The sequence below is a fragment of the Microcella sp. genome (assembly GCF_046296455.1).
Taxonomy (GTDB): domain Bacteria; phylum Actinomycetota; class Actinomycetes; order Actinomycetales; family Microbacteriaceae; genus Microcella.
Window position 1 is genome coordinate 1 of record NZ_JBKBLF010000002.1, and the last position, 56972, is coordinate 56972.

Below are 56972 nucleotides of genomic sequence, written 5' to 3' on the forward strand. Positions count from 1 at the left end.
AGCAGCCCGAGGTCGTCGTCGCTCAGCGTCTCGAGGGTCAACAGCAGGCTGCGGCTCAGCAGCGGGGCGATGACCGAGAACGAGGGGTTCTCGGTCGTCGCGGCGATCAAGATAACCCAGCCGTTCTCGACGCCCGGCAGGAGGGCGTCTTGCTGCGCCTTCGTGAAGCGGTGGATCTCGTCGAGGAACAGCACCGTCGAGGTGCCGTAGAGGTCGCGATCGGCAAGGGCGCGCTCCATGACCTCGCGCACGTCTTTCACCCCCGCGGTGACGGCAGAGAGCTCGACGAAACGCCGACCGCTCGAGCGCGCGATCGCCTGCGCGAGCGTCGTCTTGCCCGTTCCCGGCGGGCCCCACAGGATGACCGAGACGGCGCTCGGGGCGCGGCCGGGATCGTCGCTCGCGAGGCTCACGAGCGGGGATCCGGCCCCCAGCAGGTGCCGCTGACCGGCGACCTCGTCGAGGCGCGTCGGCCGCATGCGCACGGCGAGGGGAACCGCGGCGCTGCCGAGGCCCGGCTGAGCATCCATGCCCCCAGGCTAACGGCCCGCCCCGACCGCGCGGCCGCCGCGCGCAGCGGCACCGGGCCCTCGACTAGAGTTCACTGCGGCGCGGGCCGCACGTGACGCCTCCCGCCGCCGGATGGAGGAGCAGTGGCAGCCGCATCGGCCAACAACCGCGAGACGCAAGACCGTCTGCGCCGGTACCAGGCGCGACAGACCGTGCACGAGACCAAGACCGCTCGCCGCAAGCGCGACAACCTCATCGGCGTGCTCGCGATCGTCGTCGTCGGCGCCCTCGCGGCGACCGCGCAGATCGTCTACTTCACCGCGGGACCGGGCACCCCCGAGCCCGTCGCCAGCGCGAGCCCTGCACCCACCGCACCCGCCGCGACCGCGCCGGAGCCGGCGCTCAGCGAGTTCCGCACGTGGACCGGCGCCATGACGATCAACGACGGCCTCGAGCTGCAGTACGAGCTCGACGGCCTCGCCGCGCCCCAGGCGGTCGCCTCGTTCGTGAGCCTCGTGCAGAGCGGCTTCTACGACGGGCTGAGCTGCCACCGTCTGACGACCGAGGGCATCTTCGTGCTGCAGTGCGGTGACCCCAACGGCGACGGCACCGGCGGCCCCGACTACCGCTTCGGCCCCATCGAGAGCCCGCCGCTCGACGACGTGTACACGACGGGCGTCATCGCGATGGCCCGCCAGGGTGGCGACGGCGCCAGCATGGGCAGCCAGTTCTTCATCGTCTACGACGACTCGACGATCCCGGCCGACGCCGCGGGCGGCTACACGGTCATGGGCCGCATCACGAGCGGCCTGGATGCCCTGATCACCGAGATCGTGGATGCGGGCGTCGAGGGCGGCGCCCCCGACGGCGCCCCCGCGGTGCCGACCGTGATCTCGGGCATCACGATCCAATAGCGATCGGCGACGGCGGGCCGTCGGCCCGAGCCGGTCTGCCGACCGTGCCATATGCTGAAAAACCGCGCGGATCCTGCCGCGCGCGTGCGCACTCGATGAGGATGAAGCAGACGTGTCAGCGAACGAGAAGAGCCCCTGGGGCCGGGTCGACGAGACCGGCACCGTGTACGTCACCGACGGCGGTGCCGAGCGCGCGGTCGGGCAGTACCCCGACGGAACGCCCGACGAGGCCCTCGCCTACTTCACGCGCAAGTACGTCGAGCTCGAGGGGCAGGTGCGCCTGCTCGAGCAGCGCGCGAAGGCCGGTGCCCCGGCCGCCGATGTCGCCAAGACCGTCGCGACGCTGACCGCTGCCCTCGAGACCCCCGCCGCTGTCGGCGACCTCGACGCGCTGCGCACCCGCGTGGGCGCCCTCACGGCGACTGTCGAGAAGCTCACCGAAGAGCAGAAGGCCGAAGCCGCCGCGGCGAGCGAAGCCGCGCTCGCCGAGCGCACGGCCATCGTCGAGGCCGCCGAGGCGCTCGCGGCGAAAGACCCGCAGTCGGTGCAGTGGAAGCAGGCATCGAGCGAGCTCGACGCGCTGTTCGCCCGCTGGAAGGAGCACCAGGCCACGGGTGCGCGCGTGCCCAAGAAGCAGGCCGACGACCTCTGGAAGCGGTTCCGTGCGGCCCGCACGACCGTCGAGACGCACCGGCGTGCCTTCTTCGCGGGTCTCGACTCGGAGCACAAAGAGGTGCGCGCCCGCAAGCAGGCGCTCATCGACCAGGCCGTCGCGCTCGCCGCGCAAGGCACGGGCGGGATCCCCGCCTACCGCCGCCTGCTCGACGAGTGGAAGCTCGCGGGGCGCGCGGGCAAGAAGGTCGACGACGCCCTGTGGGCGCAGTTCAAGACCGCGGGCGATGCTCTCTACGCCGCGAAGGCCGAGGTCGACGCGCGCGAGAACGAGGAGTTCGCGGGCAACCTCGCCGTCAAGCTCGCCCTGCTCGACGAGGCCGCACCCCTGTTGACGGCGACCGACCGCGTGCAGGCGCGCGCGACGCTCTCGAACATCCAGCGCAAGTGGGATGCCGCGGGCAAGGTGCCGCGCGACCAGGTCAAGGGCGTCGAAGACCGCATGCGCCAGATCGAGCTCGCCGTGAAGAAGCTCGAAGAAGAGCACTGGAACCGCTCCGACCCCGAGAAGAAGGCCCGCTCGGAAGGACTCGCGGCCCAGCTCGAGCAAGCGATCGCCGGCCTCGAGGCCGACCTGGCCGCCGCGACGGCCGCGAAAGACACCAAGCGCATCGCCGAGGTCACCGAGGCCCTCGAGGCGCGCCGCGCCTGGCTGAGCGCCGTCGACCGCTGATCGCTGATCGCACGGAGTCGTCCCGCGGCGACGGATGGTCGAGCTGTTCTCCACAGGACAGCGGTCAGGAGCCGCAACGGAGCGCTGTACGGGGCACACTCCCCCGCATGACCGCCAGAAGCGCCGTGATGCTGCCCGGGTCGATCGTGAGCGAGAGCGAACTGCGCGCCGCGACGCTCGACGGAGAGCTCGTGCCCCTGGGTGACGGATTCCTGCCGATCGACGCCCCGCTCACCCCGTACGAGCGGGCCGCGTCCCTTGCTCCGGCGCTGCTCGACCGGCGCGTCGTCGTCGCCGATCGCAGCGCCGCGTGGGTGTGGGGCTGGGGCCGGCAACCGCCCGCCGTGACGACGTGCGTCTCGATCACCGCGCGCATCCCCTCGCCCGATCGCCGACGCCTGCGCACTCGGGAGGTCGTCATCGAGAACGACGAGCTGCGCACGCTCGGTGCGGTCTGTGTCACGGCACCGCTGCGCACGCTCGTCGATCTCGCACGACACGATCGCGGCCGTGATGTCGTCGGGATCCTCGCCGCCGGCCTGCTCGCCCACGCTGTCACGGCGCAGCAGATCGACGCCGAGCTCGATCGTCGACCGAGGCTGTCGTTCGCGCGCCCGGCACGCGCGCTGCTGCGCGACGCGCTCGTGCTCTGTTCGACCGATCAGCCGTTGCTGACGCGGTAGACGTCGTAGACGGCGTCGATGCGCCGCACGGCGTTGAGCACGCGGTCGAGGTGGGTGACGTCGCCCATCTCGAAGACGAAGCGACTGAGCGCGAGCCGGTCTTTCGACGTGCTGACGCTCGCCGAGAGGATATTGACGTGATGCTCGGAGAGCACGCGCGTCACGTCGCTCAGCAGGCCGCTGCGGTCGAGCGCCTCGACCTGGATCTGCACGAGGAACACGCTCTTCGACGTCGGCGCCCACTCGACCTCGATCATGCGGTCGGGCTCGGTCAGCAGCGACTGGACGTTGCTGCAGTCGGCGCGGTGCACGCTGACACCCTGCCCGCGCGTCACGAACCCGACGATTCGGTCGCCCGGCACCGGGGTGCAGCACTTGGCGAGCTTCACGAGGATGTCGGGGGCGCCCCGCACGAGCACGCCCGAGTCGCTCGTGCGCACCGGGGTAGGGCCCCGGGTCGGCACGCTGAACGGCTCGTCGTCGCTCTCGGCCTCGACGTGCAGGGCGGCGAGGATCTTCTCGATGACCGACTGGGTCGAGACGTGGCCCTCGCCCACGGCCGCGTAGAGCGACTCGACGGTCTCGTAGCGCAGCTGGGATGCGACGTGCGCGACGGCGTCCTGTGACATGAGGCGTTGCAGGGGCAGGTTCTGCTTGCGCATCGCGCGCGCGATCGCGTCCTTGCCCTGCTCGACGGCCTCGTCGCGGCGCTCCTTCGTGAACCACTGGCGGATCTTCGAGCGCGCGCGCGTGCTCGTGACGAAGTTGAGCCAGTCCTGGCTCGGGCCCGCATCCGGATTCTTGGAGGTGAAGACCTCGACCGAGTCGCCGCTGTTGAGCACGGTCTCGAGCGGTACGAGACGGCCATTGACCTTCGCCCCCATCGTGCGGTGCCCGACCTCGGTGTGCACCGCGTAGGCGAAGTCGACGGGGGTCGCGCCGGCGGGCAGGCCGATAACCTTGCCCTGCGGCGTGAAGACGTAGACCTCTTTGGCCCCGATCTCGTAGCGCAGGTTGTCGAGGAACTCGGTCGGGTCGCTCGTCTCTGCCTGCCAGTCAGAGATGTGGGCGAGCCAGGCCATGTCGGTGTCTGAGCGCTCGGTGCCCGCTTCGCTGCGGCTCGAGCCCGCCATGCGCTCTTTGTACTTCCAGTGCGCGGCGACACCGAACTCTGCCCGCTGGTGCATCTCGTGCGTGCGGATCTGCAGCTCGACCGGGCGACCCCCGGGGCCGAACACGGTCGTGTGCAGCGACTGGTAGAGGTTGAACTTGGGGGTCGCGATGTAGTCCTTGAACCGCCCCGGCATGGGGTTCCAGCGGGCGTGCACGGCCCCGAGCACCGCGTAGCAGTCGCGGATCGAGTTGACGAGGATGCGCACCCCGGTGAGGTCGTAGATCTCGTCGAAGTCGCGGCCGCGGTGCACCATCTTCTGGTAGATCGAGTAGTACTGCTTGGGGCGGCCCTTGACATCAGCTTTGATCTTCGCCTGCCGCAGGTCGTCCTTGACCGCGTCGATGACCTGCTGCACGAACGCCTCGCGCTCGGGCGTGCGATTGCGCACAAGGCTCTCGATCTCGACGTAGATCTTGGGCTGCAGCACAGCGAACGACAGGTCTTCCAGCTCCCACTTGATCGTCTGGATGCCGAGGCGGTGCGCCAGCGGGGCGTAGATGTCGAGCGTCTCTTGCGCCTTGCGCTGCGCGGACGAGCTCTCGACGAAGCCCCACGTGCGCGCGTTGTGCAGACGGTCGGCGAGTTTGACGATGAGCACGCGGATGTCTTTCGACATCGCGACGATCATCTTGCGCACGGTCTCGGACTGCGCGCTGTCGCCGTACTTGAGCTTGTCGAGCTTCGTGACCCCGTCGACGAGCATCGCGATCTCGTCGCCGAAGTCGCGCCGCAGCTCGTCGAGGCTGTAGCCGGTGTCTTCGACTGTGTCGTGCAGCAGCGCCGCCGCGATCGTCTTCGCCCCGATCCCGAGATCGGCGAGGATCTGGGCGACCGCGAGCGGATGCGTGATGTACGGCTCGCCGCTCTTGCGCGTCTGGCCCTCGTGGGCGCGCTCGGCCACCTGGTACGCGCGCTCGATGAGCGCAATATCGGCCTTGGGATGCTGCGCGCGCACCGTGCGGATGAGCGACTCGAGCGCACCCCCGGTCTGCGACCGCGAGAAGATGCGCGGCAGCAGGGCGCGCAGGGACGCGCTGCTCTGCTGCGTCGTGTCGGTCATCAGCGCGCCCTCCGCGTCGATTCTACGGCGTGGCGGGGCGCGAGCCCGACGAGGGGATGCCCGTCGACGACGTCAGCGGACGGCGCCCGACTCGGTGCGCGCCACGCGCGGCCGCGTGCCCTGCTTCTTGACCTCGGGCTCGTTCTGACGCAGGTGCACGTAGAGCGGAGCGGCGAGGAAGATCGAGGAGTACGTGCCGACGATCGTTCCGACCGTGAGAGCCAGGGCGATGTCGCGCAGCGTTCCCGCCCCGAGCAGCAGCGAGCCGATGAACAGGATCGAGGCCGTGGGGAGCACGGCGACGATCGAGGTGTTGATCGATCGCACGAGGGTCTGGTTCACCGCGAGGTTGACCGACTGCGCGAAGGTGCGCCGGGATTCGACACCGTCTTCGTTGGTGTTCTCGCGCACCTTGTCGAAGACGACCACGGTGTCGTAGAGCGAGTACCCGAGGATCGTGAGGAAGCCGATGACCGCAGCGGGCGTGATCTCGAGCCCGAAGACACCGTAGACGCCGGCCGTGATGATGAGGTCGTGGAACAGCGCGATGATCGCGGCGAGCGACATCTTCCAGGTGCGGAAGTAGACAGCGAGCACGAGGCTCGCGAGCAGCAGGAACACGACGAGCGCGATGATCGCTTGCCGCGTGATGTCGGCGCCCCACGTGGCGCCGATGAACGACGAGCTCACGTCGGCCTCGGCGACGCCGTACGCCTCGGCGAGGGCCGCACGCACCTCTTCGGTCTGCGCCGGGGTCAGCTGCTCGGTCTGCACGCGCACCGAGTCGCCGCCGACGATCGAGACGCGCGGGTTGGCCCCGGGAACGACCGAGGCCACCGCCTCATCGGCGATCGCCGTGGCCGCCGCTGTGCCCTGCTCGACCACCGAAGTGCTCTGCACGCGGAACTCCGCGCCGCCGCGGAACTCGATGCCGAACACGAAACCGCCGCGAAGCACAGTCAGTCCGATCGCGAGGAGGACGAACACGGCCGCGATGATGTACCAGGTGTTGCGGCGCCCGACGAAGTCGAACGATCGCTGCCCGGTGTAGAGGTCGTTGCCGAACTGCGTGAGCCTGCTCATCGCGCATCCTTCCCTTCGCCGCTCGACTGCGCGGCCTTCCGCTCGGCGATGGTCTGGCGCTTCTGCGCCTCGCGGCTGCTACTGGCGACCTTGGTGCTCGTGACACCCACCGGCGCGCGGAACTGTGCGCGACCGCGGTACACGGCGCCGAGCGCTTGCGGGTCGAGCCCGCTCAGCGGGTGCCCGCTGCCGAAGAACCGCGTGCGGGCGAGCAGCTGCATGAGCGGGTGCGTGAAGAGCGCGACGACGATGAGGTCGACGATGGTCGTGATGCCGAGCGTGAACGCGAAGCCGCGCACGTTGCCGACCGCGAGCACGAAGAGCACGGCCGCAGCGAGGAAGTTGATGACGTCGCTGATGAGGATCGTGCGCCACGCGCGCTTCCACCCGGCCTCGACTGCGCCGTCGACGCTGCGTCCGTCGCGCAGCTCGTCGCGGATGCGTTCGAAGTACACGATGAACGAGTCGGCGATGACGCCGATCGAGATCACGAGTCCGGCGACACCGGCGAGCGACAGTCGGAAGCCCTGCTGGTTCGACAGGTAGGTGATGATCAGGTACGTCACGAGACCGGCGACGACGAGCGAGGCGAGCACGACGCCGCCGAGCGCGCGGTACTGGAAGAAGGCGTAGAAGGCCACGAGGATCAATCCGACGATGCCGGCGATGATGCCGCTCTGCAGCTGCGAGACGCCGAGGGTCGCGCTGATGTTTTCGCTCGACTGGATCTCGAAGCCGATCGGCAGCGCGCCGAACTTCAGCTGGTCGGCGAGCGTCAGCGCGCTCTCCTCGGTGAAGTTTCCGCTGATCTGCGGGCGGCCGTCGGTGATCGCGCTGATCGTGCGCGGTGCCGTGATGACGCTGCCGTCGAGCACGATCGCGAACTGGTTCTGCACGCCGGTGATGGCGACGAGGCGCTCGGTCACGGCGCGGAACTGCGCGGTGCCCTCGGCGTCGAACTCGATGAACACGCCCCACTCGTTGGTGGTGACGCCCGTCTGCGACGAAATGAGGCCAGCGCGCGCATCGGCGATGCGCTCACCCGCGACCTCGACGGGGCCGAGGATGTACTTGACCGTGCCGTCTTGCTCGCAGGTGATGAGCGGCTCGTCGGCCGGTGCCACGTTGGCGCCGATCGCGTTCACCGTCGCGCAATCGAAGGTGTCGAACTGCTCTTGCAGCTCGGGGGTGATCCACGCCAGGTCGCTCGCATCGGTCGGGCTCGCGCTCGGGGTGGGCTCGGCGCTCGGCTCGGCGCTCGGCGATGCCGAGGGATCAGTCTCGGGGTCTTCTGCGCCCTCCTCGCCGATGGTCGAGCTCGAGGGCAGATCGGCGACCAGCACCGGGCGGAACTCGAGCTTCGCCGAGCTCGAGATGCGCTCGCGGGTCTCGTCGTCGGGCTCGCCGGGGATCGAGACGACGATGTTCTGGTTGCCCTGCGTGTTGATCTCGGCTTCGCTCACGCCGCTCGCGTCGACGCGCTGACGGATGATCGCGACCGCCCGCTCGAGCTGCTCGGCCGTCACGGCCTCGCCGCTCGACAGCTGCGGGCTGAGCGTGATCTGCGTGCCGCCCTCGAGGTCGAGCGCGAGCTTCGGCGTCCACTGCCCGTTGTTGAACAGCACGCTCGCACCGTTCGCCGCGATGAGGGCGATGATGATGACGAGCAGCCAGACGAGGGATCGAATGGCCTTGCGCTCGGTGGTAGTTCTGGCCACCTCAGGTACTCATTTCTGCCGGGGAGGGCGGGCACGCCGCAGAGCGGCGCGCAGCGCGCGGGAAGCGGTGGGTCTAGCTCTCGGTCTTCTTGGTGCGCTTCGGCTTCTCGGCCGGCGCCTCGACGCTCGCCTCGACGACGGGCGCGCCCTCGGCGGTCATCTCCTCCGCGGCGTCCTCCTCGATCGCGACATCGTCTTCGATGACGCGCGCGAGGGTCTGGCGGTGCACGCGAACGGTGCTGCCGGGGCTCGTCTCGATCGTCGCGACGTTCGCCTCGTCGTCGATGCTCACGAGCGTGCCGAAGAGCCCGAAGTTGGTCATGACCTCGGCGCCGGGCACCATCTTCTCTTGCAGCAGCTCGAGGTCTTGCTTGCGCTTGCGCGAGTTGCGGAACATGAAGAAGATCAGCAGGGCGAGCACGCCCAGCATGACGATGGTCAACGGGTCCATGAGGGGACAGCCTTTCAGGAGTTCGGGAGATCGCTACGATCTGCGGCGCACCGCCAGGGCCGGTCGACGAGCGGATGCTCGGCCGAGGGCCAGCGACAACTATAGGTCATCGGCCCCGGTCGGCCGCGGCGGGTGGCCGAGGTGGGCCCAGGCGCGGGCCGTGGCGACACGCCCGCGCGGAGTGCGCGAGAGCAGCCCCGTGCGCACGAGGAACGGCTCGACGACCGCCTCGATGGTCTCGGCCTCCTCGCCCACCGAGACCGCGAGCGTCGACAACCCGACGGGGCCTCCGTCGAAGCGCTCGACGATCGCCGAGAGCACGGCGCGGTCGAGCCGGTCGAGCCCCTGCTCGTCGACGTCGTACAGCTCGAGCGCGGCGCGCACGGCGGTACGATCGGCGGCTCCGCCGTGCACGAGGGCGAAGTCGCGCACCCGGCGCAGCAATCGGTTGGCGATGCGGGGCGTGCCGCGCGAGCGGCGCGCGATCTCGGCCAGGGCATCCTCGTCGATCGCCAGTGCCAGCAGGCGTGCCGCCCGCACGAGCACCTGATGCAGCTCGTCGGGCTCGTAGAACTCGAGGTGGGCCGTGAACCCGAAGCGGTCGCGCAGGGGGTTGGGCAGCAGGCCCGATCGCGTGGTCGCCCCCACGAGCGTGAAGGGGGCGAGCTCAAGCGGGATGCTGGTCGCTCCTGCCCCCTTGCCGACCATGATGTCGACGCGGAAGTCCTCCATCGCGAGGTAGAGCATCTCTTCGGCCGACCGCGCCATGCGGTGGATCTCATCGATGAAGAGCACCTCGCCCGGAACGAGCGACGACAGCACCGCCGCGAGGTCGCCCGCGTGCTGGATCGCCGGACCGCTCGTCATGCGCAGCGGTCGGCGCCCCTCGTGCGCGACGATCATGGCGAGCGTGGTTTTGCCGAGCCCGGGCGGGCCCGCGAGCAGGATGTGGTCGGGCGTGCGGTTCTGCAGTCCCGCCGCTTCGAGCAGCAGCTGCAGCTGGCGCCGCACCTTCTGCTGCCCGACGAACTCGGCGAGGCTCTGCGGACGCAGGGCTCCTTCGAAGGCGAGCTCGGCATCCGATTCGGGGATCGGGCGCAGCACGTCGTCGGTCACGAGCCTGCCCCGTCGGCGCGGCCGCGAGCGGGTCCCAGGATGCTGAGCGCACGCCGCAGCAGCACCGCGAGCCCGGTCGTCGCGGCGTCGGGGTCTGCCTCGACGACCTGCGCGGCGGCGTCGAGTGCGGTGCGCTCGGGCCAGCCGAGCCCCGTGAGCGCCGCGGCGAGCGAGGCCGTGACGGCCGCCGGGGCGGCGGGGCTCTCGACGGGAGCAGCGCCGGTGGGCGCCACGAGCTTGCCCGCGAGCGACACGACGATGAGCTTCGCGGTCTTCGGCCCGATGCCGCTCACGGCGCGGAACGGCGCGTCGTCGTCGGCGGCGATGGCGCGCGCGATCGCGTCGGGCGTCATCGCCCCGAGCACGCCGAGCGCCGACTTCGGGCCGACGCCCGAGACCGTGCGCAGCAGCTCGAAGAGGCCCAGCTCGACCTCGTCGGCGAAGCCGAACAGGCTCATGTCGTCCTCGCGCACGATGAGGGCGGTGTGCAGCCGCACGCTGTCGCCGAGGCGCAGATCCCGCGCATGGCGCTCGGTCACGGCGACGGCGTAGCCGACCCCGGCGACGTCGATCACCACGCGCGTTCCCGCGAGGGCGATGAGGGTTCCCCGCAGGCTGGCGATCACCCGTCGAGCCTACGGGCGCGCGTCGCCCTCTCGGCCGCGCGCCACGCCTGCTGCGCCGGGGTGGGCGCGGCCGCGGTCGCGGGCTCCCCCGCCACGCGTGCCGCCGGGCTCGCGGCTCCGCGCCAGCCGTGGCAGATGGCGAGGGCCAGTGCATCGGCGGCGTCGGCGGGCTTCGGCGGGGCATCCAGACGAAGGATGCGCTGCACCATCGCCGTGACCTGCTTCTTGTCGGCGCCGCCGTGCCCGGTGACGGCGGCCTTGACCTCGGTGGGGGTGTGCAAGGTGACCTCGAGGCCCCGCGCGGCGGCGGCGTGCAGCACGACACCGCTCGCCTGGGCGGTGCCCATGACGGTGCTGACATTGTGCTGCGCGAAGACCCGCTCGAGGGCGACCGCATCGGGGCGGTGCTCGTCGAGCAGGGCCGCGATCGCGTCGCCGATCGCGAGCAGCCGGCGTTCGAGCGCGAGCCCGGCCGGGGTCTCAATCACAGTGACGGCGACGAGCGTCGCCCGGCGCGTGGGCTCGATGTCGACGATGCCGACCCCGCAGCGGGTCAGACCGGGGTCGACGCCGAGCACCCGCAGCACGCGGCTACTCGTCGTCGTCGAGCTCGGCGCGAACCTCAGGACTGAGCGACACGTTCGTGAAGACGTTCTGCACGTCGTCGAGGTCGTCCATCGCGTCGACGAGCTTGAAGAGCTTGCGCGCCGTCTCGGCGTCGGCGTCGATCTGCAGGTTCGCGACGAACTCGGCCTCGGCCGCGTCGTACTCGATCCCGGCCTCCTGCAGCGCGGTGCGGGCGGCGACGAGCTGCGACGGGTCGGTGATGACCTCGAATCCGCCGCCCTGGTCGATGACCTCTTCGGCGCCGGCGTCGAGCACGGCCATGAGGATGTCGTCTTCGGTCACACCGTCGGTCTTCGTGATCGAGATGACACCCTTGCGGCTGAAGTTGTAGGCGACGCTGCCGGGGTCGGCCATCGTGCCGCCGTTGCGCGACATCGCCGTGCGCACTTCGGCCGCCGCGCGGTTCTTGTTGTCGGTCAGGCACTCGATCAGCAGCGCGAGGCCGCCGGGCCCGTAGCCCTCGTACATGATCGTCTGGTAGTCGACCGACTCGCCGGTGAGCCCGGCGCCGCGCTTGATCGCGCGATCGATGTTGTCGTTGGGCACCGAGGTCTTCTTGGCCTTCTGCACCGCGTCGACCAGGGTCGGGTTGCCGCTCAGGTCGGCGCCGCCGATCTTGGCGGCGACCTCGATGTTCTTGATGAGCTTGGCGAACGACTTGGCACGGCGACTGTCGATGATCGCCTTCTTGTGCTTGGTCGTCGCCCACTTGGAATGGCCGGACATGGGGCTCCTTGCAGGTCTGAAGATCAGATCCAGTTTAGGGCAGGGCGTCCGCTCGGACTCCGGCGCGACGAAGCTCAAGCCCCGCGAGGGCCCGGATCGCGGCGGGGTCGTTCGCGCGCCACGCGGCGGCGGGGTCGGGATGCACGGCGGCGAGCTCGTGCAGCGGCGCGCGCGCCACGGCGCGCGCGGCCAGGGTGTCGGCGCTCATGCCGCGCGCGATCATCGCCCGCAACCGGCTCGAGCGCAGAGCGAACCGCACGCGCGGCAGCACCCACACGAGCCCGAGCAGCACGAGGGGCACGACCGCTACCGACCATCCGACGCCGAGCGCCACGGCCTCGACGAAAGCCTGCTGGGCGCGGCCTGCCTCGGCGACCGACGCCCCGGCGCCTGCGGCGGCGTCGAACGGGCCGCGGATCCCGTCGCCGATGAGGGGCACCTCGCCGAGGGAGTCGGCGGCGTCGCTCAGCCCGGCCTCGAAGTCGATGCCGGCCTGCTCGAGATCGCGCCCGAACGCGCCGAGCGCGCGGATCGTCGCGGTCACCGCCGCCGCGACGGCCACCACGATGACCACGAGCACGAGGCCGATCGCATCGGCGATGATCTGTCGGCTGCGCGCGGCCGGGTAGTCCGAGTAGAAGCTCATGCCCCCATGGTCTCAGGAACCGCGGTCAGGATGCGGCGGCGACGTGCTCGAGGAACCGCGCGTGGAAGCGGGACTCCCCCGCGACCTCCGGGTGGAACGAGGTTCCCATCAGGCGCCCCTGCTCGACCGCGACGACGCGGCCGTCGTCGAGCGCGGCGAGCACCTCGACCCCGGCGCCGACCTCGTCGACGACCGGGGCGCGGATGAACACCGCGTGCACGGGCGGCTCGCCGAGCACGGGTACCGCGAGATCGGTCTCGAACGAGTCGAGCTGCGTGCCGAAGGCGTTGCGCCGCACCGCGACGTCGAGGCCCCCGAACGACAACTGGCCATCGATGGCGTCGTGCAGGCGGTCGGCGAGCATGATCAGGCCGGCGCACGTGCCGTACACGGGCATGCCGTTCGCGATGCGCTCGCGCAGCGGATCGCGCAGCCCGAACAGCCGACTGAGCTTGTCCATGACACTCGACTCGCCGCCGGGGATCACGAGCCCGCCGACCTCGTCGAGGTGCGCGGGCGTGCGCACCTCGAGCACGTCGGCGCCGAGCCCGCGCAGCACGGCCACGTGCTCGCGCACGTCGCCCTGCAGGGCGAACACGCCGACGGGCGGAAGCGCCCTACCAGCCACGCTCGGCGAGGCGGTGCGGTGCGGGCAGGTCGGCGACGTTGATGCCGACCATCGCCTCGCCCAGCCCGCGCGATGCCTCGGCCACGATCGCCGGGTCGTTGTACCCCGCGGTCGCCTTGACGATCGCGGCGGCGCGCGCCACGGGGTTGCCCGACTTGAACACGCCCGAGCCGACGAACACGCCGTCGGCGCCGAGCTGCATCATGAGCGCGGCGTCGGCCGGCGTCGCGACGCCGCCTGCCGTGAACAGCACGACCGGGAGCTTGCCGGTCTGCGCGACCTCGGCAACGAGCTCGTAGGGCGCCTGCAGCTCTTTCGCGGCGACGTACCACTCATCGGGGGTCTTCGCCGAGAGTGCACGGATCTCGCCGAGGATCGTGCGGATGTGCTTGGTGGCCTCGCTAACGTCGCCCGTACCGGCCTCGCCCTTCGAGCGGATCATCGCCGCGCCCTCGGTGATGCGGCGCAGCGCCTCGCCCAGGTTGGTCGCACCGCACACGAAGGGCACGGTGAAGGGCCACTTGTCGATGTGGTTGACGTAGTCGGCGGGGCTCAGCACCTCGGACTCGTCGATGTAGTCGACGCCGAGCGACTGCAGCACCTGCGCCTCGACGAAGTGGCCGATGCGCGCCTTCGCCATGACGGGGATCGAGACGGTCGCGATGATCTCGTCGATGAGGTCGGGGTCGCTCATGCGGGCGACGCCGCCCTGCGCGCGAATGTCGGCGGGCACGCGCTCGAGCGCCATGACGGCGACCGCGCCGGCGTCCTCCGCGATACGCGCCTGCTCGGCGTTGATGACGTCCATGATGACGCCGCCCTTGAGCATCTCAGCGAGTCCGCGCTTCACGCGGCTCGTGCCCTGCACGCTCGTCGAGGTGGTCTCGGTCATCGTGTATCGGCCCTTTCTGGCACGGTTCGCGCGAACGCGCGAGAGAGAAGTTGCAGTGGTTGCGGCGGCCGCGTCAGTCTACTGCGGCGAATCTGAGGGCCAGACGCGTGCGATCTCATCGCGCACCTCGCCGAGCAGCCGCGGCACCGCCTTGGTGCCCGCGATGATCGGGAAGAAGTTCGAGTCGAGCGCCCACCGCGGCACGATGTGCTGGTGCAGGTGTGCCGCGATCCCGGCCCCCGCGATGCGTCCCTGGTTCATGCCGATGTTGAATCCCTGGCACCCCGAGGTCGCGCTCAGCACGCGCATTGCGGTCTGCGTGAGCGCCCCGATCTCTGCGACCTCCTCTGCGCTCGCCTCGTCATACTGCGCAATGTGCCGGTACGGACACACGAGAAGGTGCCCACTGTTGTACGGGTAGAGGTTGAGCAGCACGTAGGCGTGCTCGCCCCGCGCCACGATGAGCGCCTGCTCGTCGTCGAGCTCGGGGGCGCGGCAGAACGGGCACGCGTCGTCAGCGGGCTGCTGCCCGTTCTCGATGTAGACGAGACGGTGCGGGGTCCACAGGCGCTGGAAGGCATCCGGCACCGCGGCGAAGCCAGCCCCGCTCTCGGCGGCGACGCCGTCGATCGCCGCCCGGGCATCCTGATCGGTCATGGATGCTCGCTAGAGCTCGGCCGAGCGCGTCGAGATCGCCGCGGTGATGCGGGCGACCGCCTGCTCGACGGGCACGCCGTTGACCTGCGAGCCGTCGCGGAACCGGAAGCTCACGGCGCCGTTCGCCACGTCGTCGGCACCCGCGATGAGCAGGTACGGCACCTTGCCGGTCGTGTGGGTGCGGATCTTCTTCTGCATGCGATCGTCGCTGCGGTCGACGTGCGCGCGCACTCCGGCGGCGCGCAGCGTCGCGACGACGCCCTCGAGGTACTCGGCGTAGTCCTCGGCGACGGGAATGCCGACGACCTGCTCGGGCGAGAGCCAGGCCGGGAACGCCCCCGCGTAGTGCTCGAGCAGGATCGCGAAGAAGCGCTCGATCGAGCCCAGCAGGGCGCGATGGATCATGATCGGCTGCTGGCGCGTGCCGTCGGAGGCTGTGTACTCGAGCTCGAAGCGCTCGGGCTGGTTGAAGTCGAGCTGCACGGTCGAGAGCTGCCACGTGCGCCCGATCGCGTCGCGCGCCTGCACCGAGATCTTGGGGCCGTAGAAGGCGGCTCCGCCCGGGTCGGGCACGAGCTCGAGGCCCGAGTCGACGGCGACCTCGCGCAGCGTCTCGGTCGCCTCATGCCACAGCTCGTCGCTGCCGAACGACTTCTCGGGGTTGCGGGTCGAGAGCTCGAGGTAGAAGTCGTCGAGCCCGTAGCCGCGCAGGGTCTCGAGCACGAACTGCAATTGGCTCGCGACCTCGGCCTTCACCTGGTCGGGCGTGACGTAGATGTGCGCATCGTCTTGCGTCAGGCCGCGCACGCGCGTCAGCCCCGAGAGCGTTCCGCTCTTCTCATAGCGGTAGACCGTGCCGAACTCGGCCAGGCGCAGCGGCAGCTCGCGGTACGAGCGCCCGCGGGCCCGGAAGATGAGGTTGTGGAACGGGCAGTTCATGGGCTTGAGGTAGTAGTTCTGCCCCTGCTTGGTGACGTTACCGTCGGCGTCGCGCTCCTCGTCGAGGTGCATGGCCGGGAACATGCCCTCCTCGTACCACTGCAGGTGGCCGCTCGTCTCGAAGAGCTGGCCCTTGGTGATGTGCGGCGAGTAGACGAGCTCGTAGCCGTTCGCGAGCAGGCGCTCGCGCATGAAGTTCTCGATCTCGGCGCGCACGATGCCGCCCTTGGGGTGGAAGACCGCGAGGCCCGATCCGATCTCATCGGGGAAGCTGAAGAGGTCGAGCTCGACGCCGAGCTTGCGGTGGTCGCGCTTGGCGGCCTCCTCGAGGCGGCCGAGATGCTCGCGCAGGGCATCCTTGGACGGCCACGCCGTGCCGTAGATGCGCTGCAACTGCGGGTTCTTCTCGCTGCCGCGCCAGTAGGCGGCGGCGACGCGCGTGAGAGACCATCCGTTGCCGATCATGCGCGTGTTGGGCAGGTGCGGGCCGCGGCACAGGTCTTTCCAGTAGACCTCGCCGGTCTTGCCATCGATGTTCTCGTAGATCGTCAGCTCGCCGCCGCCGACCTCGACGCTTTCGCCGTCGGCGCCCTCGGATGCCGCACCCTTGAGCCCGATGAGCTCGAGCTTGTAAGGCTCAGAGGCGAGCTCGGCGCGCGCCTCGTCGTCGGTCACGACACGGCGCACGAATCGCTGGCCCTGCCGGATGATGCGGTCCATGGCCTTGCTGAGCGCCGAGAAGTCGTCGGTCGTGAAGGCCGTCGCCACATCGAAGTCGTAATAGAAGCCGTCGGTGATGGGAGGACCGATGCCGAGCTTCGCCTCGGGGTTGATCGACTGCACCGCCTGCGCGAGCACGTGCGCGGTCGAGTGGCGCAGGATCGCGAGACCGTCGGGCGAGTCGATCGTGACGGGCTCGGCCGTCTCGCCGGGCTGCAGGCGGTGCGCGAGGTCGCGCAGCTCGCCCGCGACGCGCATGGCGACGACCGAGCGGTCGGTGAAGAGTGCGAAACCGTCGCTCGGCTGCGTCACCACGACCGGCTCGAGCGCGGTCGACGGTGCGGCGGACTCGGGCGCGACGGGGTCGGACACGCGGGCTCCTCGTGGTGCGGTGGTGCGGGGCGGTGGGCTCGCTCAACTCTACCGGCGCGCGTCATCGCGCCTGGCCGGAGCCTCAACCGCCGAACGCCACCCACGCGTCAGCCACCGACTGCATCCAGGCCAACACGATCGCGCGATCGAGCGCGGCCGCCCAGGCGATTCCGATCTGCAGCACGGCGACGAGATCGACGAGCGCGTTCGTGAGCGGGGTGCGGGCTCCGGGGATGAGCGTGATCGCGAGCAGGGTCAGCAGGGTGAACGTCACGCCCGCCGCGCCAGGGTGGAAGGCACCGAGCAGGAAGGCGACGTTGAGCAGCAGGAAGACGATCGTCGACACCGGGATGGCCGCCGGGCGCCGCACGATCGCGGCGACCAGCCACGCGCTCAGAACGGGGGCCGCGATAAGCCAGCCCGTCGGCGTCGTGTACAGGGCGAGGAGGCTCGAGAGCCCGGCGGGGATGCCCGCCAGGATCGCGGCGACGTCTTGCTGTGGCCACGGCGTGCCGAAGAACAGCACGTTGAGGAACGCGATCGTCGCGAAGGCCCCGATCGTCGGGAAGGCGATGACGAGCATGTTGGCGGCCCTCAGGCCCGGCGCCGATGCTCGGCCGTGTCGGAGGAACGGGGAGGCGAGCACGGCGACCAGGGCGTAGAGGATTCCCGAAGGATCGCTGAGGGCCGCGATCATGAGCAGGATCCCCGCGCGGAACCCCGACTCGGTGCTGCCCCAGTTGACGAAGCGAACGAGGTCAGCGAGCGCGAGGCCGAAGAAGGTCATGGCGAGGAACCCGGGCAGGTTCTCGAGCGCGAAGTAGGCGAACAGCGGATTAGCCGCGAGCGCGATGACGAGGATGATGCCCGTCGACTGCGGGATCGCCCGCTGGGCGATGATCTCGGCCACCTTCTGCAGCAGGAAGCCCGCGGCGATCGCGCCGATGATGCTGAGCCCAAGACGACCGAAGGGGTTGCTCGCGGCGATCAGGATCGACGTGTGCGGGTACAGCAGAGCGAGCCACTCGGCGTCGCCCCGCGTCCAGTCGATCGCCGCCACGTCGACGAGCAGATCGGCGTTGGGCGCCGACTCGGGGTAGGGCACGAGTTCGAGCAGGAGCGCGATTGCGATGAGCGGCGCCATAAGGCCGAGGCGCAGCATCCACCGTTGCACCGGCCATCGGGGGAAGGGGTCGTGGCGCGTGCGCGGCGCGCGGCGGTCGGATCGGTCGCGCACCATAGGGGCCTCAGTCGTGCTGGACATGCGTCGTCAGACCGTGCTCGGTCTTCTCCCAGTAGTGCGGCTTGGTGATGAGCTGCCACAGGCCCTTGTAGGCCGCGATCGAGTGCAGCAGCCAGTAGACCGGGTTCAACAGCGCCCACAGCACGAGGTGGAACGTGCCGCGCTTGTACGGGCCCATCATCGACAGGTAGATCATGATGACGTTGCCGATGACGAAGTTCAGCAGCGTCAGCCACAGCAGCCAGATCGGGAACAGCTGCGCGAGTGCCTCGACCGGCAGCACGATCGTGAAGGCCGTGATGACGTAGAACGGAATCACGCCGAGGAAGGTCGCGGGTGTTCCGGCGATGAGTAGCACGAAGCTCAAGAAGCGCCGCAGTCCGATTTGCCGCACGAGCGCGAGCGGCTGCCGAGCGTGCACGAGCGTCGTCTGCATGTAGCCCTTGATCCACCGCGACCGCTGGCGAATGAAGTTCGGGATCGAGGTGTTGGCCTCTTCCATCGTCGTCGAGTTGATGACCCCGACCCGATAGCCGAGCGCGCTCGCGCGAATGCCCAGGTCGGCGTCTTCGGTGACGTTGTACGGGTCCCAGCCGCCGAGCTCGATGAGCGCCGAGGTGCGGAAGTGGTTCGAGGTGCCGCCGAGCGGAATCGGCAGGTCGCCGAGGTCGAGGCCGGCGAGCATGTAGTCGAACCAGTAGCTGTACTCGAGCGTGAACATGCGCGTCAGCGCATTCTCGCGGTCGTTGAAGTAGTTGAGCGAGGCCTGCACGCACACCGTCTCGTCGCCGCCGCGCCGGAAGGCGACGACGGCCTTCTTCAGCTGATCGGGATCAGGGGTGTCTTCGGCGTCGTAGATGACGAGCAGGTCGCCGGTCGCGAAGTACAGGCCGACGTTGCACGCCCGCGGCTTGGTCTGGGGCTGGCCTTTCGGGATCGTGACGATGCGGAAGTGGGGCGGCGGGTTGGAGGTGAGCACGGCATCCCGCGTCTCGTGATCTTCTTCCTCGATCAGGATGAGCACCTCGAGCTTCTCGGTCGGGTAGTCGAGGCCGCCGAGATTACGGATGAGCTGGCCGACAATGTTCGCCTCGCGGAACACCGGCACCAGCACCGTGTACCGCGGCAGTTCGCGCTCATCGAGCGCGTGGATCTGCGCCTTGGTGATGCGCTCGACGACGTCGTAGCGAGCGCCGCGCATGGCGACGATGAACTTGAAGCTCGTGCCCGCGAGAAACACGAGGCTCGTGACCGTCAGCAGCACCACAGCCGTCTCGACGGGCCGCAGCACGGCCGCCACGAGCAGCACGAGCGCGCCGATGGCACCCAGCGTCTTCTGGCCCCGGCTGAAGGTGATGCGGGCCGACATGGCCGGGTTCTGCCGCCACAGCTCGTTAGCGGCCTCGTCGGCGATCTCGGCCCGGAACAGCCGTAGGCAGGCGTTCTTGATGTCCCACGACGTCGTCGCGACGAACTGCACCTCGGCACCGTCAAGGGCTGACCGGATGCTCGCCACGCGCTCGGGAGCGACCCCACGGGCCGTCGCGACGAAGACGATGCCCGCGTCGTTGCGCCGGATCGGCAGCCAGTTCTCGGCCAGATACCGCTGGCCCGACCCGCTGCGCACGAGATCCTCGTCGAACTTGACGGCGTCGAGATCGATCGGGTGGATACCCCACGACGCGGCCTCCGCGAGCAACAGCGACTCGGAGTCGAGCAGGCCCTCGCTGATCAGCACCTGATCGATATGGGCGCCCGTGCGTTCCTTGACGCGCCGCGCGAAGGCGAGGTTCTCGGGCGAGACGAGACCGCTCTGTAGCAGCAGCTCGGCGAACGCCTCACTGTCGGCGACGCGCGTCGCTGGTGCCTCTCCCCCCGGAGCCATGGGCTCAGCCTAGAGCGCCTCCGCACCCCGCGCGCGCCCCAGAACGGGGCGCGAGCCCGCGAACTAGCCCGCCGTTACGGGGTCGAGGCGCTGCGTCCGCGACCGGACCGCCGCCACCGAGACGGCGAGCAGCACCCCGAGCACGGTGCCGGCAAGGTTCGCGACCAGATCGCGCGGATCGGAGATGCGGGCCGTCGGGATCTGCGCGATCTCGATCAGCGTGGTCAGTGCGAGGCCTGCGAGGATCGCGAGCCACCATCGGCGTTTGCCGATCACGAGCACTGCGAGGGCACCCCACGGGGCGAAGAGCACCACGTTCGCCGCGAACTCGAGCGACGATCCCATCGTCCAGGTGCTGGCGTCGAACCAGTCGCGCCAGGCGAGCACGCCACGCGGGGACTGGGATCCCGCGAGCCGCTGCGGAACCGGGCCGAGCGTGACGAGAAGCAGGAGCGCCGTGTAGACCAGGCCCGCGGCAACGGCGGAGGTTCGACGGCTCATCGCCCGATCATCGCAACCGCGACGATGAGGGGCCTGAGTGTGGTGGGCGATACGGGGATCGAACCAGCGCAGACGGGACAGCGTCTGCGAGGTCGCTGGTTCGAGGGAATCGATGGTGGGCGATACTGGGATCGAACCAGCGCAGACGCGACAGCGTCTGCGAGGTCGCTGGTTCGAGGGAATCGATGGTGGGCGATACTGGGATCGAACCAGTGACCTCTTCCGTGTCAGGGAAGCGCGCTACCGCTGCGCCAATCGCCCATTCGCATGGGGTGTTGCTGGTGGAGCTGTGAGGTGGCGACGGGATTCGAACCCGTGTGCACGGCTTTGCAGGCCGCTGCCTCGCCTCTCGGCCACGCCACCGTGGGCAACAGCCCGCCTCACAGAGGGCCATTACTCGAGCGGATGACGAGATTCGAACTCGCGACCCTCACCTTGGCAAGGTGATGCGCTACCACTGCGCCACATCCGCATCGCTCCCCCGTTCCCGGGGGTGCATCGAAACTCTAGCCCACCATTCCGGTCTGGGCCAAACCGACCGGCGCGGGCGTGTCCCGGCCCCTCGAGCCGTCGCAATCACCCCGCGCGTTTGTGGCAAGATGGGTTCGCACGGGCGATTGGCGCAGTTGGTAGCGCGCTTCCTTCACACGGAAGAGGTCATCAGTTCGAGTCTGGTATCGCCCACCATCACTCCTCCTCAGGCAGCCCTTCCCGGCTGTCTCGACGAGGCCCGAGCCTCTGGGCCAGCAGGGCGAGCGCTGCGCACAGCGCCCCCGAGAGTGCCGACCCCAGCCCGATGGCGATGACCGCGCCGAGCTGCCCCGCGACGGGTGCCGTCGCGCCCGTGGCGGCGAGGCCGAAGCCGTCGGCGAGCACGGCGAGCACGACACCGCCGATCGCGACCGAGACGATCACGGCGATAGCGCCCCGTCGCAGCAGGTCGGCAGAAGCGGGGGCCCGCGCGATGATCGCCGTGCCGCTCGCCGCGCCGATCACGACGGCAGCACCGGCGCCGACGGGTGCGAGAAACGCCGCGCCCGACCCGATCGCGCCCCAGCCGAGCACCGCCCCCACGACCAGCCACCCCGCCCCAGCGGTGCGTCCGGCGATGCGCGCGATGAGCACCGCGACCAGCGCACCGATGAGCACGCCCACGATCGCGTTCGCGAGCGTGCGACCGGTCGCCGCGGTGACCGCCCGCTCGACGCCGATCATCCACGCCGACGCTCCGACCGCGAGCAGCAGCACGGCGCCGATGGATCGTGCCAGGCCCGGGCGCGGCGGCGCGGGCTCATCCTCCGGGGCCGATGACAGCACGGTCAGCGCCAGCAGTGACGCCGCGGGCGCGACGTGCGTGGCGAGCACTCCCGCATAGTCCACGGCGCCGAAGACGACCTGCACGAGAGACGGCACCGAGCCGACGGCCGCGGCGAAGACCGGGGGCAGCACGAGCACGCCCCACAGCGCCGCGAACACGCCCCCGCCGAGAGGCCGGAGCCGCGTCGAGGCGATGATCGCGACGACCGCCGTGAGCGCAGCGGTGATCGCCGCATCGAGCATGGATGCCGACGCGAGAGCGCCTGCCCTGACGAGCGCCGTACCCACGAGAGACGCCACCGCGGCGGCCGTGCCGGCCAGGCCTGCGGCGAGAACCCGGCGGCGACTCGGTCGGCGCGCGACGAGCAGCATCGCCGCCGGAAGAGCCAGCACGAGAACCGCGCAGACGCCCTGCAGCACGAGATCGCCGGTGGGCACCACGGCACCGTCCTTTCCGTGCGAACGCCGAAGGGCGCTACTCCCTTGCGAGAGTAGCGCCCCGGTCTCCCGCGAGCGGGAGGGTGTTTCGGTGCTCTTACTTGGCGTCGAGAACGTACCCGGCCTCGCCGTGCACGATCGGGTCGATGCCCGCGATCTCGTCTTCTTCGGTGACGCGGAAGCCGATGGTCTTCTCGATCGCGAAGCCGATGATGTAGGCCATGACGAACGAGTAGATCATCACCGTGAAGGCGGCGATGGCCTGCACGAGCAGCTGCGTCGCCGAGCCGCTGTAGATGAGGCCGGTGCCGTTGGCGAAGAAGCCCAGGTACAGGGTTCCGATGAGACCACCGATGAGGTGGATGCCCACGACGTCGAGCGAGTCGTCGAAGCCGAGCTTGAACTTCAGGTCGACAGCGAGCGCGCAGAGCGCACCGGCGAGCAGGCCCAGCACGATCGCCCACACGGGGGTGAGCGAGGCGCACGCGGGGGTGATCGCGACGAGACCCGCCACCGCACCCGAGGCCGCGCCGATCGAGGTCGGCTTGCCGTCCTTGATCTTCTCGACGATGAGCCAGGCGAGCAGCGCCGCGGCAGGCGCCGCGATCGTGTTCACGAAGGCGAGAGCGGCGACGCCGTCAGCGGCGAGCTCCGAGCCGGCGTTGAAGCCGAACCAGCCGAACCACAGCAGGCCGGCGCCGAGCAGCACGAAGGGCGGGTTGTGGGGAACGTGCGCACCCTTGGCGAAGCCGACGCGCTTGCCGAGCACGAGGGCGAGGGCCAGGGCCGCCGCACCCGCGTTGATGTGCACGGCGGTTCCACCGGCGAAGTCGATCGCGCCGACGCCGAAGAACTCCTGCATGCCGTACGTGATCCAGCCGCCGTCGGTGAAGGCGAGCGTCTCGGGGTCGAGCGTGAAGTTGAAGACCCAGCTGGCGACCGGGAAGTAGACGATGGTCGCCCACAGGCCCGCGAACAGCATCCAGGCACCGAACTTCGCCCGGTCAGCGATGGCACCCGAGATGAGCGCCACGGTGATGATGGCGAAGGTCGCCTGGAAGGCGGCGAAGGCGAGCGGCGGGAAGGCCGCGCCCTCGGGCACCTCGAGCAGGCTCGCGAGGCCGATGGCGCCCGTGTCGATGCCGATGAGGCCGTCGATGCCCACGTTGTTGGCGAACGTGATCGCGTAGCCGTAGAGCACCCAGAGCACGCCGATCAGGCCGATCGCACCGAAGCTCAGCATCATCATGCTGATGACGCTCTTGGCCTTGACGAGTCCTCCGTAGAAGAACGCGAGTCCGGGAGTCATGAGCAGCACGAGCGCTGCGCAGATGAGGAGGAAGGCGGTATTGCCCTGATCCATGTCAAACCTCTCTTACCGTGGCAAAGGGACTGCCCGACTCGAGGACTCAGGTGCGGGACGAGACTCCCCCGGCGAGTCCGGGCACACGCCCAGTGTCGAGTGAGGAGGTTTCGGCAGGAGTGTCGCGATGTTTCTCGGGTGTTACACGCGTGGCCCGCAGGTAAACATCGCGTTTCGCGGATGCTCGAAAGCGCTAGGAGCTCGCCCTGTCGTCACCGAACACATCAGGGATGCCGTCGCCGTCGGCATCGACCTTTTCGTCGGCGAGTTGCCGCTTGTAGTGGCGGTTGCGCGCGCCGAGCAGCAACACGGCGAGCACGGCCGCGATGAGCGAACCGAGCAGGATTCCGACCTTGCCGACGTCGTCGAGAGGCGAGCCCTGGCCGAAGCTGAGCTCGCTGATGAGCAGCGAGACCGTGAAGCCCATGCCGGCGAGCAGCGCGAGGCCGATGAGGTCGACCCACTTCACGCCCCGCGGCAGCGCGACGCCCGGCAGTCGAGTGACGAGCCAGGTCGCCGCCGTGATGCCCACCGCCTTGCCGACGACGAGCCCGACCATGATGCCGATCGCGATCGGGCTCGAGACGGCCGCGACCAGGCCGTCCCAGCCGCCGACGGCAACGCCGGCCGAGAAGAAGGCGAACACGGGCACCGCGACGCCCGCGCTCAACGGGCGGTAGCGGTGCTCGAAGGTCTCGGCGAGCCCCATGCGCGGCCCGAGGCCGTCGTCGTCGCCCCCGCGGGCGCGCACGGGCACGGTGAAGGCGAGCAGCACGCCCGCGACGGTCGCATGCACCCCCGACTCGAACATGAAGAACCAGACGACGATGCCGATCGGCAGCAGGATGAACCACGCCGCCGTCTCGCGCACCCGGAAGAACTCCTGGAACCGTTGCGCGAGCAGGCCGTAGACCGCGAGGCCGATGAACGACGCCAGCAGGAACACGGGTTCGAGATCGGTCGTGTAGAAGAACGCGATGATCGTGATCGCGATGAGGTCGTCGACGACAGCGAGCGTCAGCAGGAAGGTTCGCAGGGCGAGCGGCAGCGCCGTGCCGACCACGGCCAGCACGGCGAGCGCGAAGGCGATGTCGGTCGCGACGGGGATCGCCCATCCGCGCAGCGCCTCGGGGCCGTCGTCGAGCACGATCGCGACATAGATGATCGCCGGAACCACGCCGCCGCCGATCGCGGCGACGACCGGAACGAGGGCCTTGCGCGGATCGCGCAGCTCGCCCGCGACGAACTCGCGCTTGAGCTCGAGCCCGGCGAGAAAGAAGAAGATCGCGAGCAGGGCATCCGCCGCGAACTTGCCGACCGAGATCTCCCAGAACAGCTCGCCGAAGCTGATCTGCAGGTAGGTGGCGCGCAGCCCGAAGTACCCCTCGCCCCACGCCGAGTTGGCGACGATGAGCGCCAGCACGGTCGCGGCGAGCAGCAGGAAGCCGCCGACCGTCTCGCGCTGCAGGATGCGCTCGATCCACAACGATTCGCGGTAGCGGCGCTCGGGGCCGCTCAACGGTGCGGGGGGCGACTGCTCGATGGGGGCGCTCTGGGCGGTCATGCGGCCTTCCGGGGGTCGATGATCAGGATGCTCTCGAGACGTCTCGAGAGGCCGACCAGTCTTCCCGGCGCTCCGTTCTCCAGTCTAGGCGGTGCTCAGGCGGCCGCCGTCGTGAGCGCGATCATGCGCGACGTCGCCCGCAGGTACTTCTTGCGGTAGCCGCCCGCGAGCATCTCGTCGGGGAAGACCTGATCGAGCGGCAGCCCCGTGGCGTGGATGCGCACCTGGGCGTCGTACAGGCGGTCGACGAGAGCGACGAGGCGCAACGCATCCGTCTGGTTCGACAGCACCTCGACATCGGTGAGCCCGATGGCCTCGAGACCGTCGATGAGGCCGACGTAGCGGCTCGGGTGCACGGTCGAGAGGTGGCGCAGCACGTCGCGAAAGCCATCGACGGTCACCGGGCCGGTCTCGGCCGCGATGCGACTCGAGAAATCCGCGGGGCTCAGCGTGACGGCGTGGCCCTCGATGTCGCGCTTGCGGTAGTCCTCGCCGTCGATGCGCACGGTCGTGAAGCGGTCGGCGAGAGCGTGGATCTCGCGCAAGAAGTCCTGCGCGGCGAACCGCCCCTCGCCGAGTGCGTGCGGCGGCGTGTTCGAGGTCGCGGCGATGCGCGAGCCGCTCGCCACGAGCTCGCCGAGCAGGCGCGACATGACCATGGTGTCGCCCGGGTCATCGAGCTCGAACTCATCGATCGCGATGAGCGATGCCCCGCGAAAGTGCGCGACCGCCTCGCGGTAGCCGAGCGCGCCGACGATGGCGGTGTACTCGATGAAGGTGCCGAAGTACTTTCGGCCCCTCGTGCGGTGCCAGAGCGCGGCGAGCAGGTGGGTCTTGCCCACGCCGAACCCGCCGTCGAGGTACACGCCCGGCTTGGCGACGGGTGCGGCTGGCTTGCGCGAGAAGAGCCCACGAGCGGGTGCCGGGCTCTCGCTCGAGAACAGCCGCATCGCCTCGACCGCCGCGGCCTGCGAGGGGTAGCGCTCGTCGGGCACGTAGTTCTCGAGGCTCGCACCCGCGAACTGCGGCGGCGGGCTCAAGTGGCCGACGAGCTCGGCGGCGGTCATCCCGGGCTGACGGTCGATCAGTCGTGCCGCGGTCGTCGTGGGTTCCACCGTCATCGTTCGCCCTCGGGCTCGTCGCACTCCGTCATGTGAGGTCGGCGCCCAGCCGGAGTGCGTAGATTTCTCGGTGGGCGGTGTTCCCCAGTTTACCGCCGTGAAGAGAGGCCCCCATGACCGTCGCATTCGACCCCGCCGAGAAGTTCCAGGCCTACGCGCACCCCGAGCGCCTCGTCTCGACCGCCTGGCTCGAGGCGAACCTGAGCACCCCGGGACTCGTGGTCGTCGAGAGCGATGAAGACGTGCTGCTCTATGAGACCGGGCACATCCCCGGAGCCGTGAAGGTCGACTGGCACACCGAGCTCAACGACCCGGTCGTGCGCGACTACGTCGACGGGGCCGGCTTCGCCCGTCTCATGAGCGCGAAGGGCATCACGCGCGACACGACCGTCGTCATCTACGGCGACCGCAGCAACTGGTGGGCCTCGTACGCCCTCTGGGTCTTCACGCTCTTCGGGCACGCCGATGTGCGGCTGCTCGACGGCGGCCGCGACCGCTGGGTCGCGGAGGGCCGCCCGCTCACGACCGAGACGCCTGTTCCCATCGCCGTCGACTACCCCGTCGTCGAGCGCGACGACCGCGGCGTGCGCGCGTTCAAAGACGATGTGCTCGCCCACCTCGGCAAGCCGCTCATCGACGTGCGCTCGCTCGAGGAGTACACGGGCGAGCGCACCCACATGCCCTCGTACCCGCAAGAGGGCGCCCTGCGCGGGGGCCACATCCCGACCGCGGCGAGCGTGCCGTGGTCGCGCGCCGCGAACGACGACGGCACCTTCCGCTCGGCCGACGAGCTCAGTGCGATCTACCGCGACGAGGCCGGCATCAACGACGCCGACGACGTCGTCACCTACTGCCGCATCGGTGAGCGCTCGAGCCACACCTGGTTCGTGCTCGCCCACCTGCTGGGCGTGCCGCGCGTGCGCAACTACGACGGCTCGTGGACGGAGTGGGGCAGCGCCGTGCGCGTGCCGATCGCGGTGGGCGCCGAGCCCGGCGCGGCACCCGGCCGGTAGCCTGATCGCGTGACCGACCTGCCCGCGCCGCTCGCCGAGATCCGCGACGACTTCCTCTCCTTCAGCGAGAAAGACCGCCTGCAGCTGCTGCTCGAGTTCTCGAACGAGCTTCCCGCGCTGCCTGAGCGCTACCGCGATCACCCCGAGCTGCTCGAGCGCGTCGAGGAGTGCCAGTCGCCCGTCTACCTCTTCGTCGAGGTCTCGCCCGAGGGCCGGGTCGACGTGCACGCGACCGCGCCCGCCGAGGCGCCGACCACGCGCGGCTTCGCCTCGATCCTCGCGCAGGGGCTCAGCGGCCTCGATGCCGTCGACGTGCTCGCCGTTCCCGACGACTTCCCCCTGCAGCTCGGCCTCACCGCCGCGGTGAGCCCGCTGCGGCTCAACGGCATGTCGGGCATGCTCTGGCGCATCAAGCGGCAGGTCGGCGAGAAGACGTCGGCGTGACGCTGCGGCGGGTCGTGCCGGTCGAGGGCGGCGCCCTCGAGACCGAGCATCCGGATGCCCGCAGCACCCTGCTCGCCTGGTACGCCCCGCACGGCCGCGAGCGGGTGCGGCTCACGCTCGTCGCGACCCTCGACGGTCGCGCTGCCGGCCCCGACGGCACCTCGGAGTCGCTCACGTCGCGCACCGACCGCATGATCCTCGGGGTGATCCGCGAGCATGCCGACGTCGTACTCGTGGGCGCCGAGACCGTGCGGCGTGAGGGGCTGCGCCGCCCGCGGCGCGCGGCGATCGCGGTCGTCTCGGCGACCGGCGATCTCAGCGGCCACCGGTTCGACGAGCCGCCCCGCCACGGCGGGGCGCATCCTGCCGTCATCATGCTGACGACGCGCGCGGGGGCGCTGCTCGCCGCCCAGACCGCGCCGATGGCCGAGGTCATCGAGCTGCCCGGCGATGATCGCGGCAGGCTGCGTGCGGCCGACCTCATCGGCGCCCTCGGCGAACGAGGGCTGCACGCCATCGCGGTCGAGGGCGGTCCCGCCCTCGCGACGCAGCTGCTCGAGGCGGGCCTGGTCGATGAACTGTGCCTCACGGTCATGCCGCGTCTCGGCGGTGCCGCCCTGCCCCTGCTCGGCGCCGCGATGCCGCCGCTCAACCCGATGGGGCTGCGTCAGCTGCTCGTGGACGACGCGGGCGCGCAGTTCGGGCGCTGGTCGCTGCGGCCGTAGCGCCCGAGAGTCCCTGGTCGGCGAGCCACACGCGCATCGCGCGCTCCCACCGCTCGGCGTCGAAGTTCCAGAGCTTCGTGTGGCGGGCGGTCGCGAAGCGCTCGAGCCGCACGACGTCGGGGCGCGCGACGGCGAGGGCGGCGCTGCCGTCGATGGGCACGTAGCCGTCGTGGTCGCTGTGCAGCAGCAGCATCGGGATGCGCAGCGTCGCCGCGCGCGCGAGCACGTCGAGGCGCGCGAAGTCGATGGGCTCGGCGAGGCCCACCCACTGCGAGGCGACGCCCGAGCCCAGCACGGCGAGCGCGGCATCGCGCACGGCTGCCGGCAGGCGCGCGGCATCGGCCTGAAATCGCAGCACCGACAACCAGTCGACCACGGGCGACTCGAGCACGACGCCGTCGACGTGCTCGGCGAGCGGCGAGCGGGTGATGCACTGCAGCACGGTCGCGCCGCCCATCGACCAGCCCATGAGCACGATGCGGCGCGCGCCCTGCTGCCGCGCGGCGGCGATCGCGGCCTCGACATCGCGCCACTCCTCGTCGCCGAGCGCGTAGCGGCCGTCGTGGCTCGGTGGAGCATCCCCGTCGTTGCGATAGCTGATCAGCAGGCAGCGGAACCCGGCCGCGCGCAGCACGCCGACGGCGCGCAAGCCCTCTGACCGCGTGACGCCCCGGCCGTGCACGACGATCGCCCAGGCGTCAGACGGCCGCTCGGCGTCGATGCGCCAGGCGGGCGCGACGCCCACGGGGGTCGCGATGCCGACCTCGACGAACGGCAGCCCGAGATCGGCGGGCGTCAAGTACCACCACCCCGCCCATCGACCGTGGGATGCGCGCTCGAGGTCGCCCCGCTGCACGCCCTCGAGGCGCCGCAGCACCGTGCGGTCGTCCTGCTCGAGCACCTCGGCCACGCGCGCGTGCCCGCGATCGTGGTCGAACCAGAGGCTGTAGCGCCCCGCAACCTCGGTATCGGGGGTGCGGCCGAGCCGCACCGTCGAGGCCTCCAGGTCGACGGCGACGATCGGAACGTCGTAGCGGCGTCGGCGCGGCGGGGTGACGACGTCGCGCGCGACGCGCACGGCGACGAGGCCCGCGCCGAGCAGCCCCGCACCGGCCGCGACCAGCAGCACGGCGGCCGCGCGGGCGAGCGCGCGGCGTCGCCCCCTCACGCGCGCCTCGGCGGGCGGCAGAGCAGCAGAACGGCGAGTCTCACGCTTCGACGGTAGCAAGTGCGCCTAGTCTGCACACGTGTCTCCCGCCACGGCCACAGAGCCGACGCCGCAGGCCGTCTTCGACGGGCTCATCGCCTCGGTCGGTCGAGCGCGGTTGCGCGACGAGCTCGAGGTCTCAACGATCCCCGCTCCTGGGGGGCTCGCGCCGTTCTCGCACGCTCTCGCAGCCGATGTGAACCCCGCCCGGCACGCCGACGACTCCGACCTCGGCACGGGGCGGCTCATCATCCTCTTCGACCCGGCCGCGCCCGAGGGCTGGGGCGGCCCCGTGCGGGTCATCTGCTACGCGCAAGCCCCCCTCGAGACCGAGATCGGGCTCGACCCCTTCGTCGCCGACGTCGCGTGGTCGTGGCTCGTCGATGCGCTCTCGGCACGTGGCGCGCGCTACACGGCCGCGAGCGGCACGGCGACCAAGGTGCTCTCGACGGGATACGGCGAGCTGGCCGGGCAGGGCAGCGGCGCGCAGATCGAGCTGCGCGCCTCGTGGACCCCCCTCGACGACGACCTCGCGGCGCACGTCGAGGGCTGGGCCGAGCTGCTGTGCATGGTCGCGGGCTACCCGCCGGCCGCAGAGGGCGTGGCGGTGCTGCCGCCGAGACGGGGTTCTCGTGGCTGAGCGTCCGCCCGTCACCGACCCCTTCGCCGTTCCCCCGCCGATCGAGCGACCCGCACGACCCGCGCCGACCGGGCCCGCGCAGCGGTCGTCGCGCGACCCGGAGGCCGCCGCAGCCGTTGCGGCCCTCCCGACCGCGACGCTCGCACGTACCCCGCACGTCATCGACACCCGCGACGAGTACCTCACGGCGGTCGCCGAGCTCGCCGCCGCGAGCGGGCCGGTGGCGGTGGATGCCGAGCGCGCGAGCGGGTTCCGCTATTCGCAGCGGGCCTACCTCATCCAGGTGTTCCGCCGAGGCGCCGGTACCTTCCTGTTCGATCCGCCCGCGATCGGCTCGTTCGCCGAGCTGCAGGCGGCGATCGGCGAGGTTGAGTGGGTGCTGCACGCCGCGAGCCAAGACCTGCCGTGCCTGCGCGAGGTCGGCCTCGACCCCGTGCTCGTGTTCGACACCGAGCTCGGCGCCCGCCTCGCGGGCATGCCCCGCGTGGGGCTCGGGGCCGTCGTCGAAGAGACCCTGGGGCTGCACCTCGCCAAAGAGCACTCCGCTGCCGACTGGTCGACGCGCCCCCTGCCCGACTCGTGGCTCACGTACGCCGCGCTCGATGTCGAGCTTCTCGTCGATGTGCGCGACCGCATCGCCGAGCGGCTCGATGCCGCCGGCAAGAGCACGATCGCCGCGCAAGAGTTCGCGGCCGTGCTCGCGAAGCCCGCAGCAGAACCCAAGGCCGAGCCGTGGCGCCGGCTCTCGGGCATCTCAACCGTGCGGGGTCAGCGCGCCCTCGCGGTCGCGCGCGAACTGTGGCGCGCACGCGATGCCTACGCGCAGGAGGTCGACACCGCTCCCGGGCGCCTGCTGCCCGATGCCTCGATCGTGGCCGCGGCTCGCGCGCCGCTCGCCTCCAAACGCGAGCTCGCGGCGCTCAAGACCTTCATGGGCAGGGCCAGCCGTGCGCAGATCGATCGGTGGTGGGCAGCGATCGAGACCGGTCTCGCGACCGACGACCTGCCGTCGCACCGCAGCTCGGAAGAGAGCATCCCGCCCCCGCGGTCATGGGCAGACCGCAGTCCCGAGGCCGACCGGCGCTACCGGGCCGTGCGCCCCCGCCTGCAGCAGATCGCCGACGGTGTCGGCCTCCCCGTCGAGAACCTGTTGACGCCCGAGCACGTGCGGCGCATCGCCTGGAATCCTCCGGCCGAATCGAGCCCGACAGCGATCGGCGACGCGCTCGCGGCGATCGGCGCGCGCCCCTGGCAGATTGACGCAACCGCACAGGCGATCGCCGAAGCCTTTGTCGAGGCGCTCCAAGAGCCGGTCGCGGGCCCCGACGCCGCTTCGTAGGAACACGCAGGGGTTCCGACCCCCTCGCACCCCTCTCCCTAGGCTGAGCGGCAGACCATCAACCCCTGGGAGGCACCACCGTGGCTGAACGAGCCGATGTCGTATTCGTAGACGGGGTCCGCACGCCGTTCGGGCGCGCGGGCGAGAAGGGCATGTACTGGAACACCCGGGCCGACGACCTCATCGTCAAGGCCATGATCGGGCTGCTCGAGCGCAACCCCTCGCTGCCGAAAGACCGCGTCGACGAGGTCGCGATCGCGGCGACGACGCAGGTCGGAGACCAGGGCCTGACGCTCGGCCGCACCGCCGCGATCCTCGCGGGCCTGCCGCTCAGCGTGCCCGGCTACGCCATCGACCGCATGTGCGCGGGCGCCATGACCTCGGTGACCACGACCGCGGGCGGCATCGCCTTCGGCGCGTACGACGTCGCGATCGCGGGCGGCGTCGAGCACATGGGGCGCCACCCCATGGGCTTCGGTGCCGACCCGAACCCCCGTTTCGTCGCCGAGAAGCTCGTGAGCGGCGACGCGCTCAACATGGGCCTCACCGCCGAGCGCCTGCACGACCGGTTCCCGGCTCTCACGAAAGAGCGTGCCGACCGCTTCGGCATGCGCAGCCAGCAGAAGGTCGCCGCGGCCTACGCCGCCGGCAAGATCCAGCCCGACCTCGTGCCCGTCGCGCTGCGTAGCGAGACCGGGTACGGGCTCGCGACCACCGACGAAGGCCTCCGGCCCGAGACGACCATGGAGGGCCTCGCAGGGCTCAAGACGCCGTTCCGCCCGCACGGGCGCGTCACCGCGGGCAACGCCTCCCCGCTCACCGACGGTGCCACCGTGAGCCTGCTCGCGAGCGCGGATGCCGCGAAAGAGCTCGGCCTGTCGACGAAGATGCGCCTCGTGAGCTTCGCCTACGCGGGCGTGGCCCCCGAGGTCATGGGCATCGGCCCCATCCCCTCGACCGAGAAGGCGCTGAAGAAGGCGGGGCTCACGATCGACGACATCGGTCTGTTCGAGCTCAATGAGGCCTTCGCCGTGCAGGTGCTGAGCCTGCTCGACCACTTCGGCATCGACGACGACGATCCGCGCGTCAATCCCTGGGGCGGCGCGATCGCCCTCGGCCACCCGCTCGCCAGCTCGGGAGTGCGCCTCATGATCCAGCTGGCCCGCCAGTTCGAGGAGCGCCCCGACGTGCGCTACGGCCTCACCGCGATGTGCGTGGGCCTCGGCCAGGGCGGCAGCGTCATCTGGGAGAACCCGCACTACACCGGAAAGAAGGCGTGACTGTGGCGACCACGAGCGCAACCGCGCAGTACTCCCCCGACCAGTTTGACGAGCTGCGCGCTCTGAGTGACGACGAGGTCGTCACGCACAGCTACGTGCGCGACGTGCCGCTGCCGAGCGGCGGGATGCTCGCCCTCGTCACCCTCGACAACGGCCGCGACCACACGCGGCCGAGCACCCTCGGCCCCGAGGGGCTCATGCAGCTCGCCGGGGTGCTCGACGCGCAGAAGGCGCGCGCTGCCGCGGGCGAGATCCGCGCGCTCGCGATCACGGGCAAACCGTTCATCCTCGCCGCGGGGGCCGACCTCTCGAAAGTCGGCGACATCCCGAGCTACGAGGCCGGCCTGCAGATGGCGCAATTGGGCCACTACGCGCTCGGCAAGCTCGGCGAGCTCGGCGTGCCGTCGTTCTGCTTCATCAACGGGCTCGCGCTCGGCGGCGGCGTCGAGGTCGCGCTCAACTGCGACTACCGCACGCTCGATTCGAGCGCGGCGGCGCTCGCGCTGCCCGAGGTGTTCCTCGGCATCATCCCCGGCTGGGGCGGCGCGTGGCTGCTGCCGAACCTCATCGGCATCGAGAACGCCCTCAAGGTCGTCGTCGAGAACCCGCTCAAGAACAACCGCACACTCAAGCCCGCCGAGGCCTTCGAGCTCGGCATGGCCGACGTGCTGCTGTCGCCCGCGAACTTCCTGGAGGACTCGATCCGCTGGGCCGACGGTGTGCTCGCCGGCTCCGTGAAGGTCAAGCGGCCGAACGAGCCCGGCAAGCTCGAGCGCGCGGTGAAGTGGGATATCGCGATCGGCATCGCCCGCCAGACGCTCGAGAAGCGCCTCGGCACGGTCGCGAAGTCGCCCTATGCGGCTCTCGAGCTGCTCGCCGCCGCTAAGAACACCTCCAAGGCCGAAGGGTTCGCTGCCGAGGACAAGGCCCTGGCAGACCTCGTCGCGGGCGACCAGTTTCGCGCATCCATCTACGCCTTCAACCTCGTGCAGAAGCGCGCCAAGAAGCCCGCGGGGGCGCCCGACAGGGCGCTCGCGAAGAAGGTGACGAAGGTGGGCGTGCTCGGCGCCGGGCTCATGGCGAGCCAGTTCGCGCTGCTCTTCCTGCGCCGCCTGCAGGTGCCGGTCATCATCACCGACCTCGACCAGGCGCGCGTCGACAAGGGGCTCGACTACATCCGCGGCGAGATCGACGGCCTGCTGCAGAAGGGCCGCATCGACGCCGACGAGGCCAACCGGCTCAACGCGCTGCTCACCGGCACGACCGACAAGGCCGACTTCGCCGACTGCGACTGGGTCATCGAGGCGGTGTTCGAAGAGCTCTCGATCAAGCAGGACGTCTTCGCCGAGATCGAGCAGCACATCTCGCCCGAGGCCGTGCTCGCCACGAACACCTCGTCGCTCTCGGTCGAGCAGATCGGCGCGAAGCTGAAGAACCCCGAGCGGGTCGTGGGCTTCCACTTCTTCAACCCCGTCGCCGTCATGCCCCTCATCGAGGTCGTCAACACCCCCGCGACCGACGAGGCCACGCTCGCCACGGCCATGGCCACGGCGCAGGCGCTGCGCAAGAACGCCGTCATCACCGCCGACACGCCCGGGTTCGTCGTCAACCGCATCCTCGCCAAGGTGCTCGGCGAGGCGATGCACGCCGTCGAGCTCGGCACCCCGTTCGAGACCGTCGTCGAGGCGCAGCGTCACTTCGGGTTGCCGATGGACCCCTTCGTGCTGCTCGACCTCGTCGGGCTCAAGGTCGGCGCGCACGTGCTCGACACCCACCACACGGCGTTCCCCGACCGCTTCTTCGAGTCGCGCGCCCTGCACGAGCTCGCCGAAGCGGGCGTGCTGCTCGAGAAGGACGCGAAGGGGCAGGCCAAGGGCATCGACAAGAAGGCCGTGGCGATCGTCGCGAAGCACCGGCCCGACGGCGCGCAGCCGTACACCGTGGCCGAGCTGACCGCCCGGCTCGAGGACGGCCTCGCTGACGAGATCCATCGCATGCTCGACGACGGCGTCGTCGCGGCGGCGGAAGACATCGACCTGTGCATGATCCTCGGCGCAGGATGGCCGTTCCAGATGGGCGGCGTCACGCCGTTCCTCGACCGGGTCGGCGCCTCCGAGCGCGCGTTCGGCGGCGCCTTCCACAAGCCGCGCATCCGCGGCATCCGCTGAAGCTGAGCGGCGACCTCCGTCCGTCGGAGGTCGCCGCTAGCCTGCCGGCATGACCGCCGACACCGTCTACTACGTCGCCCAGAGCCTCGACGGCTTCGTCGCCGATCGTGACGAGGCCCTCGACTGGCTCCTCGCCTTCGGCTTCGACGACTTCCAGCAGCAGTACGACACGTTCCTCAGCCACGTCGGCGCCATCGTCATGGGTGCCGGCACGCTGCGCTGGCTCGCTGCCGAGGGCGAACCGTGGGGCTACACGGGCACACCGACGTGGGTCGTGAGCGGTTCCGACGCGCTGCCCGCGATCGCGGGCGCCCAGTACGAGCAGGTCGCCGACCCGGTCACGGCCGTCGCGGCGGCTCGCGCGGCGGCCGCAGGGCGCGACGTGTGGGTCGTGGGCGGCGGTCGGCTCGCGGGCTCCCTCGTCGACGCGGGGCTGCTCGACCGCCTGCACCTCACCGTGATGCCGGTCACGCTCGGCGCCGGAACCCGGGTGCTGCCGCACGGCGCGACGAGCATCCCCTGGCACCTCGAATCGGCGCAGCCGATCGGTTCGGCGGGTGCGGTCGAGCTGCGCTATCGCGCGCGCTCGTCGTGATCGACGCTCGCGCCGTGCTCGTCGGGTAACGGCCGCGCGACGGGGATGCGCGTGCCGAGAACCTGGGCCACGAGATCGCGAGCGATCGCCTGCGAGGTGAGGCCGACGCGCTCGAGGATCTCGTCGCGCGTCGCGTGCTCGAGGAACTCGTCGGGGAGCCCGAGCTCATCGACCGCCGTGTCGACGCCCGCGGCGCGGAGGTCTTGCCGGATGCGCGTGCCGATGCCGCCGACCCGCACACCGTCTTCGATGCTGACGAGAATGCGGTGATCGCGCGCGAGCTCGATGACGCTGCCGGGCACCGGCACGACCCAGCGCGGGTCGACGACGGTCGCGCCGATGCCCTGGTCGGCCAGTCGCTCGGCGACCTCGAGGCCGATCTTCGCCATCGGGCCGACCGTGACGATGAGCACGTCCTTGTGCGGAGCCTCGCGCAGCACGTCGACGCCGTCGGCCGTTCTGCGCACCGCATCGAACTCGGTTCCTACCGAGCCCTTCGAGAAACGCACGACGGTCGGCGCGTCGTCGACGGCGACGGCCTCGCCGAGCTGCTCGCGCAGTCGGGTCGCGTCACGCGGTGCGGCGAGCCGGATGTTCGGCACGACCTGCAGAATCGAGAGATCCCACATGCCGTGGTGGCTGGCCCCATCGGGGCCGGTGACACCCGCGCGGTCGAGCACGAAGGTGACGCCCGCCTTGTGCAGCGCGACATCCATGAGCACCTGGTCGAAGGCGCGGTTGATGAACGTCGCGTAGACAGCGACCACCGGGTGCATGCCGCCGAAAGCGAGCCCCGCCGCTGAGGCCACCGCGTGCTGTTCGGCGATGCCGACGTCGATGATGCGGTCGGGGTGCTTCTCGGCGAGCTTGTGCAGCCCGGTCGGCCGCAGCATCGCGGCGGTGATGCCGACGATGCGGCGATCCTTGTCGGCGAGGGCAACGATCTCGTCGGCGAACACCGAGGTCCACGACGGTCGGCTCGCCTGCTCGATCGACTCTCCGGTCTCGGGGTCGATCTGACCGACCGCGTGGAACTGGTCGGCGACATCGGCGAGGGCGGGCTCGTAGCCCTTGCCCTTCTGCGTGATCGCGTGCACGATGACGGGCGCGCTGTACTCCTTCGCCTGGCGCAGCGCGCGCTCGACGTCTTTCAGGTCGTGCCCGTCGATGGGCCCGATGTACTTGATGTCGAGGTTCGAGTACAGCGCCTCGTTGTTCGTGAAGCGCGAGAGAAAGCCGTGCAGACCGCCCCGCACGCCGCGGTACACAGCGCGGCCGGGAGCCCCGAAGAACCCGAACGCACGCTCGGTGCCGCGCCGGAACCGGTAGTACGAGCGGCGTGTGCGCACGGTCGACAAGAATCGCGCCATGCCGCCGATCGTCGGGGCGTACGAGCGGCCGTTGTCGTTGACGACGATGACGAGGTTGCGACTGTTGTCGTCGCTGATGTTGTTGAGCGCCTCCCACGTCATGCCGCCCGTGAGGGCACCATCGCCGACGACGGCGATGACGTGACGGTCGTCTTGCCCCGTCATCTCGAAGGCACGCGAGATGCCGTCGGCCCAGCTGAGCGAGCTCGACGCGTGCGAGCTCTCGACGATGTCGTGCTCGCTCTCCGAGCGCTGCGGGTAACCGGCGAGGCCGCCCTTCTGCCGCAGCAGCGAGAAGTCTTGCCGGCCGGTGAGCAGCTTGTGCACGTACGACTGGTGCCCCGTGTCCCACACGATCGCATCGCGCGGCGATTCGAAGACGCGGTGGATGCCCAGCGTGAGTTCGACGACGCCGAGGTTCGGGCCCAGGTGGCCGCCGGTCTTCGAGACCTCGGCGACGAGGAAGCGACGGATCTCCTCGGCCAGCTCGACCATCTGCGACTCCGTGAGAGCGTCGAGATCGCGGGGGGTTCGGATCGTGTCGAGCAGTGCCATTTCCCTACTCTACGGGAGCGTGCTGAGGAGGCGGCCCGTCGGCGCACGCCAGTTGCTGAGCGTTCGCCGACGGTTCGCTGAGTTGCTAGACGAGGCTCCGCAGCACGTACTGCAGGATCCCGCCGTTGCGGTAGTAGTCGGCCTCACCGGGGGTGTCGATGCGCACGACGGCGTCGAACGCGACCGGCGCCTTGCCCTCGGGCGAGTGCGCACTCGGCGTCGCCGTCACGCGGACGGTGCGCGGCGTGGTTCCCGCGTTGAGCTCGGTGATGCCCGAGATCGAGACCTCTTCGGTGCCGTCGAGTCCCAGGCTGTCGGCCGACTCGCCGGCGGGGAACTGCAGCGGGATCACGCCCATGCCGATCAGGTTCGAGCGGTGGATGCGCTCGAAGCTCTCGGCGATGACGGCCTTGACGCCCAGCAGACTCGTACCCTTCGCGGCCCAGTCGCGGCTCGAGCCCGATCCATACTCTTTGCCCGCGAAGATGACGAGGGGAACCCCCGCTGCCTGGTAGCGCTCGCTCGCGTCGTAGATGAACGCCTGCGGAGCATCCGGCTGCGTGAAGTCGCGCGTGAAGCCGCCCTCGACGTTGTCGAGCAGCTGGTTCTTGAGACGGATGTTCGCGAAGGTGCCGCGGATCATGACCTCGTGGTTGCCGCGGCGCGATCCGTAGGAGTTGAAGTCCTTACGATCGACGCCGTGCTCGGTGAGGTACTGGCCCGCGGGCGAGTCGGCCTTGATCGAACCGGCTGGGCTGATGTGGTCGGTCGTCACCGAGTCGCCGAGCTTCGCGAGCACGCGCGCGCCCGCGATGTCGGTCACCGGCGACGTCTCGAGCGTCATGCCATCGAAGTACGGGGGCTTGCGCACGTAGGTCGACTCCGAGTCCCACTCGAAGGTCGCGCCGTCGGGCGTCGGCAGCGAGCGCCAGCGCTCGTCGCCCTCGAACACCGAGGCGTACTGGTGGTCGAACATGCCCGTGTCGATCGACGAGTCGATCGTGGCCTGCACCTCGGCCGCGTCGGGCCAGATGTCGCGCAGGTAGACGTCGTTGCCCTCGCGGTCGGTGCCGAGGGCATCCGCCTCGAAATCGAAGTTCATCGACCCGGCCAGGGCGTAGGCGATGACCAGCGGCGGGCTCGCGAGGTAGTTCATCTTGACGTCGGGGTTGATGCGGCCCTCGAAGTTGCGGTTTCCCGAGAGCACGGCCGTCACGGCGAGGTCGTGCTCGTTGATGGCCGTCGAGATCTCGTCGGCGAGCGGGCCCGAGTTGCCGATGCAGGTCGTGCAGCCGTAGCCGACCGTGTAGAAGCCGAGGGCCTCGAGATCGTCGGTGAGGCCGGCCTTCTCGTAGTAGTCGGTGACGACCTTCGAGCCCGGCGCGAGCGTGGTCTTGACCCACGGCTTCGCCTTCAGACCCTTCTGCGCCGCGTTGCGGGCGAGCAGACCCGCCGCGAGCATGACTGAGGGGTTCGAGGTGTTGGTGCACGAGGTGATCGCGGCGATGGTCACGGCGCCGTTGTCGAGCGTGAACTGCTCGCCGCCGACCGTGACGGGCACAGGAGTCGAGGCCGTCGTCGCGTAAGCGGGCAGCGCGGCCTCGAATGCCGACTTCGCGACCGAGAGCTCGATGCGGTCTTGCGGGCGCTTCGGGCCGGCGATCGAGGGCACGACGGTCGAGAGATCGAGCTCGAGGTACTCGCTGAAGCGGGGCTCGACGCTCGGGTCGTGCCAGAGCGACTGGAGCTTGCTGTAGGCCTCGACGAGGGCGACCTGGGCCTCGCTGCGGCCGGTGAGCCGCAGGTAGTCGAGGGTGACGTCATCGATGGGGAACATTGCGGCCGTCGAGCCGAACTCGGGGCTCATGTTGCCGATCGTGGCGCGGTTGGCCAGCGGAACAGCGGCGACGCCAGCCCCGTAGAACTCGACGAACTTGCCGACGACGCCGTGCTTGCGCAGCATCTCGGTGATCGTGAGCACGACGTCGGTCGCGGTGACGCCTGTGGGGATGGCGCCCGTGAGCTTGAACCCGACGACCTTGGGGATGAGCATCGAGACGGGCTGGCCGAGCATGGCCGCCTCGGCCTCGATGCCGCCGACACCCCAGCCAAGCACCCCGAGGCCGTTGACCATCGTCGTGTGCGAGTCGGTGCCGACGCACGTGTCGGGGTAGGCGCGCAGCACTCCCCCGACCTCGCGCGTGTAGGTGACCTTCGCGAGGTGCTCGATGTTGACCTGGTGCACGATGCCCGTACCCGGGGGCACGACCTTGAAGTCGTCGAAGGCCGTCTGGCCCCAGCGCAAGAACTGGTAGCGCTCGCCGTTGCGCTCGTATTCGATCTCGACGTTGCGCTCGAGCGCGTCGGCCGTGCCGAACAGGTCGGCGATGACCGAGTGGTCGATGACGAGCTCGGCGGGGGCGAGCGGGTTGATCTTGTTGGGGTCGCCGCCGAGGGCCGCGACCGCCTCGCGCATGGTCGCGAGGTCGACGATACAGGGAACTCCCGTGAAGTCCTGCATCACGACGCGCGCGGGCGTGAACTGGATCTCGGTGTCGGGCTCGGCGGCCGGATCCCACGAGCCGAGGGCGCGGATCTGGTCGGCCGTCACGTTGGCGCCGTCCTCGGTGCGCAGCAGGTTCTCGAGCAGCACCTTGAGGCTGAACGGCAGGGTCTCGTATCCCTCGACCGTGTCGATGCGGAAGACCTGGTAGTCCGACCCGGCGACCGAGAGGGTGTCGAGAGAATTGAAGCTGTTGACTGCAGACACGGTGGCTCCTCATTGTGCACCGGGGCGAGCGCATCCGCCGCCCCGCATCGGACTCGGCCAGCCTAGCGGCCGAAAACTATCTTGATATCGAGATAAATAATGCTAGCACTCACGCGGCGCGGCGCGCGTAGACGGCGCGCACCATGAGCCACGTCACCCAGAGCACCGCGGCGTAGAGCGGCAGACCCATGAGCAGCTTGGTCGCCGCGAGGGCAGCGGCCTGCTCAGCGAGGTAGAGCGGAACCTGCACACCGAGGCGCAGCGTGAACAATCCGACCCACAGCCAGGTCGTGATCGTGAGCACCGACCGCTTGGCCGCATCGGCTCGCCACGCGTGGTCACCCGTGAGCAGGGCCGTGATCACGCCGATGAGCGGGCGACGAACGGCGAGGCTCACGAGCAGCGCGACGAGCCACACGCCGTTGATGATGAAACCGAGCAGGAAGTTCTCTTCGGCGCGCCCCGTCCAGAGCGCGAGACCGGCCGAGAGGGCGATGCCGACGAGCCCGACGACGGCCGGCACGATGGGCGACCGCGTGACCGCCCGCACGACCACGAAGAGCACCGCGATGCCGACCGGGATCAGCACCGACGGGGTCACATCGCTCGTGATCGTGAAGACCACCAGGAACAAGAAGCCCGGGAGCAGCGACTCGACGAGCCCGCGCACCCCTCCCACGGCGCCCCACAGGGCGTGCGCCGTCGGGCGCTCCCCCGGTTCGACGCGCGCGAAGCCCGATCGCCGAGCGGCAGCGGCGAGGGCATCGCGCAGCTCGTCGCGCGACTCGTCGGGGGTCTCGTCCCCGCTCGACGACGGCGTCGCGCTCGTCATGCCGTGGCGGGCGGGACGACGGCGCCGGCCGCCTGCGCCGCTCCTTGCGGCACCTGCAGCGGGATGAGGTCGCGGGGCGGCATGGGAGTCGTACCCCGCACGACGACGACGCTGCGGAACACGTCGTCGATCGCCGCCGCCGCATCCGCCTCGATCGCACCGCGCCCGGCGATGACGCCGCGCAAGAACCAGCGCGGTCCGTCGACGCCGACGAAGCGGGCGATGCGGGTGGCGCCGGCTTCGCCCCCGGTCACGGGGATGCGCGCGACGAGCTCGGGACCGAACGCGCCGAGGCGCTCTTGCGTCTCGCCGCCCTGAGCACGCACCTGCTCGACGATCTGCGCGCGGATCTCGTGCCACAGACCGCTCGACCGGGGCGCCGCGAACGGCTGCACCTGCAGCGTCGAGCCCGCGTAGTCGATTCCGACCGCGACGACCCGCTTCGTGCCCTCTTCGATCTCGAGACGCAGCTGCAGGCCCTCGCGGGGCACGAGCTTGACCCCGCCGAGGTCGACGTAGGGGCGCACCGCGTTCGCTTCGCTCTCGTCGAGCGGGCCGTTCTCGGCGCGATCGAGCGGAGCGGACTTCGCGTCGTCGAGGGGCGCGGAGGCGCCGGTGGACGGATCGGTCACGCTGAATCTCCTTCGGTCGGCACCCCACGGTAGCCGGTCGATCCGAACCCGCGCTCACCGCGGTGCGAGCCGGGCAGCTCGGCGACCGGCACGAAGCGCGCGCGAACGACGGGCCAGACCACGAGCTGAGCGATGCGATCGCCGGGCTCGATGCGGAACGGCTCGCGGGCATCCGTGTTCAGAAGCGTCACACGGATCTCTCCGCGGTACCCGGCGTCGACGGTGCCCGGCGAGTTCACGATCGTGATGCCGTGCCGGGCAGCGAGCCCGCTCCGCGGCACGACGAACCCCGCGTACCCCTCGGGCAGGGCGATGGCAGTGCCCGTGCCGACGGTCGCGCGCTCGCCCGGCGCGAGCACGACGCTCTCGGCCGAGCACAGGTCGGCGCCCGCGTCGCCGGGATGGGCGTAGGCGGGCTCGGTGGTGCCGGTCAGCAGCACGTCGATGGTTCGCAGCACGCGTCGAGGCTAATGCATGGTCGAATGGAGCGATGGAGACCTATCGCGAGCGCTTGTGGCCCGCCCCGTGGGTCGCGGTCGTCGCGCTGCTCGCGATCCCCGCGAGCCTGCTGACCTTCGCGCCCGTCAGCGTCGTCGCCGGAGCCGTCGTCGGCACTGCGCTCGCGGGAGGCGTCATTCTCGCAGCCGTGCTCAGCGCGCCGACGATCATCGTGGCCGAGGGGGTGCTGCGCGCGGGCTCGGCACGCGTGCCGCTGTCGCTCGTCGGAGGCACGACGGCCGCCCGGGGCGCCGACGCCCGACGGATGCGCGGGCCGGAGCTCGATGCCCGCGCCTTTCTCGTGCTGCGCCCCGACATCGATGCCGTGCTGCGGGTCGACTTGACCGACCCCGATGACCCCGCGCCCTACTGGGTGCTGTCGACGCGGCGCCCCGACGATCTTGCTGCGGCGATCCGCGGCGCGCAGAGCGCTTAGGCGGCGCACTCCCGGCAGACCGAGCCGAGCTTCTCCTCGTGGTCGAGCTGCGAGCGGTGCTTCACGAGGAAGCAGCTGATGCACGTGAACTCGTCGGCCTGCGGCGGCAGCACGACGACGTCGAGGTCGAGGTCGGCGAGGTCTTGACCGGCGAGCTCGAAGCCGGGGTTGTCGGCGTCATCGACGTCGACGACGCCCGAGAGCTTGTCGGGAACGCGCTCCTGCAGGGCCTGGATCGAGTCGGTGTCCTCGTCCGTCTTGCGGGGGGCGTCGTAGTCCGTAGCCATGCCAGTCCACTCTCATCGTCAGTCGTCGGCCGCGTTCGGCGCGCATAGTTTGCAGGAAGGGAGGGGGAAACGCAAACGCGCTCGGCCGCTCGTGTTCCGACCCGTCATGCGCGCCAACTTGCGGCACGCCCGCGCTATTCCCGCGGTCTCGCGCGCGCTCGTGGGATGCTGTGGCCACCTAGCCCACGACGAGAGGGTGAGAGCCATGGATGAGCTCACAGTGATCGGCGCCGAGAACGGTGCACTCGTCGTCGTCGCCGCTGACGGAACCCGGTTCCGGGTGCCGATCACCGAAGCGCTGCACACCGCGATCCGGCAGAACCGGCCCGCCGCCCCCGCGGCGCACCGGGTGGGGCCGCGCGACGTGCAGGCGCTCATCCGCCAAGGTCTGACCGCTGCCGAGGTCGCCGCCCAGACAGGCGAGCCTCTCGAGTACATCCAGCGCTTCGAGGGCCCCGTGCTCGCCGAACGCGAGTACGTCGTGACGGCGGCGCGCACGGTCGCCGTCGCGATCGCGACGGACTCCGACGCCGGGTCTGTCGGAACGTTCGGCGCGGCCATCGACCACCGCCTCTCGGGCCTCGGTGCGCGCGACGTGCGCTGGGAGAGCCGCAAGCACGAGTCGCACTGGCTCGTCTCGGTGAGCTTTCTCGACGACGATGTCGCGCGCACGGCAACCTGGACCTTCGACCCCAAGAAGTCGACCCTCGCCCCGGCCAACCACGAGGCGCAGTCGCTCTCGCAGCAGGGCGACGGTCCCGCGCCGATCATCCCTCGACTGCGGGCGGTGCCCGCGGACGCCGGAGTGAGCGGCCGCTTCGACAGCGGCGCCTTTCTGCCGACCGGCGAGCAGCCGCGGCCCGCGACGCCCGTCGATCGACCGATCGCGCGCATCGCCGAGCCCGACTCGAGCGACACGCAGGAGGTCGGTCAGACCGCCGACCTGCTCGAGGCGTTGCGCCGGCGGCGCGGCGAGCGCGAGTCCGCGCCGAGCGACGACTGGGAGTCGGCGCGTGCCGCGCACCCCTCGACCGGGTCGATCCGCATCGTCGACGTGCCCATCGACCCCGCTCTGCTCGCCGACGAGGCCGGGTCGAGCACCGCGGCCGACACGGCGCTCGAGGACACCGCCCTGATCGGCGACGATCTCGCGGTCGACGACTCCCCCGCCGATACTCCCGCGGCGAAGCCCGCGAGTCGCCGCGGCCGGGCCGCGATGCCGAGCTGGGACGAGATCGTGTTCGGGGCCCGCCCCGATGACGACGGCGCGTGACGATCCCGCGCTAGCCCGCGAAAGCTCCCCAGCGGGCGAGGGGTACCCGGAGCTCATCTGCCGAGAACGAGCCGTGCTGACCGACCATGGCGAGCGAGCGCTCGCTCGCCGTGCGGACGTCGTAGTAGGCGACCTGGGCACGCGCGGCGACGATGACGTCGCCGATGCGCGGCAGCACCGCCGGTGAGACCGCTCCGAACCAGCCCGCTGCGACGGCCTCATCCCGCGTCACGACCCACGAGCGCCCGCCCTCCGCGTCGAGCCACCGATCGCGCACGAGCGCGGCGTGCTCCGGGTGCTCGAGCCCCAGGTGCAGGCACCGCGGCTCTCCTGCGACGTGCCGGATGCCCTGCCAGAGCGCGTCGTCGGCGTCGAGCACGAGACGTCGGTGCGGGGCCACATCGAGCATGCCGTGGTCGGCCGTCAGCAGCAGGCCCGCATCAGCCGGCACGCCGAGCTCGAGCGGCCGCAGCGCGGCATCGAGCTCGTCGAGGCGCGCGGTCCACAGCGGCGACTCGACCCCCTCGGCGTGGCCAGCCATGTCGAGCTCGGGAACGTAGATGTAGACGAGCCGACGCTCGCTGCCGCGCAGTAGCGCGAGCCCCCGCGCCACGCGATCGGCGATCGATCGATGCGCCTCGAAGCGGGCTCCCCGCAGCACCGCATCGGTGAAGCCCGTGTCGCGATAGCGCTCTGCAGCGACGATGACAGACTCCACGCCCTCAGCGCCCACCTGCTCGAAGATCGTCGGCACCGGCTGCCACGGCCGCGGCTGCATGCCCTCGTCCCACCCGGTCAGCTGATTGACGACGCGGTCGCGCTCCCGGTCGATCACGCTGTACCCCACGAGACCGTGCTCACCCGCGGCCCGGCCGGTCGTGAGCGTCGCGAGCGCCGAGGCGGTCGTGGTCGGAAAACCCGATTCGATGACGCCCCCCGTGGGCGGGATGGCGGCCAGGAGTCGACGGGCGTGACCGGCGCGCCGCTGCAGGGCGGACATCCCGAGGCCATCGACGAGCAGCACCGCCGCACTGCGCACGGCGGGCAGCCCCAGTCGGTTGGGTTCGGCACGCAGAGCGGCGGCAGAACTCGTCAACACGTCGGCGAGTGACGGGGTGTCGCCACGGGGCGCCGGTAGCATGGCTCCAGCCTATGACTCCCCCTCCTGCCTCCCGATCCCGGGGTTCCGACCCTGCCGACGCGCCGATCGGCGAACGCATCGACGACGTCGACCTCGCCGACGAGATGCAGGGCTCGTTCCTCGAGTACGCCTACTCGGTCATCTACTCGCGCGCCCTGCCCGATGCGCGCGACGGCCTCAAGCCCGTGCAGCGGCGAATCCTCTACATGATGAGCGAGATGGGTCTTCGGCCCGACCGCGGCCACGTGAAGTCGGCGCGCGTCGTCGGCGAGGTCATGGGCAAGCTGCACCCGCACGGCGATTCGGCGATCTACGACGCCCTCGTGCGCCTCTCGCAAGACTTCACGCTGCGCGTGCCGCTCATCGACGGGCACGGCAACTTCGGCTCGCTCGACGACGGCCCCGCGGCCGCGCGCTACACCGAGGCGCGATTGCGCGCCGAGGCGATGGCGATGGTCGACGACCTCGGCGAAGACGTCGTCGACTTCGTGCCGAACTACGACAATCAGCTCGTGCAGCCCTCGGTGCTGCCCGCCGCCTTCCCCAACTTGCTCGTCAACGGAGCGAGCGGCATCGCCGTCGGCATGGCCACCAACATGGCACCGCACAACCTCATCGAGGTCGCCGCGGCCGCGCGCCACCTGCTCGACGACCCGAGCGCGAGCCTCGACGACCTCATGGCCTACGTGCCGGGCCCCGATCTGCCGACGGGCGGCACGATCATCGGGCTCGACGGCATCCGCGAGGCCTACGCGACCGGGCGCGGTTCGTTCAAGACGCGCGCCAAGGTGTCGATCGAGCCCATCACGGCCCGCAAGACGGGCATCGTCATCACCGAACTGCCCTACCTCGTCGGCCCCGAGAAGGTCATCGAGAAGATCAAAGACGGTGTTCAGTCGAAGAAGCTCGCGGGCATCAGCGATGTCACCGACCTCACCGACCGCCGCAACGGGCTGCGGCTCGTCATCGGCATCAAGACGGGGTTCAGCCCAGAGGCCGTGCTCGAGCAGCTCTACCGCTTCACCCCGCTCGAAGACGGCTTCTCGATCAACGCCGTTGCGCTCGTCGATGGCACGCCCCAGACGCTCGGGCTCAAAGAACTGCTGCAGGTCTACCTCGACCACCGCATCCAGGTCGTCACGCGACGTAGCGGCTACCGCCTCGATCGGCGTCGTGAGCGCCTGCACCTCGTCGAGGGACTGCTCGTCGCAATCCTCGACATCGACGAGGTCATCCAGGTCATTCGCACCTCCGATGACGCGGAGGCCGCCCGCAGTCGTCTCATGGAGGTCTTCGACCTCAGCACCCTGCAGAGCGAGTACATCCTCGAGCTGCGCCTGCGCCGCTTGACGAAGTTCAGCCGTATCGAGCTCGAGAACGAGCGCGACCAGCTGCGCGCCGAGATCGCCGAGCTTGAGACGCTGCTCGCCGACCCCGCTCGCGTGCGCGCCGTCGTCGGCGACGAGCTCGAGGCGACGGCCGACCGATTCGGCACTCCGCGCCGCACGTTGCTGACCGAGGCGAGCGCCTCGATCGCCGCTCCGCGCAGTCGCGGCGCGGCACCCGTGTCTCTCGAGATCGCTGATGCCCCGTGCCGCGTGCTCGTCTCGACGACGGGGCGCGCCGTGCGCGTCGAACTGCCGGAGGGCGCGACGATCGTGGCGCCGGCCCGCCGCAGCAAGCACGACGCCCTGCTCGGCGCGGTCGACTCGACGACGCGCGGCGAACTCGTCGCGATCACGTCACGCGGCCGCTTCGTGCGGTTCACCCCGGTCGACCTGCCGAGCGTGCCGGCGAACTCGGTGCAGCTGGCGGCCGGCGCGAAGCTGCGCGACTACCTCGGCCTGACCGACGCGAAAGAGCGCGTGCTCGCGATCGTCGACCCGGCCAGCACTGTTCCGCTCGCCCTGGGTACCCGCGAGGGCGTCGTCAAGCGCGTGACGCCCGGCGGATGGCCGGCTCGACCCGATGGCGAGGTCATCGCCCTGAAGCCCGGAGACGAGGTCATCGGTGCCGCCGCGGCCGACGAGACCGCCGAGCTGGTCTTCGTGACCTCGGATGCCCAGCTGCTGCACTTCGCGGCCGACCAGGTGCGCCCCCAGGGCCTTGCGGCGGGCGGCATGGCCGGCATCAAGCTCGGCGCCGGCGCACGCGCGGTGTTCTTCGGCGCTGTGGATCCCGCGTCGGCCGAGGTCATCACGGTGTCGGGCTCGACGCAGACCATCGCGGGCGCCGACCCGGGTCGCGGCAAGCGATCGGCCTTCGAGCAGTTCCCGGGCAAGGGGCGCGCGACGGGCGGCGTGCGCTGCCACGCCTTCCTCAAGGGCGAAGACGTGCTGCAGCTCGCCTGGGTCGGTTCCGCGCCGCTCGCTGTCGGCGCCGACGGCTCGTCGCGCGCCCTGCCCGAGGGCGGCGCCAAACGCGACGCCTCGGGAGTCCCCCTCGAGTCGCCCCTCGGCTCGATCGGCACCCCGATCGCCTGAGCGCCGGCGCCCGCCGCCGCGCGAGCCCGAGCCCCGCATCCGGGTCTCCACAACTCAGGATCCGCGTGTCTCCACAATTCAGGAGATTGGCGCCCTGACCGGGCCTGAGCGGGCTCGTGTCGGCGTGTCTCCCCGCAGTGGCAGTCGAGACTCCTGAATTGTGGAGACGCCGTCGGGGAGGCGTCGAGCGCGGGCGTCCGGATCCGGGCTCGGTCGAGCGGGCGGGCTAGACGTCGATGCGGTCGCGGTCGAGGCCCTGCCCCGCGATGATGAAGTCTTTGCGCGGCGCGACCTCGTTGCCCATGAGCAGCTCGAACATGCGCGACGAGGCCTCGGCGTCGCTCACGCGCACGCGGCGCAGGGTGCGGTGGGCCCGGCTCATGGTCGTGTCGGCGAGCTGATCGGCATCCATCTCGCCCAGGCCCTTGTAGCGCTGGATGGGATCTTGATAGCGCTTGCCGGCCTTCTTGAGCGCCGCGAGCACGCCCTGCAGCTCTTTCTCGCTGTAGGTGTAGATCGTCTCGTTGGGCTTCGAGCCCGGGTTCATCACGACGACGCGGTGCAGCGGGGGCACGGCGGCGAACACCCGGCCCTCGTCGATCATGGGCCGCATGTAGCGGAAGAACAGCGTGAGCAGCAGCGTACGGATGTGGGCGCCGTCGACGTCGGCATCGCTCATGATGATGACCTTGCCGTAGCGCGCCTGCTCGAGGTCGAACGATCGGCCCGAGCCGGCGCCGATCACCTGGATGATCGAGGCGCACTCGGCATTGCTGAGCATGTCGCTCACCGAGGCCTTCTGAACGTTGAGGATCTTGCCGCGGATGGGCAGCAGGGCCTGGAACTCGCTGTCGCGCGCGAGCTTCGCCGTGCCGAGGGCGCTGTCGCCCTCGACGATGAACAGCTCGCTGCTCGCGACGTCGTTCGATCGGCAGTCGACGAGCTTGGCGGGCAGGGCCGAGCTCTCGAGCGCGTTCTTGCGGCGCTGCGTCTCTTTGTGGGCGCGCGCCGAGATACGGCTCTTCATCTCGGCGACGACCTTGTCGAGCACGAGTGCCGTCTGCGCCTTGTCGTCGCGCTTGCTCGAGCCGAACCGCTCGGCGAGCCCGCGGGCGATGACATTCGCCGCGATCGCGCGCACGGCCGGCGTGCCAAGGATCTCTTTCGTCTGCCCCTCGAACTGCGGTTCGGGCAGGCGCACCGTGAGCACGGCGGTGAGCCCCGCGAGAACGTCATCCTTCTCGAGCTTGTCGGTGCCGGCCTTGAGGCGGCGCGCGTTCTTCTCGACCTCGGCTCGCAAGAACTTGAGCAGGCCCTGCTCGAAGCCGAGCTGGTGGCTGCCGCCCTTCGGCGTCGCGATGATGTTGACGTACGAGCGGAAGGTCGTGTCGTATCCGGTTCCCCAGCGCAGGGCGATGTCGACGACGCACTCGCGCTCGACCTCGGTCGGCACCATGTGCCCGTTCGCCTGCAGCACGGGCACCGTCTCGGCGAAGGTGCCGCTGCCCGTGATGCGCCAGGTGTCGGTGAGCGGGGCATCCGGGGCCAGGAACTCGGCGTACTCGCTGATGCCGCCGTCGAAGCGGAACGACTCGGTGACGGGCGTCTCGCCCCGGTCGTCGGTGAGCTCGAGCGTGATGCCCGGCACGAGGAAGGCCGTCTGCCGCAGCCGGCCGATGAGCTCGTCGGTGAGGAAGCTCGCGCCCTTCGTGAAGATCTGCGGGTCGGCCCAGTAGCGAATGCGCGTGCCGGTGACGCCTTTCGCGACCTTCCCGATCTTCCGCAGCTCGCTGCCCGAGACGAACGGCGAGAATGGCGCGTCGGGGCTCGGCCCCTCGGGGCCGTCGGCGAAGACCCCGGGCTCGCCACGATGGAACGACATCGCCCACGTAGCGCCATCGCGGTCGACCTCGACGTCGAGGCGCGCACTGAGCGCGTTGACGACGGAGGCACCGACACCGTGCAGACCACCGGATGCGGCATACGAGCCGCCGCCGAACTTGCCGCCGGCGTGCAGCTTCGTGAAGACGACCTCGACGCCGCTCAGACCCGTTTTGGGCTCGATGTCGACGGGGATGCCCCGCGCGCGGTCGCGCACCTCGACGCTGCCGTCGGGGTGCAGCCGCAGGTCGATCTGCGTGCCGAAGCCGCCGAGCGCCTCGTCGACGGAGTTGTCGATGATCTCCCACAGGCAGTGCATGAGCCCGCGCGAATCGGTCGAGCCGATGTACATGCCGGGACGCTTGCGCACCGCCTCGAGCCCCTCGAGAACAGACAGGTGGCGGGCGGAGTAGTCGGAGCTGGGCACGGACTTCATCGTAGGCGGGCTCGCCCGCGCGTCCCGGCTCCCACTCCGCGAACCGCTCGGCTCCGAACTGCTTGTATCGACCCCGCCTACGCGTTCAGCGAAATCGGGGCCGATTGACACGAGACCGTCGCATGCGTGTGGTGCAATAAGGGCACCGAGAGATTCGCGACGCCACCGGAGAGTGAGGGCTACCCCATGACGCAGATCACCACCGAGAACCCGACCGTCGCGACCGCGCCGCTCACCGCCCTCGACCGCTGCGACAGCTGCGGGGCCCAGGCCTACGTGCGCGCGACGCTCGCGACGGGCGAGCTGCTGTTCTGCGCCCACCACGCGGCGCGGTTCAAAGAGAGCCTCGCGAGCACGGCCCTGGCCTGGCACGACGAATCGAGCCGCCTGCTCGATGAGCGCGGCGCCTGAGCCGCTCGGCGTCCGCCGCGTCGCGCGCCTCTCGGCCCGCGCTCTCGACGACGCCCTGACCGCGCTGCTCGCCGAGGGCGAGGCGACGCTCGACCTGCGCGCCGACGCGTACGGGCACGGGGCCGATGAGGTCGAGCGGCGGGCCCGTGCGCGCGGCATCCATCGTTTCGTGCGCGACGGCGACACGGCGACGACCGCCGAAGAGGCGGGCCTCGGGATGCTCGCCTACGGCCTGCACGAGGGCCAGCAGCCCGTGCTGAGCCTCGAGGGCGAGGTCGTCGCCGTCAAGCGCGTGCCCGCGGGCACCGCGGTCTCGTACGGGTACCAGTACCGCACGAGCGACGAGGCGACGCTCGCGCTCGTGGGCCTCGGCTATGCCGACGGCGTGCCCCGGCTCGCCTCGAGCCGCGCGCCCGTGCGCATCGGCGGCGCGACGGGCATCGTCGCGGGTCGCATCGCCATGGATCAGCTCGTGGTCGACCTGGGTGCGGCACCGGCCCAGGTCGGCGACGTCGCCGTGCTGTGGCACGACGGCGCGTCTCTCGCCGCGTGGAGCGCGGCGACCGAGCGCCCCGCCGCCGCGCTGCTCGCGGGGCTCGGGCGCCGCATCCAGCGCCGATGGGTCGAGTCGTGACGGCGGTCGCGGTCATCGACCACGGTGCGTTCGCCCGCAATGTGAGCGTGCTCGTCGAGCGCGCCGCCCCGGCCGAGGTCATGCTCGCCGTGAAGGCCGATGCCTACGGGCACGGGATGCTCGCGCTCGCCCCCGTCGCTCTCGCGGCCGGAGCCCGATCGCTCGCCGTGCTCGAGATCCCCGCGGCACTCGCCCTGCGCGAGAGCGGCATCGACTGTCGCCTGTTCGCCTGGCTGCACGGCCCTCGCAGCGACTTCGCCGCGGCCGTCGCGGCCAAGGTCGATCTCGGAGTCTCGGCCGAATGGCAGCTCGAGGCGATCGCCGCGGCGGCGCAGCCCGGCACTCCCGCGCGCGTGCACCTCAAGATCGACACCGGGCTGCGGCGCAACGGCGCGCTGCCCGAGCAGTGGCCGGCTCTCGTGCGCGCCGCGCGTGCTCTCGCCGCGGAGGGGCGCATCGAGATTGAGGGCATCTGGTCGCACCTCGCCGATGCCTCAGTTGAGGCCGACGACGCCGCCATCGGCGTGTTCGAGGGCGCCATCGCCACGGCCGCCTCCCTGGGCGTGACCCCTCCCCTGCGCCACCTCGCGGCGAGCTCAGCGGGGTGGCGAGAACCGCGCGCCCGCTTCGACCTCGTGCGCTTCGGCATCGCGGCCTACGGCGTGTCGCCGTTCGACGACGCCTCGGGGCACGACCTCGGGCTCGGGGCCGTCATGACGCTGCGATCGACGGTGCTGGATGCGCCCGCGCCGAGCGGTCGCCGGTGGATCGCGGCGGGCTACGCCGACGGCGTGCCGGTCGCCGCGCGCGGTGCCGAGGTGTCGATCGACGGCCGCCGGTACCCGGTCGAGGCCGTCGAGGTCGACCGCACCCTCGTCGCAGCGCGCGAGAGCATTGCCGCGGGCGCCGTCGTGACGATCTTCGGGGAGCCCGGCTCGGGCGTTCCGAGCGCCGAGGACTGGGCGCGATGGAGCGGCACGATCGGCGACGAGATCCTCACGGGCGTGCCCGCGAGCGTGCCGCGCCAGGGCGTCGGCTCTCCGACGGTTCGCTAGACCGCCACGCCCGCACGACCGAGTCGCGCGGCGATCGCGGCCCGCGCGTGGCGAGCGAGGGTGTCGGCGTGCGCGACCTGCGCGTCAGCCGCGGGCAGGTCGATCGAGCGCCGAGCCAGCGCCGCCGCGAGCAGCTCATCGGCGAGGCCGGGGTTCATGGGCAGCACGGGGCCCCCGAGGTGGGTTCCGATCAGCACGCCGGCACGAACGCCCTCACCGCGATCCGCTGCCGCGGTCGAGCCGCTGTTGCCCGGGCCGCGATCGAGCACCGTGAGCGGATCCGCGTCATGCAGCTCGACCGTGACACCGTGGTTGACGAAGCCGGCGAGCCGGCCGTCGGCCCGCGGAACGCCGAGCGCCTCGCCGACCGCGCGCGAGCGGGCATCCCGCACCGTGATCGGCAGGAGGCCGAGCCCCGCGCGCGCGCGACCCTCGAGATCGACGATCTGCTGCGCGAACAGGTGCATCCCCGCTCCGACCGCGATCATCGGCACGCCCGCCGTCGCCCACTCCTGCAGCAGCGCGCCGTGCGCGCGCGCGGCGGGCAGCACCGCGTCGCGTGCCGAGCGCGCACCGCTGCCCACGTGGACGAGGTCGGCGGTGCCGGGCAGCGGCTCTCCGGGCGCGACATCGACGGTCTCGACCGCGAGGCCGCGCCACTCGAGGCGCCGGCGCAGCACGAGCACGTTGCCGCGGTCGCCGTTGAGCCCAAGCTCGGCCGGGTAGAGGTGCACGATGCGCAGGGTGGTCATGCGCCGCCCTCCAGGTCGAGGTAGCCCATGCGCAGGCGCAGCTCCATCATGAGCTCGTAGTTGATGACCGCGACCTTCGGACCGTCGCTCGGCGCGGGGAGGGCGAGGAAGGCGTCGACCGCGGCGGGGAACTCCTCGATGACCTCGCCGACCTCGATGCCCTCGTAGGCGAGTCGCGTCGCCCACTGCCAGGCCTTCGTGCCCGTGACGATGTCGACGTGGTCGAGGGTCGAGAGGTCGGTGTCGTAGATCCATGACGGGTCGGGCGTGCCCTCGTCGACGGCGACCATGACGCGCTGCGGCACCCGGCCGAGCGCGTCGAGGTTGAGCTGCAGGCTCGGCGGGTTCTTCATCATCACGAGCTCGATCTGCTGCCCGCGCGCGTCGAGGATCTCGCCGCGCCCGTACACGGTGTCGAGCCCCGCGAAGGCGCCCTCGGCCGCGCCACGGTCGAACCGATCGCCGAGCAGGCTGCGCGCGGTCGCGAGCGCGGCCGCGGCGTCGACGGCGTAGTGCAGCCCTCGGGCGGGCAGGGCGATGGATGCGGGCTCGCCCCCGACCGCGATCGACGCCGTCGTGCCCTGCACGTCGAGCACGACGACCGAGGCCTCGGGCAGCGGGCTCGTGCCGGCCGCCGTCGGGCGCGGGGCCGCGGCGACGCCGTGCGGGCTCGCCGCGAGCGCCTCGGGGGCCACGTCGAACACGACGACCTGCTGGTCGGAGCGCGCGTCGCGCCCGAGCTCGGCCGTGTTGGGGTCGGACGCGTTCACGATGACCCGGCGACGGGCGGCCTCGCGGATGCGCTCGAGCATGCCGTAGACCCGATCGGGCTCGTGGAACCGGTTGAGCTGATCGATCTGCAGATTGAGCAGCAGCAGGTCGGTGGGTGCCAGTCGGTCGGCGAGCCCGACCCCGTAGGCCTCGTCGACCTCGAGCACCGCGATGTCGTCGCGCACGCGCCCGTCGAGCGGAACAGAGGCGAGCAGCGCCGACGCGATGCCCTGCGGCAGGTTGGCGCCGCTCGGGTTCGTGAAGACGCGCATCCCGTGGGCGCGCAGCACCCCGACGAGCATGTTCGTCGTCGTCGACTTGCCGTTCGACCCGGTCACGAAGACGACGCCGAGCGGCAGCCCCCCGAGCGCGTGCTCGAGAAACTGCGGGGCGATGCGCAAGGCGATGTTGCCCGGAATCGCCGAGCCGCCGCCGCGCAACCGTGCGACGACGCGCACGGCCCGCCCGACGAGCACTGCCAGCCGGATGCGCACGGGTGCCGGCCTACTCGAGGTAGTCGCGCAGCGCCTGCGAGCGCGAGGGGTGGCGCAGCTTGGCCATCGTCTTCGACTCGATCTGGCGGATGCGCTCGCGCGTCACCCCGAAGGTGTCGCCGATCTGGTCGAGCGTCTTGGGCATGCCATCGCCGAGACCGAAGCGCATGCGGATGACTCCCGCCTCGCGCTCGGAGAGCGAGTCGAGCAGACTCTCGAGCTGCTTCTGCAGCATCGTGAAGCCCACCGCATCAGCCGGCACGACCGCCTCGGTGTCTTCAATGAGGTCGCCGAACTCGCTGTCGCCGTCTTCGCCGAGAGGCGTGTGCAGCGAGATGGGCTCACGGCCGTACTTCTGCACCTCGATGACCTTCTCGGGGGTCATGTCGAGCTCGCGGCTGAGCTCTTCGGGCGTGGGTTCACGGCCCAGGTCTTGCAGCATCTGGCGCTGCACGCGCGCAAGCTTGTTGATGACCTCGACCATGTGCACGGGGATGCGGATCGTGCGGGCCTGGTCGGCCATGGCGCGCGTGATCGCCTGACGGATCCACCAGGTGGCGTAGGTCGAGAACTTGAAGCCCTTGGTGTAGTCGAACTTCTCGACCGCGCGGATCAGGCCGAGGTTGCCCTCTTGGATCAGGTCGAGGAACTGCATGCCGCGACCGGTGTATCGCTTGGCGAGCGAGACCACGAGGCGCAGGTTCGCACCGAGCAGGTGGTTCTTCGCCCGCTGGCCGTCGCGCGCCACCCACGAGAGGTCGCGGCCGAGAGCGGAGCGCTTCTCCTTCTCGGTCATCGTCGAGAGCTTCTCCTCGGCGAACAGGCCCGCCTCGATGCGCATGGCGAGCTCGACCTCTTCGGCGGCGTTGAGCAGCGGGACCTTGCCGATCTGCTTCAGGTAGTCCTTGACCGGGTCGGCCGTCGCCCCCGTTATGGTCGACGAGTAGACGGGCACCTCGTCGTCGTCATCGGTGTTCGAGATGACGATCGCCCCGGTGGGCAGGTCGCCAGCCGATCCGGTGTCTTTCTCGTCGTCGTCGTCATCGCTGTCATCGGCGTCGGCGTCGGCCTCGTCGACGACGACCACAGCCTCGGGATCGATCTCGACCTCGGCGACGACCGCCTCGGCATCGGGCTCGACGGCGTCGAGATCGACCTCGTCGTCGTCATCGCCCTCGGCGGCAGAACCCGCCGGCGAGGCCGCCTTCTTGGCGGCGGCACGCTTCGTCGCGGCGGGGGCCGGTGCCTTCGCCGCTGCGGTCTTCGTCGCTGCGGTCTTCGTCGCTGCGGTCTTCGTCGCTGCGGCCGTCGCCGGTGCAGCCTTCGTGCCCGAGGCCTTCGCCGCCGTGGTCTTCGCCGCGGCCGTCTTCGTCGCTGTGGTCTTCGCCGCCGGCGCCTTCGCAGCCGCGGTCGTGCCCGCCGTCGTCTTCGCGGCAGCGGCCTTCGCGGGCGCCGCCGTGGCCGTCGTGCTCACCGCGGGCTCTGCGGTCGTGCTGGTGGTCGCTCGGGCAGCCATGGGCCCCTCTTCTCGCGTTCTGCGGGCAGTACAACGACCCATGTCAAGTCGCTGCGGCGCGCTGCCCCGCATGAGCGGAGTGCGTGCCCGGCGTCCGACCGGGTCGTGAACCTCCATTATCGCACACCGACCCGGGGGTCACGACCAATGCTCGACGTCGCCCTGCGGGCCGCGCCGCTGGCGCCATCGGCGCACGATCGCGAGCCACAGCGGGCCGACCGCGATCCCCTCCTCCTCGTGCACTCGGCGACGGGTACGCCGACGCGCGACGAGCAGAAGCGCCACGACGATCCCGACCACGGGCGCCTGAACAGCAAGCGCGACGCGCCAGTGCTCCCACGCGTACAACTGGTCGGCAGGCGCTCCCGGGCTCTGCACGTCGAGCAGCACGCCCACAAGCAGAACGATGACCACGGTCACCGTGAATCCGCCGAGGTTGACGAATCCCGAGGCAGCGCCGTGGCGAACCGGCGGGTTGTACGCGCGGGCGAAGTCGAAGCCGATGAGCGAGCCGGGCCCCCCGGCCGCCACGACGACGACGAGCGCCACGATCATCCAGAACGGCGGCTGCCCCGGCCACAGCAGCACGATCGTCCACGCGACCGCCATCAGGCCGACGATGCCGAGCACGAGGTTCGACCGTCGAAAGGGGAACCGGGCCGACAGCAGCCCGATGATCGGCCCCGCGATCGCGGCGATCACGACCATGAGGCCGATCATGCCCGCGGCGACCGCGGGGCCGTAGCCGAGCCCGATCGAGAGCATGGGGAACCCCCAGAGCAGCGCGAGCATCGCCCCGCTCGATTGCGTCGCCGCGTGCGCCCAGAACCCCAGGCGCGTTCCGGGGTGACGGATGCTCGCCCGCAGGCTCGCGAGCGCCGCGCCGAGCGACGCCGAGCGGTCGAGCGGGGCCGCGGACGGAGCATCCCGAACCGCGACGAGCACCGCGACCGCGACGACGACCGAGAGCGAGGCGGCCGAGGCGAAGGCGGCGCTCCAGCCGTTCAGCTGCAGC

Annotated in this window: 51 protein-coding genes and 4 tRNA genes (1 of these 55 running past the window's edge); 18 read left to right on the forward strand and 37 right to left on the reverse strand. The window is 70.6% G+C overall.

Annotated elements, in window-relative coordinates:
• Nucleotides 1-530 (reverse strand): AAA family ATPase (locus tag ACK4HH_RS01410; protein ID WP_409647592.1); only part of this gene is annotated, 530 nt, incomplete at its 3' end.
• Nucleotides 531-653: 123 nt separating this feature from the next.
• On the opposite strand from ACK4HH_RS01410, the gene ACK4HH_RS01415 reads away from it, so the two are divergent.
• From ACK4HH_RS01415 to ACK4HH_RS01425, 3 genes are all read left to right on the forward strand, one after another.
• Nucleotides 654-1424, forward strand: a complete 771-nt coding sequence (locus tag ACK4HH_RS01415) for a peptidylprolyl isomerase (RefSeq protein WP_409647595.1) — start codon at nt 654-656, stop codon at nt 1422-1424.
• A gap of 112 nt (nt 1425-1536) precedes the next feature.
• Nucleotides 1537-2769 carry a DUF349 domain-containing protein gene (locus tag ACK4HH_RS01420; RefSeq protein WP_409647598.1) on the forward strand — a complete coding sequence of 411 codons (1233 nt, stop codon included), beginning with the start codon at nt 1537-1539 and terminating at the stop codon, nt 2767-2769.
• 107 nt (nt 2770-2876) lie between these two features.
• Nucleotides 2877-3452, forward strand: coding sequence for a hypothetical protein (locus ACK4HH_RS01425; protein ID WP_409647601.1), 576 nt, complete (start codon nt 2877-2879; stop codon nt 3450-3452).
• Here the strand turns inward: ACK4HH_RS01425 and ACK4HH_RS01430 are convergent.
• From ACK4HH_RS01430 to ACK4HH_RS01520, 19 genes are all read right to left on the reverse strand, one after another.
• Complete coding sequence (locus ACK4HH_RS01430; protein ID WP_409647604.1) at nt 3431-5686, reverse strand: RelA/SpoT family protein; 2256 nt, start codon at nt 5684-5686, stop codon at nt 3431-3433. The genes ACK4HH_RS01425 and ACK4HH_RS01430 overlap by 22 nt on opposite strands.
• Before the next feature lie 72 nt (nt 5687-5758).
• A complete protein-coding gene (gene secF, locus ACK4HH_RS01435) occupies nt 5759-6769 on the reverse strand; it encodes a protein translocase subunit SecF (protein WP_409647607.1) in 1011 nt (336 codons plus the stop codon).
• Nucleotides 6766-8487, reverse strand: coding sequence for a protein translocase subunit SecD (secD, locus tag ACK4HH_RS01440; protein ID WP_409647610.1), 1722 nt, complete (start codon nt 8485-8487; stop codon nt 6766-6768). The genes secF and secD overlap by 4 nt, the downstream gene beginning before the upstream one ends.
• Before the next feature lie 73 nt (nt 8488-8560).
• Nucleotides 8561-8938, reverse strand: a complete 378-nt coding sequence (yajC, locus tag ACK4HH_RS01445; RefSeq protein ID WP_409647613.1) for a preprotein translocase subunit YajC — start codon at nt 8936-8938, stop codon at nt 8561-8563.
• 99 nt (nt 8939-9037) lie between these two features.
• Nucleotides 9038-10054: a Holliday junction branch migration DNA helicase RuvB gene (gene ruvB, locus ACK4HH_RS01450; protein WP_409647616.1), complete on the reverse strand. Its 1017-nt coding sequence runs from the start codon at nt 10052-10054 to the stop codon at nt 9038-9040.
• Nucleotides 10051-10680, reverse strand: a complete 630-nt coding sequence (ruvA, locus tag ACK4HH_RS01455) for a Holliday junction branch migration protein RuvA (RefSeq protein ID WP_409647619.1) — start codon at nt 10678-10680, stop codon at nt 10051-10053. Before ruvA ends, ruvB begins: the two co-directional genes overlap by 4 nt.
• Nucleotides 10677-11267 carry a crossover junction endodeoxyribonuclease RuvC gene (gene ruvC / locus ACK4HH_RS01460; protein ID WP_409647622.1) on the reverse strand — a complete coding sequence of 197 codons (591 nt, stop codon included), beginning with the start codon at nt 11265-11267 and terminating at the stop codon, nt 10677-10679. Before ruvC ends, ruvA begins: the two co-directional genes overlap by 4 nt.
• Before the next feature lie 4 nt (nt 11268-11271).
• Entirely contained in the window at nt 11272-12033 is a 762-nt protein-coding gene (locus ACK4HH_RS01465; protein ID WP_409647625.1) for a YebC/PmpR family DNA-binding transcriptional regulator, read from the reverse strand.
• 34 nt (nt 12034-12067) lie between these two features.
• Nucleotides 12068-12679: a hypothetical protein gene (locus ACK4HH_RS01470; RefSeq protein ID WP_409647628.1), complete on the reverse strand. Its 612-nt coding sequence runs from the start codon at nt 12677-12679 to the stop codon at nt 12068-12070.
• A gap of 25 nt (nt 12680-12704) precedes the next feature.
• Nucleotides 12705-13307, reverse strand: a complete 603-nt coding sequence (gene pdxT / locus ACK4HH_RS01475) for a pyridoxal 5'-phosphate synthase glutaminase subunit PdxT (RefSeq protein WP_409647631.1) — start codon at nt 13305-13307, stop codon at nt 12705-12707.
• Nucleotides 13297-14199, reverse strand: a complete 903-nt coding sequence (gene pdxS / locus ACK4HH_RS01480) for a pyridoxal 5'-phosphate synthase subunit PdxS (RefSeq protein ID WP_409647634.1) — start codon at nt 14197-14199, stop codon at nt 13297-13299. The genes pdxT and pdxS overlap by 11 nt, the downstream gene beginning before the upstream one ends.
• A 78-nt stretch (nt 14200-14277) precedes the next feature.
• Complete coding sequence (locus ACK4HH_RS01485; protein WP_409647636.1) at nt 14278-14856, reverse strand: HIT family protein; 579 nt, start codon at nt 14854-14856, stop codon at nt 14278-14280.
• A gap of 9 nt (nt 14857-14865) precedes the next feature.
• Nucleotides 14866-16773 carry a threonine--tRNA ligase gene (gene thrS / locus ACK4HH_RS01490; RefSeq protein WP_409647977.1) on the reverse strand — a complete coding sequence of 636 codons (1908 nt, stop codon included), beginning with the start codon at nt 16771-16773 and terminating at the stop codon, nt 14866-14868.
• Between the two features lie 196 nt (nt 16774-16969).
• A complete protein-coding gene (locus ACK4HH_RS01495) occupies nt 16970-18151 on the reverse strand; it encodes a hypothetical protein (RefSeq protein ID WP_409647639.1) in 1182 nt (393 codons plus the stop codon).
• Complete coding sequence (locus ACK4HH_RS01500) at nt 18135-20015, reverse strand: glycosyltransferase family 2 protein (protein ID WP_409647642.1); 1881 nt, start codon at nt 20013-20015, stop codon at nt 18135-18137. Before ACK4HH_RS01500 ends, ACK4HH_RS01495 begins: the two co-directional genes overlap by 17 nt.
• Before the next feature lie 63 nt (nt 20016-20078).
• Entirely contained in the window at nt 20079-20516 is a 438-nt protein-coding gene (locus tag ACK4HH_RS01505; protein WP_409647645.1) for a VanZ family protein, read from the reverse strand.
• A 186-nt stretch (nt 20517-20702) separates the two neighbouring features.
• Nucleotides 20703-20777 (reverse strand) — tRNA-Val (locus ACK4HH_RS01510).
• Between the two features lie 31 nt (nt 20778-20808).
• Nucleotides 20809-20879 (reverse strand) — tRNA-Cys (locus ACK4HH_RS01515).
• 37 nt (nt 20880-20916) lie between these two features.
• Nucleotides 20917-20988 (reverse strand) — tRNA-Gly (locus ACK4HH_RS01520).
• A gap of 139 nt (nt 20989-21127) precedes the next feature.
• On the opposite strand from ACK4HH_RS01520, the gene ACK4HH_RS01525 reads away from it, so the two are divergent.
• Nucleotides 21128-21203 (forward strand) — tRNA-Val (locus ACK4HH_RS01525).
• Here the strand turns inward: ACK4HH_RS01525 and ACK4HH_RS01530 are convergent.
• From ACK4HH_RS01530 to zapE, 4 genes are all read right to left on the reverse strand, one after another.
• Entirely contained in the window at nt 21204-22274 is a 1071-nt protein-coding gene (locus ACK4HH_RS01530; protein ID WP_409647648.1) for a hypothetical protein, read from the reverse strand.
• 94 nt (nt 22275-22368) lie between these two features.
• Entirely contained in the window at nt 22369-23634 is a 1266-nt protein-coding gene (locus tag ACK4HH_RS01535; RefSeq protein WP_409647650.1) for an ammonium transporter, read from the reverse strand.
• Nucleotides 23635-23827: 193 nt separating this feature from the next.
• A complete protein-coding gene (nhaA, locus tag ACK4HH_RS01540) occupies nt 23828-25198 on the reverse strand; it encodes a Na+/H+ antiporter NhaA (protein ID WP_409647653.1) in 1371 nt (456 codons plus the stop codon).
• Between the two features lie 95 nt (nt 25199-25293).
• The gene (gene zapE / locus ACK4HH_RS01545) at nt 25294-26319 is read right to left on the reverse strand and encodes a cell division protein ZapE (protein WP_409647655.1); all 1026 of its coding nucleotides are present in this window, start codon (nt 26317-26319) and stop codon (nt 25294-25296) included.
• A 113-nt stretch (nt 26320-26432) separates the two neighbouring features.
• On the opposite strand from zapE, the gene ACK4HH_RS01550 reads away from it, so the two are divergent.
• Genes ACK4HH_RS01550 through ACK4HH_RS01560 form a run of 3 tightly spaced genes read left to right on the forward strand, consistent with a single transcriptional unit; the run spans nt 26433 to nt 28501 of the window.
• Nucleotides 26433-27332, forward strand: coding sequence for a sulfurtransferase (locus tag ACK4HH_RS01550; protein ID WP_409647658.1), 900 nt, complete (start codon nt 26433-26435; stop codon nt 27330-27332).
• A gap of 9 nt (nt 27333-27341) precedes the next feature.
• Nucleotides 27342-27776 (forward strand): SufE family protein, encoded by a 435-nt coding sequence (locus ACK4HH_RS01555; protein WP_409647661.1) that lies wholly within the window; start codon nt 27342-27344, stop codon nt 27774-27776.
• Nucleotides 27773-28501: a dihydrofolate reductase family protein gene (locus ACK4HH_RS01560; RefSeq protein ID WP_409647664.1), complete on the forward strand. Its 729-nt coding sequence runs from the start codon at nt 27773-27775 to the stop codon at nt 28499-28501. Before ACK4HH_RS01555 ends, ACK4HH_RS01560 begins: the two co-directional genes overlap by 4 nt.
• Here the strand turns inward: ACK4HH_RS01560 and ACK4HH_RS01565 are convergent.
• The gene (locus tag ACK4HH_RS01565) at nt 28425-29669 is read right to left on the reverse strand and encodes an alpha/beta hydrolase family protein (RefSeq protein ID WP_409647667.1); all 1245 of its coding nucleotides are present in this window, start codon (nt 29667-29669) and stop codon (nt 28425-28427) included. The two genes, ACK4HH_RS01560 and ACK4HH_RS01565, sit on opposite strands and share 77 nt — an antisense overlap.
• 79 nt (nt 29670-29748) lie before the next feature.
• On the opposite strand from ACK4HH_RS01565, the gene ACK4HH_RS01570 reads away from it, so the two are divergent.
• From ACK4HH_RS01570 to ACK4HH_RS01590, 5 genes are all read left to right on the forward strand, one after another.
• Entirely contained in the window at nt 29749-30348 is a 600-nt protein-coding gene (locus ACK4HH_RS01570) for a DUF3000 domain-containing protein (protein WP_409647670.1), read from the forward strand.
• 160 nt (nt 30349-30508) lie between these two features.
• Complete coding sequence (locus ACK4HH_RS01575) at nt 30509-31687, forward strand: HRDC domain-containing protein (protein ID WP_409647979.1); 1179 nt, start codon at nt 30509-30511, stop codon at nt 31685-31687.
• Nucleotides 31688-31767: 80 nt separating this feature from the next.
• Nucleotides 31768-32967 carry a thiolase family protein gene (locus ACK4HH_RS01580; RefSeq protein ID WP_409647672.1) on the forward strand — a complete coding sequence of 400 codons (1200 nt, stop codon included), beginning with the start codon at nt 31768-31770 and terminating at the stop codon, nt 32965-32967.
• A 2-nt stretch (nt 32968-32969) separates the two neighbouring features.
• The gene (locus ACK4HH_RS01585; protein ID WP_409647675.1) at nt 32970-35135 is read left to right on the forward strand and encodes a 3-hydroxyacyl-CoA dehydrogenase NAD-binding domain-containing protein; all 2166 of its coding nucleotides are present in this window, start codon (nt 32970-32972) and stop codon (nt 35133-35135) included.
• Nucleotides 35136-35184: 49 nt separating this feature from the next.
• Nucleotides 35185-35730 carry a dihydrofolate reductase family protein gene (locus tag ACK4HH_RS01590; protein ID WP_409647678.1) on the forward strand — a complete coding sequence of 182 codons (546 nt, stop codon included), beginning with the start codon at nt 35185-35187 and terminating at the stop codon, nt 35728-35730.
• Here the strand turns inward: ACK4HH_RS01590 and dxs are convergent.
• The 5 genes from dxs to dut all read right to left on the reverse strand — a co-directional run bounded on the left by dxs (nt 35709) and on the right by dut (nt 42347).
• A complete protein-coding gene (gene dxs, locus ACK4HH_RS01595) occupies nt 35709-37655 on the reverse strand; it encodes a 1-deoxy-D-xylulose-5-phosphate synthase (RefSeq protein ID WP_409647681.1) in 1947 nt (648 codons plus the stop codon). The genes ACK4HH_RS01590 and dxs overlap by 22 nt on opposite strands.
• Before the next feature lie 85 nt (nt 37656-37740).
• Entirely contained in the window at nt 37741-40425 is a 2685-nt protein-coding gene (acnA, locus tag ACK4HH_RS01600; RefSeq protein WP_409647684.1) for an aconitate hydratase AcnA, read from the reverse strand.
• Between the two features lie 109 nt (nt 40426-40534).
• Entirely contained in the window at nt 40535-41257 is a 723-nt protein-coding gene (locus tag ACK4HH_RS01605; RefSeq protein WP_409647687.1) for a DUF3159 domain-containing protein, read from the reverse strand.
• Entirely contained in the window at nt 41254-41889 is a 636-nt protein-coding gene (locus ACK4HH_RS01610) for a DUF3710 domain-containing protein (protein ID WP_409647690.1), read from the reverse strand. The genes ACK4HH_RS01605 and ACK4HH_RS01610 overlap by 4 nt, the downstream gene beginning before the upstream one ends.
• A complete protein-coding gene (gene dut, locus ACK4HH_RS01615) occupies nt 41886-42347 on the reverse strand; it encodes a dUTP diphosphatase (RefSeq protein WP_409647693.1) in 462 nt (153 codons plus the stop codon). Before dut ends, ACK4HH_RS01610 begins: the two co-directional genes overlap by 4 nt.
• 32 nt (nt 42348-42379) lie before the next feature.
• Between dut and ACK4HH_RS01620 the strand changes: the two genes are divergently transcribed.
• Nucleotides 42380-42823, forward strand: coding sequence for a DUF3093 domain-containing protein (locus ACK4HH_RS01620; protein WP_409647696.1), 444 nt, complete (start codon nt 42380-42382; stop codon nt 42821-42823).
• Here ACK4HH_RS01620 and ACK4HH_RS01625 read toward each other — a convergent pair.
• Entirely contained in the window at nt 42820-43110 is a 291-nt protein-coding gene (locus ACK4HH_RS01625) for a DUF4193 domain-containing protein (RefSeq protein ID WP_255159557.1), read from the reverse strand. The genes ACK4HH_RS01620 and ACK4HH_RS01625 overlap by 4 nt on opposite strands.
• Nucleotides 43111-43315: 205 nt before the next feature.
• Between ACK4HH_RS01625 and sepH the strand changes: the two genes are divergently transcribed.
• On the forward strand, nt 43316-44383 hold the full coding sequence (sepH, locus tag ACK4HH_RS01630) for a septation protein SepH (protein WP_409647700.1): 1068 nt from the start codon (nt 43316-43318) through the stop codon (nt 44381-44383).
• Nucleotides 44384-44393: 10 nt separating this feature from the next.
• Here the strand turns inward: sepH and ACK4HH_RS01635 are convergent, their stop codons facing one another.
• On the reverse strand, nt 44394-45524 hold the full coding sequence (locus ACK4HH_RS01635; protein ID WP_409647703.1) for an alkaline phosphatase family protein: 1131 nt from the start codon (nt 45522-45524) through the stop codon (nt 44394-44396).
• A gap of 11 nt (nt 45525-45535) precedes the next feature.
• Between ACK4HH_RS01635 and ACK4HH_RS01640 the strand changes: the two genes are divergently transcribed.
• Nucleotides 45536-48007, forward strand: a complete 2472-nt coding sequence (locus ACK4HH_RS01640; RefSeq protein WP_409647706.1) for a DNA topoisomerase (ATP-hydrolyzing) subunit A — start codon at nt 45536-45538, stop codon at nt 48005-48007.
• 226 nt (nt 48008-48233) lie between these two features.
• Here ACK4HH_RS01640 and ACK4HH_RS01645 read toward each other — a convergent pair whose 3' ends face one another.
• Nucleotides 48234-50315: a type IIA DNA topoisomerase subunit B gene (locus ACK4HH_RS01645; protein WP_409647709.1), complete on the reverse strand. Its 2082-nt coding sequence runs from the start codon at nt 50313-50315 to the stop codon at nt 48234-48236.
• 195 nt (nt 50316-50510) lie between these two features.
• On the opposite strand from ACK4HH_RS01645, the gene ACK4HH_RS01650 reads away from it, so the two are divergent.
• Genes ACK4HH_RS01650 through ACK4HH_RS01660 form a run of 3 tightly spaced genes read left to right on the forward strand, consistent with a single transcriptional unit; the run spans nt 50511 to nt 52424 of the window.
• A complete protein-coding gene (locus ACK4HH_RS01650; protein ID WP_255159562.1) occupies nt 50511-50735 on the forward strand; it encodes a hypothetical protein in 225 nt (74 codons plus the stop codon).
• Nucleotides 50719-51369 carry an alanine racemase gene (locus ACK4HH_RS01655; RefSeq protein ID WP_409647712.1) on the forward strand — a complete coding sequence of 217 codons (651 nt, stop codon included), beginning with the start codon at nt 50719-50721 and terminating at the stop codon, nt 51367-51369. Before ACK4HH_RS01650 ends, ACK4HH_RS01655 begins: the two co-directional genes overlap by 17 nt.
• Entirely contained in the window at nt 51354-52424 is a 1071-nt protein-coding gene (locus tag ACK4HH_RS01660; protein WP_409647714.1) for an alanine racemase, read from the forward strand. Before ACK4HH_RS01655 ends, ACK4HH_RS01660 begins: the two co-directional genes overlap by 16 nt.
• Here the strand turns inward: ACK4HH_RS01660 and ACK4HH_RS01665 are convergent.
• From ACK4HH_RS01665 to ACK4HH_RS01680, 4 genes are all read right to left on the reverse strand, one after another.
• A complete protein-coding gene (locus ACK4HH_RS01665) occupies nt 52421-53176 on the reverse strand; it encodes a hypothetical protein (protein WP_409647717.1) in 756 nt (251 codons plus the stop codon). The two genes, ACK4HH_RS01660 and ACK4HH_RS01665, sit on opposite strands and share 4 nt — an antisense overlap.
• Entirely contained in the window at nt 53173-54441 is a 1269-nt protein-coding gene (locus ACK4HH_RS01670; RefSeq protein WP_409647720.1) for a MurT ligase domain-containing protein, read from the reverse strand. Before ACK4HH_RS01670 ends, ACK4HH_RS01665 begins: the two co-directional genes overlap by 4 nt.
• 10 nt (nt 54442-54451) lie before the next feature.
• Entirely contained in the window at nt 54452-55957 is a 1506-nt protein-coding gene (locus tag ACK4HH_RS01675; RefSeq protein ID WP_409647723.1) for an RNA polymerase sigma factor, read from the reverse strand.
• Nucleotides 55958-56095: 138 nt separating this feature from the next.
• Nucleotides 56096-56972 carry the 3' portion of an MFS transporter gene (locus tag ACK4HH_RS01680; RefSeq protein WP_409647725.1) on the reverse strand. Its footprint extends 464 nt past the window's final position, so the window shows 877 of its 1341 coding nt (coding positions 465-1341); the start codon falls outside the window, past its right edge — the gene reads right to left on this strand; the stop codon is at nt 56096-56098.

Coding starts and splice junctions, on each gene's coding strand:
- ACK4HH_RS01660 (WP_409647714.1), top strand. CDS start 51,354: ATGGGTCGAGTCGTGACGGCGGTCGCGGTCATCGACCACGGTGCGTTC.
- ACK4HH_RS01500 (WP_409647642.1), bottom strand. CDS start 20,015: ATGGCTCCGGGGGGAGAGGCACCAGCGACGCGCGTCGCCGACAGTGAG.
- ACK4HH_RS01635 (WP_409647703.1), bottom strand. CDS start 45,524: ATGCTACCGGCGCCCCGTGGCGACACCCCGTCACTCGCCGACGTGTTG.
- ACK4HH_RS01605 (WP_409647687.1), bottom strand. CDS start 41,257: ATGACGAGCGCGACGCCGTCGTCGAGCGGGGACGAGACCCCCGACGAG.
- ACK4HH_RS01425 (WP_409647601.1), top strand. CDS start 2,877: ATGACCGCCAGAAGCGCCGTGATGCTGCCCGGGTCGATCGTGAGCGAG.
- ACK4HH_RS01675 (WP_409647723.1), bottom strand. CDS start 55,957: ATGGCTGCCCGAGCGACCACCAGCACGACCGCAGAGCCCGCGGTGAGC.
- ACK4HH_RS01485 (WP_409647636.1), bottom strand. CDS start 14,856: ATGACCGATCAGGATGCCCGGGCGGCGATCGACGGCGTCGCCGCCGAG.
- ACK4HH_RS01640 (WP_409647706.1), top strand. CDS start 45,536: ATGACTCCCCCTCCTGCCTCCCGATCCCGGGGTTCCGACCCTGCCGAC.
- ACK4HH_RS01535 (WP_409647650.1), bottom strand. CDS start 23,634: ATGGATCAGGGCAATACCGCCTTCCTCCTCATCTGCGCAGCGCTCGTG.
- sepH (WP_409647700.1), top strand. CDS start 43,316: ATGGATGAGCTCACAGTGATCGGCGCCGAGAACGGTGCACTCGTCGTC.
- zapE (WP_409647655.1), bottom strand. CDS start 26,319: ATGACGGTGGAACCCACGACGACCGCGGCACGACTGATCGACCGTCAG.
- yajC (WP_409647613.1), bottom strand. CDS start 8,938: ATGGACCCGTTGACCATCGTCATGCTGGGCGTGCTCGCCCTGCTGATC.
- ACK4HH_RS01650 (WP_255159562.1), top strand. CDS start 50,511: ATGACGCAGATCACCACCGAGAACCCGACCGTCGCGACCGCGCCGCTC.
- ACK4HH_RS01465 (WP_409647625.1), bottom strand. CDS start 12,033: ATGTCCGGCCATTCCAAGTGGGCGACGACCAAGCACAAGAAGGCGATC.
- ACK4HH_RS01590 (WP_409647678.1), top strand. CDS start 35,185: ATGACCGCCGACACCGTCTACTACGTCGCCCAGAGCCTCGACGGCTTC.
- ACK4HH_RS01430 (WP_409647604.1), bottom strand. CDS start 5,686: ATGACCGACACGACGCAGCAGAGCAGCGCGTCCCTGCGCGCCCTGCTG.
- ACK4HH_RS01625 (WP_255159557.1), bottom strand. CDS start 43,110: ATGGCTACGGACTACGACGCCCCCCGCAAGACGGACGAGGACACCGAC.
- ACK4HH_RS01665 (WP_409647717.1), bottom strand. CDS start 53,176: ATGACCACCCTGCGCATCGTGCACCTCTACCCGGCCGAGCTTGGGCTC.
- ACK4HH_RS01620 (WP_409647696.1), top strand. CDS start 42,380: ATGGAGACCTATCGCGAGCGCTTGTGGCCCGCCCCGTGGGTCGCGGTC.
- thrS (WP_409647977.1), bottom strand. CDS start 16,773: ATGCGCGTCGCGGGCGAGCTGCGCGACCTCGCGCACCGCCTGCAGCCC.
- ACK4HH_RS01505 (WP_409647645.1), bottom strand. CDS start 20,516: ATGAGCCGTCGAACCTCCGCCGTTGCCGCGGGCCTGGTCTACACGGCG.
- ACK4HH_RS01470 (WP_409647628.1), bottom strand. CDS start 12,679: ATGAGCTTCTACTCGGACTACCCGGCCGCGCGCAGCCGACAGATCATC.
- pdxS (WP_409647634.1), bottom strand. CDS start 14,199: ATGACCGAGACCACCTCGACGAGCGTGCAGGGCACGAGCCGCGTGAAG.
- nhaA (WP_409647653.1), bottom strand. CDS start 25,198: ATGACCGCCCAGAGCGCCCCCATCGAGCAGTCGCCCCCCGCACCGTTG.
- secF (WP_409647607.1), bottom strand. CDS start 6,769: ATGAGCAGGCTCACGCAGTTCGGCAACGACCTCTACACCGGGCAGCGA.
- dxs (WP_409647681.1), bottom strand. CDS start 37,655: ATGGCACTGCTCGACACGATCCGAACCCCCCGCGATCTCGACGCTCTC.
- ACK4HH_RS01495 (WP_409647639.1), bottom strand. CDS start 18,151: ATGTCCAGCACGACTGAGGCCCCTATGGTGCGCGACCGATCCGACCGC.
- ACK4HH_RS01655 (WP_409647712.1), top strand. CDS start 50,719: ATGAGCGCGGCGCCTGAGCCGCTCGGCGTCCGCCGCGTCGCGCGCCTC.
- ACK4HH_RS01550 (WP_409647658.1), top strand. CDS start 26,433: ATGACCGTCGCATTCGACCCCGCCGAGAAGTTCCAGGCCTACGCGCAC.